This is a genomic window from Aeromonas sp. S19(2024), from assembly GCF_041402625.1.
Lineage (GTDB): Bacteria > Pseudomonadota > Gammaproteobacteria > Enterobacterales > Aeromonadaceae > Aeromonas > Aeromonas caviae.
On the sequence record NZ_JBGLQU010000016.1, the window covers coordinates 1 to 56,917 of the forward strand.

Below are 56,917 nucleotides of genomic sequence, written 5' to 3' on the forward strand. Positions count from 1 at the left end.
CTGCAACTTTCGTTGCTTTGGTCACTTCATCAGACATTGATATCAAAAATTGTTTTTGATGCTCGATGCTGTGAGTGCCCACACAGATTGCTTGATTCAAATTGTTAAAGATCGACGCAGCTTTTGGCTGCTGCGGGAGTGGCATTCTACTCAACCGCCTTCTCGAGTCAAGCCTTATTTTCAAAGGCTTTTCGAGGCTATCGACTCAGGGTTTGCGTTGCTGCTTGCTCTGTCGATGGAGGCGCATTATAGGGAGCGAATTCGTTCTGGCAAGGGGATAATTGCAAAAAGATGGCTTCCATCGTTCAATCGCTCACAAAGCCACCAAAAAGCATCTTAATCCAGCGAAATCAGCCTGCGACAGGTGCTGCAACGGCAAAATCATGCAGGTTGTCGTAGATGGCATCGGCCAGTTCAATCCCCGCATCAGTAATCGGCTTACCCGTTCTGACCATTATCTTGTGACCGACCTTGGCATTGATGGCCGCCTTCAAGTCTGAAGGTTTGTCACCCACCATATAAGAGCGGCTCATATCGATACCGAGCTCCCGCTGGGCAAGCAACAACATACCCGGTTCGGGTTTGCGGCAGTCGCAGGGGGCACCGTGGTTCGGGTGATGGGGGCAGAAGTAGATACCATCGAGATCCACATCGCGATCGGCCAATGACCAATCCATCCACTCGGTCAGGTTCATGAAGTCATCTTCAGTGAAGTAACCACGGGCAATGCCGGATTGGTTGGTCACCACGACCAGCAAATAGCCTTTTTTCTTCAGCAATTGCATCGCCTCAATCGCCCCGGGCAGAAAATGGAAGTCATCAACCTGGCTGACATAACCCGTGTCTTTGTTGATGACACCATCGCGATCCAGAAAAATGGCGGGTTTACTCACAGCAACTACCTCTATAGATGATTTCGCAAAAGTATCTCACAAGCCATTTAAAGCCCCAAAAGTAAAAGGGGTGGCCGAAGCCACCCCTTTTATGTGTGCATATAAAGTATCGATTAAGCGATAACTTTAGCTACAACACCAGCACCTACGGTACGGCCACCTTCACGGATGGCGAAACGCAGGCCGTCGTCCATCGCGATCGGGGCAATCAGGGTAACAACCATCTTGATGTTGTCGCCCGGCATTACCATCTCTACGCCTTCCGGCAGTTCGATGGTACCGGTCACGTCGGTAGTACGGAAGTAGAACTGCGGACGGTAGCCCTTGAAGAACGGGGTGTGACGACCACCTTCTTCTTTGGACAGCACGTACACTTCGGATTCGAACTTGGTGTGCGGCTTGATGGTGCCCGGCTTGGCCAGTACCTGACCACGCTCTACGTCTTCACGCTTCACGCCACGCAGCAGTGCGCCAACGTTCTCACCTGCACGACCTTCGTCCAGCAGTTTGCGGAACATTTCAACGCCGGTACAGGTGGTCTTGGTGGTATCTTTGATACCAACGATTTCCACTTCTTCACCAACCTTGACGATACCGCGCTCTACACGACCGGTTACTACGGTACCACGGCCTGCGATGGAGAAAACGTCTTCGATAGGCATCAGGAACGGCTGGTCGATGGCACGCTCCGGTTCCGGAATGTAGGTGTCCAGGTGGCCAGCCAGTTCCAGGATCTTCTCTTCCCACTGAGCTTCGCCTTCCAGCGCTTTCAGTGCGGAACCACGTACTACCGGCAGGTCATCACCCGGGAAGTCGTACTCGGACAGCAGTTCGCGAACTTCCATCTCAACCAGTTCCAGCAGCTCTTCGTCATCTACCATGTCACACTTGTTCATGAACACGATGATGTACGGAACGCCTACCTGACGACCCAGCAGGATGTGCTCACGAGTCTGCGGCATCGGGCCGTCCGTCGCTGCTACTACCAGGATCGCGCCGTCCATCTGGGCAGCACCGGTGATCATGTTTTTAACGTAGTCGGCGTGACCCGGGCAGTCTACGTGGGCGTAGTGGCGGGTAGCGGTGTCGTATTCTACGTGGGAGGTGTTGATGGTGATACCACGCTCACGCTCTTCCGGCGCCTTGTCAATCTGGTCGAAGGCGAAAGCTTTACCACCGAAGTGCTTGGCCAGCACGTTGGTGATGGCGGCGGTCAGGGTGGTTTTACCGTGGTCAACGTGGCCGATGGTGCCGACGTTTACGTGCGGTTTATTACGCTCAAATTTTTCTTTAGACACGACGTAGTCCTTCTAGGTTAAACCCGCCTACCGTCGTAGGCGGGGAATCTTAAATTACTTGGATTTGCGCTCTTCGATCACGGCCTGGGCGACGTTGGTCGGGGCATCGTGATACTTGGCGAATTCCATGGCGTAGGAAGCACGACCCTGGGTAGCAGAACGCAGGGAGGTGGCGTAACCGAACATTTCGGCCAGCGGCACCAGCGCACGTACGATCTTGCCGGACGGGCCATCTTCCATGCCTTCGATCAGGCCGCGACGACGGTTCAGGTCACCGATCACGTCGCCCATGTAGTCTTCCGGAGTCTCGACTTCGACCTTCATGATCGGTTCGAGCAGTACCGGGTTGGCCTTCATGAAGCCAGCCTTGAACGCCAGAGAAGCAGCGATCTTGAACGCCAGTTCGGAAGAGTCGACATCGTGGTAGGAACCGAAGTGCAGACGCACACCCAGATCCATTACCGGATAGCCTGCCAGCGGGCCGGACTTCAGCTGCTCGCGGATACCCTTGTCAACACCCGGGATGAATTCGCCCGGAATCACGCCACCCTTGATGTCGTTGACGAATTCGTAGGCTTTGCCTTCTTCCAGCGGGTACATGTCGATAACGACGTGACCGTACTGACCACGACCACCGGACTGCTTGGCATGCTTGCCTTCGATGTCCTTGACGGTGTTGCGGATGGTTTCACGGTAGGCAACCTGCGGCTTACCTACGTTGGCTTCTACCTTGAACTCGCGACGCATACGGTCAACGATGATGTCCAGGTGCAGCTCACCCATACCGGCGATGATGGTTTGGCCAGATTCTTCGTCGGTCCATACGCGGAAGGACGGGTCTTCCTGAGCCAGACGGCCCAGAGCCAGGCCCATCTTCTCTTGGTCAGCCTTGGATTTCGGCTCAACGGCGATGGAGATTACCGGTTCCGGGAATTCCATACGCTCCAGGATGATCGGTGCGCTTTCGTCACACAGGGTGTCACCGGTGGTGACGTCCTTCAGGCCGATGGCAGCAGCGATGTCGCCTGCGCGAACTTCTTTGATCTCTTCACGCTTGTTGGCGTGCATCTGAACGATACGGCCGAAACGCTCGCGCTTCTCTTTAACGGAGTTCAGCACGGAGTCACCGGAGTTGACCACACCGGAGTAAACACGGAAGAAGGTCAGGTTGCCCACGAACGGGTCGGTAGCAATCTTGAATGCCAGAGCAGAGAACGGCTCGTCATCGGAAGCGTGACGCTCGTCCTTGGTCTCGCCATCCAGCTTCAGACCGTCGATAGCAGCAACGTCGGTCGGAGCCGGCAGGTACTCGACCACGGCATCCAGCATGGCCTGTACGCCCTTGTTCTTGAACGCGGAGCCACAGGTAACCAGGATGATTTCGTTGTTCAGAACACGCTGACGCAGAGCTTTCTTGATCTCTTCTTCAGTCAGTTCTTCACCACCCAGGTATTTTTCCATCAGGTCTTCAGACGCTTCAGCAGCGGCTTCAACCAGGTTCATGCGCATTTCTTGCGCCTGTTCCAGCAGCTCAGCCGGGACGTCTTCGTAGTCGAAGGATACGCCCTGGTCAGCTTCGCTCCAGTTGATGGCTTTCATCTTGACCAGGTCGATAACGCCCTTGAAGTTCTCTTCGGAACCGATGTTCAGTTGCAGAGGAACCGGGTTACCTTTCAGACGGGTCTTGATGTGCTCAACGCAGCGCAGGAAGTTGGCACCGGTACGGTCCATCTTGTTGACGAACGCAATACGGGGAACCTTGTACTTGTTAGCCTGACGCCATACGGTTTCAGACTGGGGCTGTACGCCACCTACGGCACAGTACACCATCACGGCGCCATCCAGAACACGCATGGAACGCTCTACTTCGATAGTAAAGTCAACGTGGCCCGGGGTATCGATGATGTTGATACGGTGCGGTTGGAACTGTTTACCCATACCGGACCAGAAAGCGGTGGTCGCGGCGGAGGTGATGGTGATACCACGCTCTTGTTCCTGTTCCATCCAGTCCATGGTGGCGGCGCCATCGTGAACTTCACCGATCTTGTGACTTACACCGGTGTAAAACAGAACGCGCTCGGTAGTAGTAGTCTTACCGGCGTCGATGTGAGCGGAGATACCGATATTACGATAACGCTCAATGGGGGTTGTACGAGCCATTGTCATCCTCTTACTAGGGCGCTTGTCCCCAGATAATTAAAGGTGCGCAGAGTCAGAAGACCCTGCGCAAGCGGATTACCAGCGGAAGTGAGCGAAGGCCTTGTTCGCTTCAGCCATACGGTGAACGTCTTCACGTTTCTTGACAGACGAACCCTTATTGTCAGCGGCATCCAGCAGCTCGCCAGCCAAACGCTGAGCCATTGATTTTTCACCACGTTTACGAGCGGCATCAACCAACCAGCGCATTGCCAGAGCATTGCGACGTACCGGACGAACTTCTACCGGCACCTGATAGGTTGCACCACCGACGCGACGAGATTTAACCTCGACCGCCGGACGAATGTTGTCCAGAGCGACTTCGAACAGGGCCAGGTGCTCTTTGCCAGATTTGGTGGCAATGATGTCCAGGGCGCCATATACGATGGCTTCTGCAACAGATTTCTTACCGTCAACCATTACTACGTTGACAAATTTAGCCAGCAGCTCAGATCCGAACTTGGGATCCGGCAGGATTTTACGCTGACCAACAACACGACGTCTTGGCATTTCAAATTCTCCGTAACTTCAGGGGTTACCCAAAACTAGAAAGTTATCTAACTAGAAACGAATTAACGTTTGGCCTTACTTAACGGAGAACCATTAAGCTTTCGGACGCTTCACGCCATACTTGGAGCGAGCCTGCTTACGGTCTTTAACACCGGCACAGTCCAACGCACCACGAACGGTGTGATAACGAACACCTGGCAAGTCTTTTACACGACCGCCACGGATCAGAACAACAGAGTGCTCTTGCAGGTTGTGACCTTCACCACCGATGTAGGAGGTGACTTCGAAGCCGTTGGTCAGACGTACACGGCATACTTTACGCAGTGCAGAGTTAGGCTTCTTCGGGGTGGTGGTGTATACACGGGTGCATACGCCACGCTTCTGAGGGCACGCTTCCAGCGCCGGCACGTTGCTTTTCACAACGAGCTTGATGCGTGGCTTGCGAACCAACTGGTTAATAGTTGCCATCAAAAGGCTCCTGATAATGACTTCATAAACGTGTGAAAAATCCTCCCCGCAGATACGGGGACGCGAAATTTTATGCCCTGTTGTCTGGGGAGTCAAGATTTATACAATTTGCACACCGAAATGGCAAATGACAGTCGAATGACATTATGCTAAGCAACTGAGATAAAAAGGAAAACCAAGTCTAACCGCCCCAGGTCTGCGGTGATCCGTGCTCGGCGATCAACCTGATCAAACCCGGCATATCGAGTTCCATCCCGATCCCGGATGACAAGCCTCTCGCTTGCAGGTCTTCCTTCATGACGTAAAGGGGGACGTCTGCCAAGCGCTCGCACCACCCGGGGGCAGCCGCCGCCATCACGGCATCCTGCATCAACACCACCAGATCCCCTTCCATGCGGTAACGCAACGCCAACTCGAGATCCTGGCTCATGAAGGGAGAGTTCAATATCAGCTGTATCACGGACACCTCAGAAGCAGATGTGGGTGGTGAAACCCGCCCAGCTACGGCGAATTTCCGCAGGAGAGAGCGGAATAACTGGGATTAGCAGATCCGCCGCCGTCAGTCCTCGCTCAGCCAGTGACACCGCACAGACATAGATCTCCTCGATGTCATACAGTTCCAGCATCTTGAAGGTCGGGGCGTAGTGACGCTGCAATATGGCGTGTGGTGATTGCTCCCTCACCAGTTGCATTACGCCATCCCCCACCAGAAAGAGTGCCAGGGACTCCGTCAATGCAGAGGTGGCCAGCAGAGCATCCAGCCCCTCCCGACCACTCGCCGAACCATGGGGACCACGCCGTGAGATAAACGCTATTCTGGTCATTTTGTCCCCCTAGAACTGAACGAAGCGATCAGCGGTCAGTGCGGCTTCCGCCAACTGACCGAGCCCGCTCAGGCAGAATGGTGCTTCCAGATTGAAATGCTCCCGTCCCATTCCCTTGGCCTCCTGCTCATCCAGCACGCCACGGCGCATGGCCGCAGCCACACACACATCGATACGGATGCCCTGCTGGATGGCCAACTCGCGCCACAACGCCACCAGGTCGGTCTCATCGCTGGCTGGCGTATGGAGGCCATTGGCATTGCACACCCCCTCCTGATAGAAGAAGAGGTGGGACAAGCGGTGTCCCTGCTCGACCAGACTCAGGGCAAAACGATAGGCCGTGCTGGCCGTCTGGGTGCCATAGGCGGGCCCGGTGACCAGCAGAGCAAAATTCAGACTCATGATCGCACTCCTGCACAGCGGTGCATCCATTCTACCTCATAGACGCAAAAGCCCCTCCTGGGAGGGGCTTTTGCAATGAAACAGGCTCAGACGTAAGCGATGGCTTCGACTTCGACCAGCACATCCTTGGGCAGACGAGCGACCTCCACGCAGGAACGTGCCGGAGCGGATTCGCCAAAGTAGCGGGCATACACCTGGTTGAAGGCCACGAAGTTGTTCATGTCACTCAGGAAGCAGGTGGTCTTCAGTACCTTGCTGGTATCGGCCCCTGCGGCTTTCAAGACTGCGACCAGATTCTTCATCACCTGCTCTGCCTGAGCCTCGATGCCACCGGCAACGATGTCCATGGTGGCCGGATCGAGCGGGATCTGCCCGGAGGTAAAGACCAGCTCACCCAGCTTGGTAGCCTGGACATAAGGGCCAATTGCGGCAGGCGCCTTGTCGGTTGCAATCACTTCTTTAGCCATTGTTATCTATCCCCTATCTATGGCGCTTACTCGCTCTCTTCTTCACCCTGCTTGCGCTGTCGGATGTAGAGATACACGGTATGTTTGGAAATATTCAGCTTGTCGGCGACCAGGTTGATCGAATCCTTGATATCAAATATGCCCTTCTCGAACAACTGGGTCACGATAAAACGGTTCTTGGCATTGTTGGCCACGGAGGGATCACGATTGATCTCGTCGATGGTGTTGTCCACCGTCTGGGCAACCAGCTCTTCGACGCTGTTGGCGAAGGTCTCCGGTGATTGCCGCTCCACCTGCTGTGGCGTCGGGAAGAATTCGGCCACGAACTCGTGGAAAGGTGCATTGATGTGCAGGTTGATGCAGATAAGGCCGATCACCTGCTTGTCGCGGTTACGGATGGCGATGGTGCTCGACTTCATCAAGGCACCGGTCCGACTGCGGGCAAAATAACTCTGGGTGTGATCCTGACCCGTGCTCTCGATATCCTTGAGCATCCGCAGGGCGAGATCGGTGATCGGCGCCCCCAGAGTGCGACCCGTATTGAAACCATTCGCTATTTGGATCACGGACTCATGCAGATTTTCCAGGGAGTGGAGCACCACCTCGCAGTGCTTGCCGAACAGATCGGCCAGGCCTTCGATAAGGCCCCCATATGAACGCAACAGCTCCCTGTCTTCGTCTGTAAAAGCGCGACCGCTCAGTTGCTCTTCGGGAAGCAGTACTTCCTCGATACCGACAGCCATGTTCTACCCCTGTAATACCCATTCAACTTTCCCGAGTTTTCAGTTGCGACGGGGCAATGTCAACTTTTTTTGATTTTTTGCTCTATAACCTTGCACTGGATCATCCCCCTGCCCCAGCCCAGTGCACGCTGGGCGCCGGATGGGAAATAAAAAAAGGGCCCCTAGAAGGGGCCCTTTTCGATCACTGCAGCGGAAGATTACTCTTCGTCAAAACTGCCGGCTGCGTTGAGCAGATCCGCCAGGTTTTGCTGAGCTTCATCGGCAGTCACCTGCGGCACACCGACAGCACGGGCTGCGGCGGCACGCTGGTTGATACGGCTGTGGTGGTAGGCAAAGCCGGTACCAGCCGGGATCAGACGACCCACGATCACGTTCTCTTTCAGGCCGCGCAGTTCATCACGCTTGCCACCCACGGCTGCTTCGGTCAGCACGCGGGTGGTCTCCTGGAAGGAAGCCGCGGAGATGAAGGACTCGGTGCTCAGAGATGCCTTGGTAATACCCATCAGGATATGACGGTAGGTAGCCGGGGTCTTGCCTTCGGCAACCAGTTTACGGTTGGCAATCTTCACACGGGCCACTTCAACCTGCTCACCTTCGATCAGGTCGGTGTCGCCAGCGCTCAGGATCTCGCACTTGCGAAGCATCTGACGCACGATGACTTCGATGTGCTTGTCGTTGATCTTAACGCCTTGCAGACGGTAAACGTCCTGCACTTCGTTGGCGATGTAGTTGGCGACCGGGCTGATACCGCGCAGACGCAGGATGTCATGAGCAGACTCGGGACCGTCCGCCAGCACTTCACCCCTCTCAACTTTTTCACCTTCGAACACGTTGAGGTGACGCCATTTCGGAATCATCTCTTCGTAGATCTCGCCACCATCGGTCGGGGTGATGACCAGACGGCGTTTGCCCTTGGTCTCTTTCCCGAAGGAGATGGTACCGGAGATCTCGGCCAGGATGGCCGGCTCTTTCGGCTGACGTGCTTCGAACAGATCCGCAACGCGCGGCAGACCACCGGTGATGTCCTTGGTACCGCTGGACTCTTGCGGGATACGCGCAACCGCATCACCCACGCCCACGTTGGCACCATCTTCCAGGTTCACGATCGCCTTGCCCGGCAGGAAGTACTGGGCGGGAACGTCGGTGCCCGGGATCATCACATCCTTGCCGTTCAGATCGACCAGTTTCACGGTCGGGCGCATCTCTTTACCGGCGCTCGGACGCTCGTTGACATCCAGCACGACGATGGAAGAGAGACCGGTCAGCTCGTCGGTCTGACGAGTGATGGTCACACCGTCGATCATGTGTTCGAAGTGCAGGCGACCCGCCACTTCGGTGATGATCGGGTGGGTGTGCGGGTCCCAGTTCGCGACGGTATCACCGGCGTTCACCGCTTCGCCATCCTTCACTTCCAGCACGGAACCGTAAGGCAGCTTGTGGCTTTCCTTGGTACGGCCCATCTCGTCCATGATGGTCAGCTCGGTAGAACGGGAGGTGATAACCAGCTTGTCAGAGTTGTTCAGAACGAACTTGGCGTTCTGCAACTTGATGCTACCGGTGTTCTTCACCTGGATGCTGCTCTCGGCAGCCGCTCGGGATGCGGCACCACCGATGTGGAAGGTACGCATCGTCAGCTGGGTGCCCGGTTCACCGATGGACTGAGCGGCGATAACACCGACAGCCTCACCCTTGTTAACCAGGTGACCACGGGCCAGATCACGGCCGTAGCAGTGAGCACAGTTACCGAAGTCGGTCTCACAGGTGATGGCAGAACGTACCTTCACGCGGTCGACGGAGTTGCGCTCCAGCAGGTCACACAGCTGCTCGTCGAGCAGGGTGTTGCGCGCTACCAGCACTTCATCCTCGGTACCCGGCTTGATCACGTCTTCGGCCACCACACGACCCAGCACGCGCTCACGCAGCGGCTCGACCACGTCGCCACCCTCGATCAGCGGAGTCATCCACAGACCGTCGGTAGTGCCGCAATCGTCCTCGGTGATCACCATGTCCTGGGCCACGTCAACCAGACGACGGGTCAGGTAACCGGAGTTCGCTGTCTTCAGTGCGGTATCCGCCAGACCTTTACGAGCACCGTGAGTGGAGATGAAGTACTGCAGTACGTTCAGACCTTCACGGAAGTTCGCCACGATCGGCGTTTCGATGATGGAGCCATCCGGCTTCGCCATCAGGCCACGCATACCGGCCAGCTGACGGATCTGGGCGGCGGAGCCCCGCGCACCAGAGTCGGCCATCATGAAGATGCTGTTGAAGGAGGCTTGCTCTTCCTCATCGCCCAGGGAGTTGACGTTACGCTCCTTGGAAAGGTTGTCCATCATGGCCTTGGAGACGCGATCGTTCGCGCTGGCCCAGATATCGATAACCTTGTTATAACGTTCGCCCGCGGTCACCAGACCGGACAGGAACTGGTCCTGGATCTCGGCGACTTCGGCTTCTGCAGCAGCGATGATGTCTTTCTTGGCATCCGGGATGACCATGTCATCGATACCAACAGAGGCACCGGACAGGGCCGCGTAGTGGAAACCGGTATACATCAGCTGGTCAGCGAAGATGACGGTATCCTTCAGGCCCTGCTTGCGATAGCAGGTATTCAGCAGACGGGAGATGAGCTTTTTGCCCAGCGCCTTGTTGGAGACGCACTTGATCCAGTTCTGCGGGTTGGCGTCCAGGTCAGCCTGCTCTGCAGCAGTCAGTACCTTGGGCTCGTCAATCAGCGCGTACTCCATGCCTTTGGGCAGGATCAGGCTCAGGATCGCACGACCAACGGTGGTGTTCTTCATCTCGGTCTTGGCAACCAGCTCACCGGCTTCGTTCTTCACGTACTCGGTGATGCGGCACTTGACGCGAGCATGCAGGTCAGCCAGACCGGCACGGTAGACCTTCTCGGCCTCTTTAGGACCGGACAGCACCATACCTTCGCCCTTGGCGTTGATACGGGCACGGGTCATGTAGTACAGACCCAAGACCACGTCCTGGGAAGGAACGATGATCGGCTCACCGGAGGCAGGCGACAGGATGTTGTTGGTGGACATCATCAGGGCGCGCGCTTCCAGCTGGGCTTCCAGGGTCAGCGGTACGTGGACCGCCATCTGGTCACCGTCGAAGTCCGCGTTATACGCAGCACAAACCAGCGGGTGCAGCTGGATGGCCTTGCCTTCGATCAGGGTCGGTTCAAACGCCTGGATACCCAGACGGTGCAGGGTCGGTGCACGGTTCAGCAGAACCGGGTGTTCGCGGATCACTTCGTCCAGGATGTCCCAGACGACTGCTTCTTCGCGCTCCACCATCTTCTTGGCGGCCTTGATGGTGGTCGCCAGACCGCGGGATTCCAGCTTGCCGTAGATGAAGGGCTTGAACAGCTCAAGTGCCATCTTCTTCGGCAGACCGCACTGATGCAGACGCAGGGTCGGACCTACGGTGATTACGGAACGACCAGAGTAGTCGACACGCTTACCCAGCAGGTTCTGACGGAAACGACCTTGCTTACCCTTGATCATGTCGGCCAGGGATTTCAGCGGGCGCTTGTTGGAACCGGTGATGGCACGACCACGACGGCCGTTGTCCAGCAGGGCATCCACGGACTCTTGCAGCATGCGCTTTTCGTTGCGCACGATGATGTCCGGCGCAGCCAGGTCCAGCAGACGCTTCAAGCGGTTGTTACGGTTGATCACGCGACGGTACAGATCGTTCAGATCGGAGGTCGCGAAACGGCCGCCGTCCAGCGGTACCAGCGGACGCAGGTCCGGCGGCAGCACGGGCAGCACTGTCATGATCATCCACTCCGGCTTGTTGCCGGATTGCAGGAAGGCTTCCATCAGCTTCAGACGCTTGGTGGTCTTCTTGCGCTTGGTCTCGGAGTTGGTCTGATCCAGCTCCTCACGCATGGCTTTGACTTCGCCTTCCAGATCGATGGCACGCAGCAGGGCCAGAATGGCCTCGGCACCCATCTTGGCGTCGAATTCGTCGCCCCACTCTTCCAGTGCGTCCAGATAGTTCTCTTCGGACAGCATCTGGCTGCGCTCGAGGTTGGTCATGCCGGGTTCGATCACTACATAGGATTCGAAATACAGCACGCGCTCGATGTCACGCAGGGTCATGTCCAGCAGCAGGCCGATACGGGACGGCAGGGACTTCAGGAACCAGATGTGGGCAGTCGGGCTGGCCAGCTCGATGTGGCCCATGCGCTCACGACGGACCTTGGTCTGGGTCACTTCTACACCGCACTTCTCGCAGATCACACCACGGTGTTTCAGGCGCTTGTACTTGCCGCACAGACACTCGTAGTCCTTCACCGGTCCGAAGATACGGGCGCAGAACAGACCATCACGCTCCGGCTTGAAAGTCCGGTAGTTGATGGTCTCAGGCTTTTTGACCTCACCGAATGACCAGGAGCGGATCATGTCAGGAGAGGCCAGACCGATCTTGATACTGTCAAACTCTTCGGTCTTGGTCTGAGCCTTCAAAAACTTGAGTAAGTCTTTCACGTGTTTCCCCTGTCAGGAGTCTAACCTCGGCGCCCCGGCTGCCGAAACAGCGGGGCGCCCACGTCAATTCTCGAACAATAAGAGCGAGCTCTTACTCTTCGTCCAGCTCGATGTTGATACCCAGAGAGCGGATTTCCTTCAGCAATACGTTGAAGGATTCGGGCATGCCCGGCTCCATACGGTGGTCGCCATCCACGATGTTCTTGTACATCTTGGTACGGCCGTTCACATCGTCAGACTTGACGGTCAGCATTTCCTGCAGGGTATATGCCGCACCGTAAGCCTCCAGGGCCCACACTTCCATCTCACCGAACCGCTGACCACCGAACTGCGCCTTACCACCCAGCGGCTGCTGGGTAACCAGGCTGTAGGAACCGGTAGAACGCGCGTGCATCTTGTCGTCTACCAGGTGGTTCAGCTTCAGCATGTACATGTAACCCACGGTGACCTTGCGCTCGAAGGCGTTACCGGTACGACCGTCGAACAGGGAGATCTGACCGGATTCCGGCAGATCGGCCAGCTTCAGCAAGGCTTTGATTTCGCGCTCTTTGGCGCCATCAAAGACAGGTGTAGCCACCGGCAGACCCTTACGCAGGTTACCCACCAGGGTACGCACGTCGTCGTCAGACAGCTCGGCAATGTTCACTTGCTGGGAGTCCTTCTCGCCCAGGTCATAGACCTGTTGCAGGAACTCGCGCATCTCGTGCAGCTCGCGCTGTTCTTTGATCATGCGGTCGATCTTCTCGCCGATGCCCTTGGCCGCGAGGCCCAGGTGCACTTCGAGGATCTGACCGATGTTCATACGAGACGGTACACCCAGCGGGTTCAGTACGATGTCGACCGGACGGCCGTACTCGTCATGGGGCATATCCTCGACCGGACAGATCTTGGAGATAACACCCTTGTTACCGTGACGGCCCGCCATCTTGTCACCCGGCTGGATGCGACGCTTGACGGCCAGATAGACCTTGACGATCTTCAATACGCCCGGCGCCAAGTCATCGCCCTGGATGATCTTGCGACGCTTGTTCTCGAATTTCTTGTCGAACTCGGCCTTCAGCTCAACGTGCTGTTCAGCGATCTGCTCCAGCTCGATTTGCTTGGCTTCATCTTCGATGGCCAGCTCAAACCACTTGGAACGATCGAGCTTGTTCAGACGATCTTCGCTGTAACCGGCGGCCAGCAGCAGGTTGCGGGAACGGCCGAAAATGCCGTCTTCCAGGATCTTGAACTCTTCGGTCAAGTCCTTCTTCGCTTCCTTCAACTGCATCTCTTCGATTTCTTTGGCGCGCTTGTCTTTTTCCACGCCATCGCGGGTAAAGACCTGCACGTCAACCACGGTACCGTACACACCGTTCGGTACACGCAGGGAGGAGTCCTTCACGTCGGACGCCTTCTCACCGAAGATGGCGCGCAGCAGCTTCTCTTCCGGGGTCAGCTGGGTTTCACCTTTCGGAGTCACCTTGCCGACCAGAATATCGCCGCCCTTCACTTCCGCACCCACGTAGACGATGCCGGACTCGTCCAGCTTGGACAGAGCGGCTTCACCCACGTTCGGGATGTCAGCAGTGATCTCTTCCGGACCCAGCTTGGTGTCACGGGAGATACAGGCCAGTTCCTGGATGTGAATGGTGGTCAGGCGATCTTCCTGAACAACACGCTCGTTCACCAGGATCGAGTCTTCGAAGTTGTAACCGTTCCACGGCATGAACGCGACGCGCAGGTTCTGACCCAGCGCCAGTTCACCGAGATCGGTGGACGGGCCGTCAGCCAGTACGTCGCCCGCCATCACCGGCTCACCCAACATCACGCACGGACGCTGGTTGATACAGGTGTTCTGGTTGGAACGGGTGTATTTGGTCAGGCTGTAGATGTCGATGCCGGCTTCGCCAGGCAGCAGCTCATCTTCGTTGACCTTGATAACGATACGGGAGGCATCGACATAGTCGATCATGCCGCCACGCTTGGCCACTACGGTCACACCGGAGTCAACGGCCACTGCGCGTTCCATACCGGTACCAACCAGCGGCTTGTCAGCGCGCAGGGTCGGTACAGCCTGACGTTGCATGTTTGAACCCATCAATGCGCGGTTCGCGTCATCGTGTTCCAGGAACGGGATCAGGGCCGCTGCCACAGAGACGATCTGTTGCGGGCTCACGTCCATGTACTGGATCTGGTCGGCGTTCATAAAGGTGGATTCACCTTTGTGACGGCACGGGATCAATTCATCTTTCAGACGGCCATCTTCGGTGGTCGCGGCGTTGGCCTGTGCGATCACGTACTTGCCTTCTTCAATCGCAGACAGGTAATCCACTTCGTCGGTGATCACACCGTCGATCACCTTGCGGTACGGGGTCTCGAGGAAACCGTACTCGTTGGTGCGGGAATACACGGACAGCGAGTTGATCAGACCGATGTTCGGACCTTCCGGCGTTTCGATGGGGCACAGACGACCGTAGTGGGTCGGGTGTACGTCTCGAACTTCGAAACCGGCACGCTCACGGGTCAGACCGCCCGGGCCCAGCGCGGAGATACGGCGCTTGTGGGTCACTTCGGACAGCGGGTTGTTCTGGTCCATGAACTGGGACAGCTGGCTGGAACCGAAGAACTCTTTGACCGCGGCGGAGATCGGCTTGGCGTTGATCAGATCCTGCGGCATCAGGGTGTCCAGATCGCCCAGAGACAGGCGCTCCTTCACCGCACGCTCGACACGGACCAGACCGACACGGAACTGGTTCTCGGCCATTTCACCGACGGAACGAATACGACGGTTACCCAGGTGGTCGATATCGTCCACTTCGTCGTTACCGTTACGGATGTCGATCAGGCGCTTCATGACCTCGACGATATCGTCTTTGGTCAGCACGCCAACGCCGGTCTCGTCTTCACGACCCAGACGGCGGTTGAACTTCATCCGACCTACGGTAGACAGGTCGTAACGCTCGGAAGAGAAGAACAGGTTCTCGAACAGCTGCTCGGCCGCTTCGCGAGTGGGCGGCTCGCCCGGACGCATCATGCGATAGATCTCGACCAGGGCTTCCAGGCGGCTGGAGCTGGAGTCGATACGCAGGGTCTCGGACATGTAGGCACCGTGATCCAGTTCGTTGGTGAACAGAACCTCGAAGTGCTTGAAGCCGGCTTGGGACAGGTTGGCAACCGCTTCCAGGCTCAGCGCCTGGTTGGCAGTGACAACCATCTCACCAGTCTGCGGGTGCGCGTAGTTCTTGGCTGCAACTTTGCCAACAACATACTCTACCGGCACCTCGATCTGGGTGATGCCGTCTTTTTCCAGCTGACGGATGTGACGGGCAGTGACACGACGACCGGTTTCAACCACCACGGCGCCATTGGCAATGATGTCGAAGGTCGCGGTCTCGCCACGCAGGCGCTCGGGCACCAGATCCATCATCAACTTGCCATCCTTGACCTCGAAACCGATGGTCTCGAAGAAGGTGGCCAGGATTTCTTCGGAACTGAAGTCCAGGGCGCGCAGAATAATGGAGGCCGGCAGTTTGCGACGACGGTCGATACGGACAAACAGGTTGTCTTTCGCATCGAACTCGAAGTCCAGCCAGGAGCCACGGTAGGGGATAACGCGGGCGTTATACAGTACCTTACCGGATGAATGTGTTTTGCCTTTATCGTGGTCGAAGAAGACGCCCGGGCTGCGGTGCAGCTGGGAGACGATAACCCGTTCGGTACCATTGATGACAAAGGTGCCGTTCTCGGTCATGAGCGGAATCTCGCCCATGTATACTTCTTGTTCCTTGATATCTTTGACGGTGCCGGCAGCTGCTTCACGGTCGTACAGAACCATACGAAGCTTGACACGCAGCGGCGCGGAGTAGGTCACTCCACGGATCTGGCATTCTTTTACGTCAAATACCGGCTCACCCAGGCGATAGCTGACATACTGAAGCTCAGCACTACCGGAGTAACTGGTGATCGGGAAAACGCTACGGAAGGCGGCTTCTAGGCCGTACTCACCTTCCGGGTCAGCCTCGATGAACTGCTTGAAGGAGTCCAGCTGAATGGACAACAGATAAGGCGTGTCCAGTACCTGGTCTCGCTTACCGAAGTCCTTACGTATGCGTTTTTTTTCGGTATAAGAGTAAACCATAGGGTTCCTCAGCTCGCTGATAAGTGACCCACTCTGTCCCCACGGGACAGCTCTGTCTCAACACCGTTTTGTGTTGGCCCGGACGATGAGGCGGTCCGGATTGCTGGTGCACCGAGAGTCGTGAACGGTGTGAAATACTCTCAGTCTACAGCGCAAAAAGGCTGGTGAATAAAGATTCACCAGCCTTAGCCTGTTTTATCAGGCTAATCTACATAAATGCAGATTATTTGATCTCAACAGAAGCACCGGCAGCTTCCAGCTCTTTCTTCAGAGCTTCAGCTTCGTCCTTGGACACGGCTTCTTTCAGATTGGTCGGAGCAGCTTCTACCAGGTCCTTGGCTTCTTTCAGGCCCAGACCGGTAGCGCCACGAACGGCCTTGATGACGGCAACTTTGTTGGCGCCAGCAGCAGTCAGAACTACGTCGAACTCGGTCTTCTCTTCTACTGCTTCAGCAGCAGCCGGGCCGGCCATGACGGCAGCAGCGGCAGAAACACCGAACTTCTCTTCCATAGCTTCGATCAGCTCAACAACTTCCATTACGGACATGGAAGCAACGGCTTCGATGATTTGGTCTTTAGTGATAGACATGACAAAAATTCCTGATGTTGAATAAACTCAAACAGCCTAGATAGGCGAGAATCAAGCAGCAGCTTGTTTCTGGTCGCGAACAGCAGCGATAGTACGAACCAGCTTGCCAGCAGAGGCTTCCTTCATGGTAGCCATCAACTTCGCAATTGCTTCTTCGTAAGTCGGCAGCGTGGCCAGACGATCAATTTGTGCTGCGGCGATAAACTCACCGTTAAAAGCGCCAGCCTTGATTTCGAACTTTTGGTTCGCTTTGGCAAACTCTTTGAACAGACGAGCGGCAGCGCCCGGGTGTTCGTTAGAGAAAGCAATCAAGGTAGGACCGGTAAATGCGTCGTTCAGGCACTCGTATTCGGTACCTTCTACCGCGCGACGCAGCAGGGTGTTACGCACAACGCGCATGTACACACCAGCTTCACGAGCGGTCTTACGCAGGACGGTCATCTTGTCTACAGTGACGCCGCGAGAATCGGCTACAACTGCAGAAAGAGCGCCTTTGGCAGCTTCGTTGACTTCAGCAACAATTGCCTTTTTGTCTTCGAGTCCCAATGCCATTGGCTTAACTCCTGGATTGAATCCGGGTCTGTTGACCCAGTACTGACACATCCCCCCTACCTTTACAACAGAGGGGAACGATGCGGTAGCAGGATTCCAGAAGAGAAAGAATCTTTCTCGCTGGGTTTCCGGCACCGTCTACGCAGGAAGAATTAAGGCTTTGCGGCCTCCTGCGGTCTTGGACGGAGGTCGAAACCCCCAACCAATCAAGGCGCAAAATTATAGATTAAATTTTGCGCCTTGTAAAACCCATCAATTAGGCCTGAGCTTCCAGGGAAGCTTGGTCTACGGCAACACCGGCACCCATGGTGGTGGAGATGCTGACTTTCTTGATGAATACACCCTTGGCGGAGGACGGCTTGGCCTTCTTCAAGGCAACCAGCAGCGCTTCCAGGTTTTCTTTCAGCTGAACTTCGTTGAAAGAGACCTTGCCCAGAGTGGTATGAATGATACCGTTCTTGTCGTTACGGTAACGAACCTGACCAGCCTTGGCGTTCTTGACGGCTTCGGCTACGTTCGGAGTGACGGTACCCACTTTCGGGTTCGGCATCAGACCGCGCGGGCCCAGGATTTGACCCAGTTGACCAACAACACGCATGGCATCCGGGGATGCGATGACGACGTCGAAGTTCATCTCGCCTTTCTTGACCAGCTCGGCCAGGTCGTCCATACCAACCAGTTCAGCACCGGCAGCCTTGGCGGCTTCGGCATTGGCACCCTGGGTGAACACGGCGACACGGATGTCACGACCGGTACCGTGCGGCAGTACAGTTGCACCACGTACGTTCTGGTCGGATTTACGAGCATCGATACCCAGGTTAACGGCAACGTCAACGCTTTCAACGAACTTGGCGGTAGCCAGTTCTTTCAGCAGGGCAATGGCTTCGTTGATGGAGTACTCTTTGGTACCGTCAACTTTTTCGCGAATAACGCGCATACGCTTGGACAGTTTAGCCATTGTCTTACTCCTCCACTACCAGGCCCATGGAACGAGCGGAACCGGCGATGCAACGTACTTTTGCATCCAGATCGGCACCAGTCATATCCGGCTCTTTGGTCTTGGCGATTTCTTGCAGCTGAGCCACAGTCACCTTACCAACCTTGTCTTTGTTCGGCTTGGCGGAACCAGACTGGATACCAGCGGCTTTCTTCAGCAGGAAGGAAGCGGGCGGAGTCTTGGTTTCGAAGGTGAAGGAACGGTCGCTGTAAACGGTGATCACGACCGGAGTCGGAGAACCTTTTTCCAGCTTTTCTGTACGGGCGTTGAATGCCTTACAGAATTCCATGATGTTCACACCGTGCTGACCCAGAGCAGGACCAACGGGAGGGCTGGGGTTAGCACTGCCAGCCTTAACTTGCAGCTTGATATAAGCTGTGACTTTCTTAGCCATTACAAAAATACCTCAAAAATGGGTTCTAACGCCTCGGAGACATGCTCCTGCAAACGGCTCCCCAACAAATAAAGGGGCAGCGAATTATAGAGATAATCGCTGCCCCTGACAACCGTTAAACGTACAGAGATTAATCAGCCTTTTTCGACCTGACCAAAATCCAGTTCTACCGGCGTTGAGCGGCCGAAGATCAGTACGGAGACCTTCACGCGGCTCTTTTCGTAGTCCACCTCTTCAACGGTACCGTTGAAGTCGGCGAACGGACCATCGGCAACCCGGACCATCTCACCCGGTTCAAACAGGGTTTTCGGACGCGGCTTGTCGTGGGCATCTTGCAGACGATTGAGGATGGCATCCGCTTCCTTATCGGAGATAGGAGCAGGGCGATCGGAGGTACCGCCGATGAAACCCATTACACGTGGTACATTGCGTACCAGGTGCCATGTGGTTTCATCCATCACCATCTGGACCAGGACGTATCCCGGGAAAAATTTGCGCTCACTCTTGCGCTTCTGGCCAGCACGCATCTCGACCACTTCTTCGGTCGGGACCAGCACTTCACCAAACAGCTCTTCCATGCCATGCATCTTGATATGTTCACGCAGGGATTTGGCAACACGGCCTTCGTAGCCGGAAAATGCCTGCACGACATACCATCTCATACGCTGTTCACGTTGTTCAGTCATGGCTTATCCTTACACACCGGTAATCAGGTTGACCAACCAGACCAAGGCGCCGTCCAACACGAACAGCAGCAGCCCCATCACGGCAGTCACCGCCAGCACAATCAGGGTTGTCTGAATGGCTTCCTGACGGGTCGGCCATACGACCTTGCGGACTTCCAGGCGAGACTCACGGGCAAACGCCAGTGTTGCCTTGCCCTTGGTGGTTTGCAGGGCCACTGCACCGGCAGCAGCGATGACAACGACCACACCCAGGGCGCGGACGGCAGCAATAACGTCGCTCAGCAGGTAATTGCCCACTACAGCGGCCGCCAGGATGATGAAAACCAGGCCCCAAAGCAGGGTATCCTTGCTTCCGCCCTGACCCTCAGAACTAACACTCATACAACCCACCTGTATCTGACGTAACCAAAGACACAAAAGCCCCGTACGAGACGAGGTATATGGCAGGGGCGGCAGGACTCGAACCCGCAACCATCGGTTTTGGAGACCGCTGTTCTACCAATTCGAACTACGCCCCTGCATAAGAAAGCCCCTATTATAGGGGCTTTGCTTTATTTATGTAAGCCAAGATTAAGCGATAACTTTGGCTACAACACCAGCACCTACGGTACGGCCACCTTCACGGATGGCGAAACGCAGGCCGTCGTCCATCGCGATCGGGGCAATCAGGGTAACAACCATCTTGATGTTGTCGCCCGGCATGACCATCTCTACGCCTTCCGGCAGCTCGATGGTACCGGTCACGTCGGTAGTACGGAAGTAGAACTGCGGACGGTAGCCCTTGAAGAACGGGGTGTGACGACCACCTTCTTCCTTGGACAGCACGTACACTTCGGATTCGAACTTGGTGTGCGGCTTGATGGTGCCCGGCTTGGCCAGTACCTGACCACGCTCTACGTCTTCACGCTTCACGCCACGCAGCAGTGCGCCAACGTTCTCACCTGCACGACCTTCGTCCAGCAGTTTGCGGAACATTTCAACGCCGGTACAGGTGGTCTTGGTGGTATCTTTGATACCAACGATTTCCACTTCTTCACCAACCTTGACGATACCGCGCTCTACACGACCGGTTACTACGGTACCACGGCCTGCGATGGAGAAGACGTCTTCGATAGGCATCAGGAACGGCTGGTCAATGGCACGCTCCGGCTCCGGAATGTAGGTGTCCAGGTGGCCAGCCAGTTCCAGGATCTTCTCTTCCCACTGAGCTTCGCCTTCCAGCGCTTTCAGTGCGGAACCACGTACTACCGGCAGGTCATCACCCGGGAAGTCGTACTCGGACAGCAGTTCGCGAACTTCCATCTCGACCAGTTCCAGCAGCTCTTCGTCATCTACCATGTCGCACTTGTTCATGAACACGATGATGTACGGAACGCCTACCTGACGACCCAGCAGGATGTGCTCACGAGTCTGCGGCATCGGGCCGTCAGTCGCTGCTACTACCAGGATTGCGCCGTCCATCTGGGCAGCACCGGTGATCATGTTTTTAACGTAGTCGGCGTGACCCGGGCAATCTACGTGGGCGTAGTGGCGGGTTGCAGTGTCGTATTCTACGTGGGAGGTGTTGATGGTGATACCACGCTCACGCTCTTCCGGTGCCTTGTCGATCTGGTCGAAGGCGAAAGCTTTACCACCGAAGTGCTTGGCCAGCACGTTGGTGATGGCGGCGGTCAGGGTGGTTTTACCGTGGTCAACGTGGCCGATGGTACCCACGTTAACGTGCGGTTTATTACGCTCAAATTTTTCTTTAGACATGATCGTCCCTCTAAACTAACGCTGAGTACGCGGTGGCAAGCTAACCACAGAACAGTTTATATGATGGATTTGAATCAAGGGGAGTAGAGAGGTTGGTGCTGGCAGGCTGGTTCGATTGCCGAACTCACCCTAAGGTGTGGCTCTCAGAATTACCTGAGCCATATCAGCATCTTGGAGCGGGCAGCGGGAATCGAACCCGCATCATCAGCTTGGAAGGCTGAGGTAATAGCCATTATACGATGCCCGCATTTCTCTAACCCAAAGAACTCAAACCGCAGAGAAATATGGTGGAGGGAGAAGGATTCGAACCTTCGAAGGCAGAGCCGTCAGATTTACAGTCTGATCCCTTTGGCCGCTCGGGAACCCCTCCAGTTGCATAAATGCCACAACGGTAATTCTGCTTGCACCCGTTGTTTTTGTCGCTTTTGCTGGGCAAATAGACGACAGACATCCAAGCGTCGCGCATTTTATGGTAAGGATTTTGGGGATGCAACCATTGCACCTTGCAAAATGTGCATTTATGCCGGGATCCAGGCAAAAAAACGCTCCTTCTCCGTCCCGGCCGGACGCGTCCCTTGTCGCTCCCGATCCCTTGGTGTATGGTCGCCCTGCCCAAGAAACAGTGATGACACCATGACGACAGAGCATAACCCCTATTTGCAATTCACCCGCGAACAATGGGCGTTATTGCGCGATGCGGTCCCCCTGACCCTGACCGAGCACGATCTGCAGACCCTGCGCGGGATCAACGAGAAGGTATCATTGCGGGAAGTGGAAGAGATCTATCTGCCCCTCTCCCGTCTCCTCAATCTCTACGTCAAGGCCAAGCAGCGCCGCAGCCGGGTGCTGGAGCAGTTTCTCGGTCAGTCCCGCGGCAAGGGCACCTATATCATCAGTATCGCCGGCAGCGTGGCGGGGGGAAAGAGCACCACGGCCCGTATCCTTCAGGCACTGCTGGAGCGCTGGCCGGAGCACCCCAGGGTGGAGCTGGTCACCACCGACGGCTTCCTGTTTCCCAACAAGGAGCTGGAAGCCCGTGGCCTGATGCGCCGCAAGGGGTTCCCCGAGTCTTATGACATCCGCCATCTGGTGGAGTTTGTCGCCAATATCCGCGCCGGCCACGAGAAGGTCGAGGCCCCCGTCTACTCCCACCTCATCTATGACATCCTGCCCGACGAGAAGAAGGTGGTGGAGCAGCCGGACATCCTGATCCTGGAAGGGCTCAATGTGCTGCAAAGCGGCATGGACTATCCCCAGGACCCTCATCGCGTGTTCGTGTCGGACTTCGTCGACTTTTCCATCTATGTGGATGCCGATGCCGAGCTGCTGCGCACCTGGTACATCGATCGTTTTCTCAAATTCCGCAGCGGCGCCTTCTCGGATCCCGACTCCTATTTCCACCACTACGCCAAGCTGGCCGAGAGCGAGGCGACCGAGATCGCCAACAACATCTGGCAGGATATCAACTACCTGAATCTGCAAGAGAACATCTTGCCGACCCGGGAGCGGGCCAACCTCATCCTCACCAAGGGCAACGAGCACGCCATCGAGCAGATCAAGCTGCGCAAGTGACCACTGTCGCAGTGCATACATGAAAGAGGGGGCCCGCAGGCCCCCTCTTTCATTCAGTCGTCATGAGCGTATGGGCTCAGTCCCCCCGCCGCAAGGAGAGTTCCCCTCCCAGATAGAACTTGAGCCCCTCTTCCGTCTCCAGACGCAGGGCTCCGCGTTCGTCGATCCCCCGGGCAATCCCGCGGATCACCTGCTCTCCCATCAGCAGCTTCACCGGCTGGCCGGCGAAGTGGTCGAGCCGGTTCCAGCTCTCGACGAAACTCGCCAGTCCCGTCTGTTCGAAGGTCTGCATGGCCTGCTGCAGGTGCAGCAGCACGCAGGCGGCCAGCTCGTTGCGATCCACCAGTTCGGGCTGGATATGGCGCAGCTCGGACCAGGCCTGATCGATCTTCTCCCCCTCCCGACTCGGCATCGCCAGATTGAGGCCGACCCCGATCACCAGATGGCAGCTGGCACCCGCACTGCCGCTCATCTCCACCAGGATGCCCGCCAGCTTGCGGCCCTGGTAATAGAGGTCGTTCGGCCACTTGAGCTCCACCCCGGGATAACCGAGGGACTCCAGCGCCTCGACCACCGCCACGCCGACCGCGAGACTCAGTCCCATGGCGGCCGCCATGCCCTGCTCAAGCCGCCAGTACATGCTCAGGATCAGCTGGCAACCGAAGGGAGAAACCCAGGGTTTGCCACGACGTCCCCGCCCGGCGGTCTGGCACTCGGCCAGACAGCTTTCGCCGGAGCTCAGGGTGTTGACCCGCTCCAGCAGGTACTGGTTGGTGGAGTCGATGACAGGGAAGCAGTGCACCGGTGCCATCGGTGCCTCTGCCTGCAGCCGCCCCTCGTCATAGAGGGCCATGGGCACCGCCAGCCGATAGCCCTTGCCGGTCAGGCTGAAGAGATCCAGCCCCAGATCCTTGAGCGCGGCCATGTGCTTGCTCACCGCCGCCCGGCTGATGCCAAGGCGCTCGCCCAGCTGCTCGCCGGAATGAAACTGGCCGTCGCTGAGCAGGGTGATCAGGGTCTGTCTGACGGGGGTCAGGGTCATGCCAGTACCTCGTCGAGCCAGGTTTCACCGCTGCGCCCCATGAAGCGCACCTCGTGTTCCAGCACCACACCGAACTGGTGCTCCACGCTGTCGCGGACATGGGCCGCCAGCGCGATGAGCTCCATGGCGCTGGCGCCCCCCAGATTGACCAGCACCAGCGCCTGCTCCTGATGCACGGCGGCACGACCGATGGCAAACCCCTTGAGACCGCACTGATCGATGAGCCAGCCAGCCGCCAGCTTGGCCTGCCCTTCTGCCGCAGGGTAGCAGGGCATCTGCGGGTATTGCTGTTTCAGGGTCTCGGCCAGGGCGGCGGGCACCACAGGGTTTTTGAAGAAACTGCCCGCGTTGCCCAGCACCGCCGGATCCGGCAGCTTGGCCATGCGGGTGGCACAGACGGTGTCGAAAATGGCCTGTGGCGAAGGGGCATCCCCCAGCGCCGCCAGCGGGCCATAACCGGCGACCGGGCGCCATGCCTTGGACAGGCGCAGACCGACGGCGGTGATGAAATGGGAGTCCTGATAGTCGTGCTTGAAGATGCTGTCACGGTAACCGAACCGGCAATCGGCCGCCGCGATGCGCTCAACCTCGCCACTCTGCCAGTTGAACGCCTCCACGTAGGCACAGACGCTGGCCAGCTCGACCCCGTAGGCACCGATGTTCTGTACCGGGGCCGCCCCGACCGTCCCAGGAATGAGTGCCAGGTTCTCCAGCCCGTGCCAGCCCTGTTGCAGGGCGTGGCATACCAGCTCGTGCCAGTTTTCACCTGCCGCCACGTGCAGCAGCCAGTGCTCGGACTCCTCGTGCAGCGTGATCCCTTTCAGGCCGTTGTGGATCACCAGACCGGCAAAGTCATCGCAGAACAGGATGTTGCTTCCTCCTCCCAGCACCAGGCGCGGCAAGGTGGCCAACTCCGGGTTGGTCCGCAGTTGCGCGAGATCATCCGGCCGGGTCACATCGGCCAGCCAGAGGCAGTGTGCATCCAGGCCCAGAGTATTGAGGGTCGACAGGGAGGCGTGGGGGGTGAGTTTCATCTGTGTGTTCCGACAAGGACAAGGGCGCAGTTTACCCCAGATCCCCCGGGACAAAAAACCCGGACACTTTTCGGACTCAGGGCGCTGGAGTAGAGTAACCCCTTCATCCCGCTGAGGAAGCATGCATGAACAATCAATTCGCCGTCATCGGCCTGGGCCTGTTTGGCAGCGCCTTGTGCGAAGAGTTGCAGCGCCAGAATGCCGAGGTACTGGCCATCGACATCGACGAGAGCAAGACCCGCCAGATAGCCACCCTCTGCAACCACGTCATCGTGGCCGATGCCACCGACGAGGCCACGGTCGCCGAACTGGGCCTGGCGAATTTCGACATCGTCTTTGTCGCCATCGGCGACAACCTGGAGACCAGCATCCTGACCACGCTGGTGCTGAAAGAGGCGGGCGTGAAGAAGGTCTGGGTCAAGGCCCGTGACAAGTTCCACGCCAAGATCCTGCAGAAGGTGGGCGCGGACAAGGTGATCAACCCGGAGTGGGACATGGGCCGCCGGGTGGCCCAGAGCATGCTGGACAACCGGCTGTTCGACTACCTGGAGCTGGGTCACGACATGGTGCTGACCGAGTTCGTGATCGGCTTGCAGCAAAACACCCGCACCCTGGCCGACTTGCGCCTGCTGCAGCAAAGCGATTTCCAGCTGTTGGCCATCAAGCGGGGTGAGGTGCTGCACAACGTCCTGACCGGCAAGATGGAGCTGCAACTCGGTGACATCCTGATCCTGGCCGGCAACAAGCACGCCATCGATCACTGGCTCGACACCCTATGATCAACTGGCGCAGCAACTACGCCTTCACCCTGCATCGGGAAGACAACTCCCGCTGGAGCGAGGCCAAGCTCATCCTGGGCAGTTTCCTCATCATCCTGCTGGTTGGCACCCTGTTTCTGGTCCAGCCCTCCAGCCACAAGGGTGAGGTCACCGTCATCAACGCCCTGTTCACCGCCACCTCCGCCATCAGCGTGACCGGCCTCGGGGTGGTAGATACCGGCACCGCCTTCACCCTGCAGGGGCAGATCATCCTGTTGATATTGATGGAGATTGGTGGTCTCGGCCAGATGACCATGACACTGCTGCTCATCGCCATGTTCAGCAAGCGGGTCGGGCTGCGCCAGCAGGTGCTGGCCAAGGAGGCGCTGGGCCAGGAGGGATCCGTCAACATCGTCCAGCTGGTGAAACGCATCGTCCTGTTCGCCCTGATTGCCCAGCTGATCGGCACCGCCATCATGGCCATTCGCTGGGTGCCCGACATGGGCTGGGGTCACGGCCTCTACGTCAGCTTCTTCCACGCGGTGTCGGCTTTCAACAACGCCGGCTTCTCGCTGTTTGCCAACAACCTCATGGACTACCGGGATGACCCCATCATCAGCCTGACCATACCGGCCCTGCTGATCCTGGGGGGGGTAGGCTTCACCGTCATCGTCGACCTGGTGCGCAACCGCCGCTGGCGCAAGCTGAAACTGCACAGCAAGCTGATGCTGCTGATGACCCCTGCCCTGCTGCTGCTGGGGACCCTGATGTTCTGGCTGCTGGAGCACAACAACCCTGGCACCCTGGGCAACGCCTCCTTCGGGAGCCAGTGGCTGGCAGCCTTCTTCCAGTCGGCCACCGCGCGCACGGCGGGCTTCAACACGGTGGATATCGGCCAGATGGTACCGGCCTCCCTGCTGTTCATGATGATGCTGATGTTCATCGGTGCCGGGGCAACCTCCACCGGGGGCGGTATCAAGGTCACCACCTTTGCCGTCGTCCTGCTGGCGACCCGGGCGTTTCTGACCAAGCGCCCCCATGTCACCGCCTTCGGCCGCACCCTGTCACCCCAGATAGTGACCCGCTCCCTGGCCATCATCATCGTCAGTACCATGGTGCTGATGCTGGCGATGTTCCTGCTGATGCTCACGGAGTCGCAATCATTCGACAAGATCATGTTCGAGACCATCTCGGCCTTTGCCACCGTGGGACTGTCCACCGGCATCACCGCTTCTCTGAGCGAGCCGGGCAAGCTGATCCTGGTGCTGGTGATGATCTGTGGCCGTCTGGGGCCCCTCACCCTGGCCATCATGCTGGCCCGTCCGGTGGAGACCCGCATCCGTTATCCGGAAGAGAGCGTCTACACGGGGTAAGCCATCCCATCCATACAAAGAGGGGCCTCCGGCCCCTCTTTCTTTTCTATGTGATCACGGCGCGCGCCAGCCTCAGGCCGCCTTGCCCCTGGTCGTCCCCTTGCCAGAGCTCTTTCCCGTACTCTTGCCAGCACTCTTGCTCGTGCGGGGGCGTGCGGCGGTGGACGCAGTCCGCTTGCGGCGGGCAAAGCGGTGCTTGCTGTCACCGGGCGTCGCCTTGGGCAGCGCGCTGAAGCTGGCGCCGGAATCCTGCCGCGCCCCCTCGATCAGGCCGTTAAGCTGCTCGGTGAGCGGCCCCATGAACTGCTGGTAGCTGCCGTGACGTTCGGCGATCTGCCCCAGACTCTGCTCCCACAGTGCCGTCATGTCCGGTGTCGTGGCGGTCGCGGGCAGCGCCTGGACCAGGGCTCGCCCGGTCGGGGTGGCCTTGATGCTCTTGCCCTGGCGCACCAGGAAGCGGCGCTTGAACAGCAGATCGATGATCCCGGCCCGGGTCGCCTCGGTGCCCAGACCGTCGGTCTCCCGCAGGGTCTTGCGGATCTCGGGATCCTGCACATAACGGGCGATGCCGGTCATGGCGGCCAGCAGGGTGGCATCGGTAAACGGCTTGGGGGGCTGGGTCATCTTCTCCAGCAGTTCCCCCCGCTCGCACAGCAGTTCCTCCCCCTCTTTCAGGGCAGGCAGGGTTCCCGCCTCCTCCTCGTCATCCTCTTCCACTCCGAGCAGCGCCTTCCAGCCCGCCTTGAGGATGCGGCGCGCCTTGGCCTGGAACAGCCCTCCGGCGATGCGCAGCAACACCTTGCTGTCGTTGTACTCGAACGGCGGGTAGAACTGCAGCAGATACTGGCGGGCAATCAGGCCGTACAGCTTCGCCTCGTCGGCCCCCAGGCTCGCCTCGTTCCCCCTCTTCTCGGTGGGAATGATGGCGTGGTGGGCATCCACCTTGCTGTCGTTCCACGCCTTGCTGCGGATCCTTCCATCCGCTTCGGCGACCGCCCTGGCCAGCGCAGGGGCCGTGCTGGCGATGGCCTCCCGCACCTGGCCGGCCCGGTTGAAGTGCTCGCTCGGCAGATGGCGGCTGTCGGATCTGGGATAGGTGATGAGCTTGTGCCGCTCGTAGAGGCTCTGGCAGATATCCAGCACCCGCTTGGCATCCATGCCAAAGCGCTTGGCCGCGTCGATCTGCAGGCTGGAGAGGTTGTAGGGGAGCGGCGCCGCCTGCTTGCGCGCCTGCTCCTCCACCGCCTCCACCCGGGCGGGTTGCCCCTGGATCCGCTCCACCACCTTGGCGGCCAGCGCCCGGTTGAGCACCCGTCCCTCCTCATCCTGCCAGGGCAGGCAGGCCTCCGATGGCAGCCACCTGGCGGTGAAGCGTTCGTTGCCCTGGGTCAGCAGATGGGCCATCACCTCGTAGAACGGCTTGGGAACGAAGGCCTCGATCTCGAGATCCCGGCGCACCACCAGACCGAGCAAGGGGGTCTGTACCCGGCCCACCGACAGCAGTTCGCTGCAGCCCCCCTTGCGGCCAAGCAGGGTATAGGCCCGGGTCATGTTGATGCCATAGAGCCAGTCGGCACGGCTACGGGCCAGCGCCGACACCGCCAGCGGCACGAACTCCTTGTTGTCCCTGAGCTTGTCGAGGGCGCGGCGCACGGCGGGGGGATTGAGATCGCTGATGAGGCAGCGCTGAACCGGTTTGGTCTTGGGATAACCGAGAAAGTCGATCACCTCGTCCACCAGCAGTTGCCCTTCCCTGTCCGGGTCACCGGCGTTGACCACGCAGTCCGCCTGCTTGATGAGCCCCTTGATGACGGCCAGCTGGGCCTTGGTCTTGGGTTTGGCCACCAACTGCCACTGGGTCGGGACAATGGGAAGGGATTCCATGCGCCACTGCTTGTAGGCGGCATCGTAGGCATCGGGCTCGGCCTGCTCCAGCAGGTGGCCGATGCACCAGGTCACCACGTCTCCCTGCGCCGTCTCGATGAAACCATCCCCCTTCTTGTGCGGTTTGGGGAGGACATCGGCGATGGCGCGGCCAAGGCTGGGTTTCTCGGCGATAAAGAGTCGCATGATGGATACACCTGAATACTGTATATGTGAACAGTATACAATCCTCTCGCCACAAACCCCAAGCCCCGGGGTGGCGTACTGCCTCCCCGCCCCGGCTTGGGCATCGCTCCCACCACAGCACATCCCGCTCCCGCTGTATGGGAAAAATGCGATTTAAATTCAATAAATCATGCCAAAACAAATAACAAAACCAAAAATCAATTATATGACGAAATAAAAACCATGACCGAGGTCAACCCTTTGAATCCTGGGACTACTACTATATTGGTAATACCCGAATTCGAAGGACACCGTCACCATGCTTGGAAAACTGTTGAGAAAGACCTGGTTCTGGCTTCTGCTGCTCGGGGCCCTGCTGGGGATCGCCGCACTGGGCGTCACCGTCACCGTGCTGCACAAGACCAGCTCCACCGAGTTCTGCGTCTCCTGCCACTCCATGCAGACCCCGCTCGCCGAATATCAGGGCAGCGTCCACTTCCAGAACGTGAAGGGGATCCGCGCCGAGTGCGCCGACTGCCACATCCCCAGTGAACCCGCCGCCTATCTCTGGACCAAGATCCGCGCCGTGAAAGACATCTATCACGAGGCGATCGGCACCCTCGACACCCCGGAAAAATACGAGGCCCACAAGCTGCGCATGGCCCAGACCGTGTGGGATCAGCTCAAGGCCAATGACTCCGCCACCTGTCGCAGTTGCCACAGCTACGCCGCCATGGACATCCTGGCCCAGCGCCCCAATGCCCGCGCCGAGCACCCGGTCGCCATCAAGGAGGGTCAGACCTGCATCGACTGCCACCGCGGCGTCGCCCACATCATGCCGGACATGAGCGGCCTGGCTGCCGCCGGTGCCAGCGAACTGGCCGCCGCCGCGGCCCAGACCCCGGTAACCGTCACCACCCGCTATGCCATTGCCACCACCCCGCTCTATCTGGATGCCGGCGCCAAGACTGATGAAGGCACCCTGATGCCCTCCACCCAGGTGGAAGTGCTGGCCAACGACAACGGCCGCGCCCAGGTGCGCATCGACGGCTGGCAGCAGGACGGGGTGAGCGAGGTGTTCTACGCCGCCCCCGGCAAACGGATCCTGAGCGTGCTGGTCGGCGAAGCCGCCAGAAAAGCCCTCGTGACCGGCAAGAGCGAGACCGACAGCGCCACCAACCTCACCTGGCATCAGGTCAGCCTGACCGCCTGGGTCGACCAGAGCCAGCTCATCGGCGACCAGGGCAAGCTGTGGCAATACGCCTCCACCCTGATGTCCAACAACTGCACCGGCTGTCACGGCCTCACCGCGCTGGATCACTTCAACGCCAACCAGTGGATCGGCGTCATCAAGGGGATGGAGTCCCGTACCTCCCTCACCCCGGAGCAGGCGCGCATGCTCACCCAATACGTGCAGAAACACGCCAGCGACATGAGCGCGGCCCATTAAGGCAGGAACAGAGGACTCTCCCATGACTTTTTTCAATGACCAACAGACCAACCTCTCCCGCCGTACTCTGCTCAAGGGGCTGGGGGCCTGTGCCGCCTTGCCCCTGCTGGCCGGTATCTTCCCGAAAAGCGCCCTGGCCAAGGCCGTCAGCACGGCCCTTGAGCAGTTCCCCACCCTGGTGCCCGCCCAGAAGGGCATCCTGACCGGCGCCCACTGGGGAGCCTTCGAGGCCATCGTCTCCGAGGGCCGCATGGTGCGGGTCCAGCCGGTGGCCGACGATCCGGCACCGAATGACCTCATCGACATGGCGCCGTTCCAGGTCCACGCCAAGAACCGCATCAAGTACCCCATGGTGCGCAAAAGCTGGCTGGAGCACGGCCCGGGGGCCAAACCGGAGCTGCGCGGTGCCGACGAGTGGGTACGGGTGAGCTGGGAAAAGGCCATCGACCTGGTGGCCGGCGAGATCCAGCGCGTCCAGTCTGATTTCGGCCCGCAGGCGATCCACGCCGGTTCCTACGGCTGGAAGAGTGTCGGCATGTTCCACAACAGCCGCACCCTGCTGCACCGCCTGATGAACCTATCGGGCGGCTTCACCGGTTATGCTGGTGACTACTCCACCGGCGCGGCTCAGGTGATCATGTCCCACGTGATGGGCTCCATCGAGGTGTACGAGCAGCAGACCGCCTGGCCCAACGTGGTGGAGCACGCCGAACTGGTGGTGCTCTGGGGGGTCAACGCCCAGGTCACCCTGAAGAACAGCTGGAACATGCCGGATCACGAAGGTCAAGCGGGCTTCAAGGCGCTGAAAGAGAAAGGCACCCGGGTCATCAGCATCGATCCCGTCTACAACGAGACCGCCAAGCTGGTCGGCGCCGAGTGGATTGCCCCGAACGCCTACACAGACGTGGCCATGATGCTGGGGGTGGCCCACACCCTCTACAGCGAGAAGAAGCACGATCAGGCCTTCCTCGATCGCTACACCGTCGGCTTCGATACCTTCCTCGCCTACCTGCTCGGCAAGGAGGACGGCCAGCCCAAGAGCGCCGAGTGGGCGAGCAGCATCTGCGGCGTCGATGCCAAGGTGATCCGCCAGCTGGCCCTCGACATGGCCGCCAAGCGCACCATGATCATGGCCGGTTGGGGCATGCAGCGTCAGCACCACGGGGAGCAGCCCAACTGGATGCTGGTCACTCTGGCTGCCATGCTGGGCCAGATCGGCATGCCGGGGGGCGGCTACGGCTTCAGCTACCACTACTCCTCCGGTGGCAGCCCCACCGCCAAGGGCGGCATTCTGGCGGGGATCTCCGCCGGCAACGCACCGAAGAACAGCCCGGCACCGATCCCGGTGGCGCGCATCGCCGACTGCCTCGCCAATCCGGGCAAGACCATCGACTTCAACGGCCGCAAGGTGACCTATCCGGACATCAAGCTGGTCTACGTGGCGGGGGGCAACCCCTTCCACCACCATCAGGACACCAACAACCTGGTCAAGGCGTGGCGCAAACCCCAGACCGTGATCGTGCACGAACCCTACTGGACGGCGACTGCCAAACACGCCGACATCGTGCTGCCGGTCACCACCAGCTACGAGCGCAACGATCTGGAGATGGGCGGCGACTACTCCCAGCGCTACGTCTTCCCGATGCACCAGTGCGTGCCCCCCCAGTTTGAAGCCCGCAACGACTTCGACATCTTCAGCGCCATCGCCGCCAAGCTGGGCGTGCAGGAGCAGTACACCGAAGGGAAGGACGAGATGCTGTGGCTCAAGCAGATGTACGACGGCATGGCAGCGCAGGCCCGTGGCGCACGTGTGGCGCTGCCGCCGTTCAACATGTTCTGGGAGTCCAACAACTACATCCGCTTCCCGATCCCGGAGGCCAACCGCCAGTGGATCCGTCACGCCGATTTTCGCGAGAACCCGCTGCTCAACCCGCTCGGTACCCCGTCCGGCAAGATCGAGATCTTCTCCAACACGGTGGCGGGGATGGGTTATGCCGACTGCGCCGGTCATCCCAAGTGGTATGAGCCCAAGGAGTGGGTGAAGAGCGAGGTGGCGGCGCGCTATCCGCTGTCGCTCAACACCTCCCACCCGACCCAGCGGTTGCACTCCCAGCTCGACAACACCCCGCTGCGGGACAAGTTCGCCATCGCCGATCGGGAGGCGATCCTGATCCATCCGGACGACGCCAAGGCGCGCGGCATCCAGGATGGCGATCTGGTACGGGCCTTCAACGAGCGCGGCCAGATCCTGGTGGGGGCCCTGATCTCCGCCGATATCCGGCCCGGGGTAGTGCGGGTGTGTGAAGGGGCCTGGTACGATCCGGCCAAGCCGGGCGAAGCGGGCAGCATCTGCAAGAACGGCAACATCAACTGCCTCACCTTCGACGAGGGCTCGTCCAGTCTGGCCCAGGGCAACTGCGGCCACATGGCCCAATTGCAGATAGAGAAGTATATCGGGCCAGTGCTCGCCAACACGGCGCACGAGGTACCGGCCAACGGCTGAGGCGGTTGCATGCAGACAAAACGGCGCCATAGAGGCGCCGTTTTTATTCCGGGCTGGCAAGGATGACCCTCGGCAGCCATGGGGAGGCGCGGGTAATCCCCCTGCGGGGAGGCTGACTCGGCTCACGGGCCCCCTGAGGGGCCTGCTCACCCTGCATAAATTTAACTTATGGCTTTTCCCATAATGACCCGATGCTTGCTTATACACATGGCCAACTGCTCCGGGGCAGCCCTGCCCACCCCAGATCCCGTCCCGCACGCCTCCTGCCCGATCACCCTCAGGCCCCTCCGTTCCCGCCAATAAAGACGGCGCCCGAAGGCGCCGTCTTTATTCTCTGGAATGAAAGGTGTGCGGGAGGAGCATCAGAAGTCTCCTTCCACCATGTACTCTTCGGCACACTCCACCAGCTGGGGCCAGAGATCTTCCGGCACCCAGGCCTCTGGGTCATCCTCGTCACCGTCATACTGGCTCCAGAAGAAGGCACGCAACCCGCTTGCGAAGTCGTCGCTCAACTCCGCCAGTTCGGAGAGGGGCCCCAGCCAGGCAATGCGGCGCAGGCCGGAGGCGAGATCGTTGATGGCATCCATCAGGGTGCGATCATCCAGGCTCTGCTCCACCAGCAGGGTGAAGCGCTCGCGGGCGCTCTCGGTCTGATCCTCGTCCAGTTCGCCCACGTCGGCCAGCAGGTCGACAAAGTCCTCCAGCAGGAACTGGATCAGGGCATCCCTGTCCTCGAACCACTGGATCTGGGCCCCCTTGGTGCCCAGCACCGAGGCATCGAACGAATCATCGAGATGGCACAAAGCCCAAGGATCGTCAGTCATTGCTACCCTTCCTACACCTGAAACAAGTGACGTATCTTATGCCGGGTGCCGCACCCTTGCCAGCACGGCGGCACAAAAGGGGCCCCCCGACGGGGCGCCCCATCACTCGACCCTGGCCACCTTGGGCAGGGAGAGGGAAGCGGCGAGCCCCCCCAGCTCGGCCCGCCCCATGATGAGGCTGCCACGATAGGCTTCCGCGAGATCCGAGACGATGTTGAGGCCAAGGCCCGAGCCCGGCACCTTCTCGTCGAGGCGCACCCCCCGCAGCACCGCCTTGGCGATCTGATCCTCGCTCATGCCGGGACCGTCGTCCTCAATGCGCAGGGTGATCCAGCCCCCCAGCTCGGCGCTGGAGATGCGCAGCTCGCTGGCGGACCACTTGAAGGCGTTCTCCAGCAGGTTGCCCACCATCTCGTCGAAGTCCTGCTCCTCCACCCCGACCGCCAGATTGACCGGCACCTGCAAGTCCACCGTCTTGCCGGGATAGAGGCGGGAGAAGGCGCGGCAGATATACTCCACCCGGGCCCGCACCGGGGTCGACACCCCGAGGATCTTGGCGGCGCCGGTCACCCGCGCCTTGCCGAGGTGATAGTCGATGTGGCGCTGGATCTGGTCGAGCTGCTCGCCGAGGGCGGCCTGATCCTCCGGCGGCAGCTGGGTCACCTGGTTGCGCATGATGCTGAGCGGCGTCTTGAGGGCGTGGGCCAGGTTGCCGGTGTGGGAGCGGGCCCGTTGCAGCAGCTCGCCATAGTGGTGCAGCAGGCGGTTGATGTCCTCCACCAGCGGCTGGATCTCCAGGGGGTAGCGCAGCCGGAACCCCTCCTGATGACCCTGATGGACACGGCTCAGCTCGCGGCGCAGCAGGTGCAGCGGGCGCAGGCCGTAGAGGATCTGGAACATGAAGCCGAGCACCAGGCCGGTGGCGGCAAAGCCGAGGCCGAGGAACAGGCTGATGCGGGTCTTCTTCAGGGTCTGGGTCAGGGCGCTGCTGTCCTTGGCCATCACCAGGGTGAAGACCCGATCAGACCCCGGCAGCAGCACGGTACGGGTCATGATGAGCAGGGGCTCCTTGTTGGGCCCCTTGCCGACAAAGAGATCCGGATCGCCGAAAGCCGACTTCAGGCCGTGGGCACTCAGATGGGCATCCCACAGGGAGCGGGAGCGACTGACCACCGTCTCCCCCAGCTCCAGTTGCCAGTAGTAGCCGGAGTAGGGCTGGCGATAACGGGGGTCGGCCATGGGCTCGGTGACCACCGGCATGCCGTCCGGCTGGATCTCGAGGCGGGAGAGCAGATCGTAGAGCTGCAGGCGCAGGCCATCGGCCTCCGCCTCCTGCCAGTAGTTGCGCATCATGGTCTGCAGGCTGAAGCCGGTGGCGAACAGGAAGAGACCGCACCAGACCATGGCGATCACCACCAGCCGACCTCGCAGGGTGCGTACCAGCCTCATTCAACCCACCCCGCCATCGGTTGCGAGGATGTCATTCGTTGATCCGGTAGCCGAGGCCGCGCACCGTCTCGATGAGATCGGCGTGGGTCTTCTTGCGAATGCGGCCGATGAACACCTCCACGGTGTTGGAGTCGCGATCGAAATCCTGGGCATAGATGTGGTCGATCAGCTCGCTGCGGGACACCACCTTGCCCCTGTGCTGCATCAGGTAGCCCAGCACCCGGAACTCGTGGGCGGTGAGCTTGATGGGGGTCCCCTCGTACCACACCTGGGAAGCCGCCATGTCGAGACGCACGCCACCGATCTCGAGGATGGAGCTGGCGTTCCCCGCCGCCCGGCGCACCAGCGCCTGCACCCTGGCCACCAGCTCCGCCACCTGGAAGGGCTTGGTGAGGTAGTCGTCCGCCCCGGCGTTGAGCCCTTCAATCTTCTCGTGCAACTGGCCACGGGCGGTCAGCACCAGCACCGGGGTGTCCATCCCCTTGCTGCGCCACTCCTTCAGTACGCTCAGCCCGTCGCGACCGGGCAGGCCGAGATCCAGGATGATGGCGTCATAGGGTTCGGTCTCGCCGAGAAAGCCCGCCTCGTTGCCATCGTGGCAGAGATCGGTGACGAAACCGGACAGACGCAGCTGCTCCGCCAGCTGGCCCGCGAGGATCTTTTCATCTTCAACTATCAGAATGCGCATACATGGGTATCCAAAACAGGGTTGTGCCGGCACTGGCAACGGTTGGGGGGACGAACCGAACGACGGTACGTTCGCGGACTCACGCCGTTACTCCTCTTCCGGGGGCGGGCGCGGAGCGAACAGGCGCTCCAGATGGTGACCCTTGAGCCACACCATCTCCAGGTTGTCAGCCCGGTAGCCCACCTTGATGACGCTGTTCTCCTCGTCGATGAGCCTGAGCTCGTAGAGCCAGACGCCATCCTCCTCACCCAGATCGACGCGCAGCACGCGCACCGGCAGGCGGGAGGCTACCGCCATCAACTCATGAAAAGGACGGACCCGCCCCTCGCTGACCGCCTGTTGCAACAAGGCCTCGTTCGGCTGGGCCGCCTGAACCAGCATCGGCAGCAGCAATCCAAGCAGGGGCAGCGCGCTATTCATGGGTGATTCATCTCTCAAAACCTAACATAATGCCGTTTATAGTGTGCCAGCCATGAATCCGGAATGAATATGATCCCACGCAGTATCCTGCTGATCTTGTGCCTCTTTTCCACCTTTGGCTGGGCGGCGCAGACACGTCTCGACATGGCCGGACTGGTCAAGTTGTTGCTGGCACAAGGGTATCACGACATTCGGGAAGTGGAGCTGGAAGGGGACAAATTCGAGGTCGATACCCTGAATGCCAACGATCAGCGCGTCCAGTTGCAGGTCGATGCCAACACCGGCGAGATCACCAAAAAAGAGGCCGAATAGGCCTCTTTTGCTATGGGTGTGACGGCTGTTGCGCCGCCCCCCTCCCGGCCACTTGCGGGCGCTTGCGCCAGGGGCGCAGCAGCTTTTCCCGACGGGGCCACAGCAGGGCGCAGGCCAGCACCAGATAGATGAGCGGCTCCTGCCACCCGCTCTTGACCGACCACCAGTAGTGTACCGGCACCAGCAGAGCCACCCCGTAGATCCAGTTGTGCAGCTTCTGCCAGGCAGGCCCCATGCGCCGCAACAGGGCCGGGATCGAGGTGATGCCGAGCGCCAGCAACAGCAGCAGCGCCACCATGCCCACCACTATGTAGCTGCGCTTCACCAGCTCGCCGCCAATCAGCCCCCAGTCGAACTGCAGATCCAGCCCCAGCCAGACCATGAAGTGCAGGGACGCCCAGGCGGCGCACCAGAGCCCGAGGGGGCGGCGCAACTTGATGAGCTGCCCCTGGCGCCAGCGCTTGGCGAGCGGCGACACCAGCAGGGTCAGCAACAGCAGGTGGAGGGCCCCCTTGCCAAGGTAATGGGTCAGCCCCTGGACCGGATCCCCCCCCAGCAGCCCGGCTGGCACGGCATAGCCCAGCCAGAGCAGAAAGCCGATCGAACCAAGGTGCACCAGCGCCCGCAAGCCGTTGACATGGGCTGTTTTCAGTCTCGGCATCATATTGCAGTTCCCGTCATGTTTTTCCCGCTTCTCATCCCCTCTCCCACCAGGGGAGAAGGGGGCAAGAGATCAGTCGGGCAGAACGTCAGTCTCAATACCATTTACGCAGATCCATCCCCTGATAGAGGGACGCCACCTCGTCGCCGTAGCCATTGAACATCAGGGTCGGCTGGCGCTTGGCCCCGAAGATGCCCCCCTCGCCGATGAAACGCTCGCTCGCCTGGCTCCAGCGCGGGTGATCCACGTTCGGGTTGACGTTGGCGTAGAAGCCATATTCGTTGGGGGCCAGCAGGTTCCAGGTAGTGGGGGGCATCTCCTCCACCAGGCGGATGGAGACGATGCTCTTGATGCTCTTGAAGCCGTACTTCCAGGGCACCACCAGCCGGATGGGAGCCCCGTTCTGGGCGGGCAGGGTTTTGCCATAGAGCCCCATGGCGAGGAAGGAGAGGGGGTGCATGGCCTCGTCGAGGCGCAAGCCCTCCACATAGGGATAATCGATGCCGCCCCCCAGGGCACGGGAGGCCTGCCCCGGCAACTGTTCCGGATCATAGAGCGTCTCGAAGGCCACGAACTTGGCGCGACTGGTGGGCTCGGCACGGCGGATCAGATCCGCCAGCGCAATGCCGCTCCAGGGCAATACCATGGACCAGGCCTCCACGCAGCGCAGCCGATAGATGCGCTCCTCCAGCGTGCTCTTGTTGATGAGATCCCACACATCCAGGGTGAAGGGTTTGGCCACCTCCCCTTCCACCTTCAGGGTCCAGGGCTCGGGCCTGAGGTAATGGCCGTTGCGGGCCGGGTCCCCCTTGTCGGTCCCCAGCTCGTAGAAATTGTTGTGGGTGGTGGCCTTCTCCTCCGGGGTGAGGATCAATCCCTCTGGCCGGGTCGCGGCACGGATGTCGAGGGGTCTGGTGGGGGCCACGGTGGCCGGCTTGTCCGGTGCGAAGAGATCCAGCAGGCTGGCCTTCACCGGAAACGCCAGGGTGGCGGCACCGACGCCCAGGCCCAGCCCTTTCAGGATGCGGCGACGATCCTGATAGACGGTTTCCGGCGTGACATCCTGTTCGGTGGGGTGATGAGAAGTACGGCGCTTGATCAACATGAAAAAACTCCCGGGACGATGAGGTTGACAACCATAAGACCCGCCCCGGCCGAGTTTTATTTCACACAGAATTACATGAGTTGGTAAAGGGGCAGTGCCTTGGCCATGGTACCGGCCAGGAAGAGCACTACGAACACCAGCAGAGGAACGATCACGTTTGGCACCATCAGACTCACTCCATGAGCAGGACAGGGCCTCTAACTATGGAACAAGGTCTGCGGCGCCTCCAATGAATTTTTTTCGCGAGCGCAAGCGTATTCCAGAGTTGCAAAGAGTGATCGGGATCACACACAATCCGGCCCCCGCTTGCTGCCGCTCTACCGCGGAGTAGGCTGCCTCCTTTTCCGGATTCAACCACTGAGAGTCACGCCATGAGCCCACTGTTCGCCATCGCCATCACGACCGGGATCCTCTCCGCCGTCTGGGGTGGACTGGCCGCCGCACTCGGTCTCATCTCCTGGGTCGGCTTCCTCGGCTGCACCAGCTACTTCGCCTCGAGTGGCGGTTACAAGGCGCTGTTGCAGACCCTGCTGTGCAACACCACCGGCATGCTGTGGGCACTCCTGCTGATCCACGGGGAGACCTGGTGGGGGGCCGGCATGGCGGGTTATCTGATGACAGGGGTGGTGGCCACCCTGATGTGCGTGCAGGCCAGGCAGCAGTGGCTCGCCTACATTCCCGGCACCTTCGCCGGTTGCTGTGCCACCTTCGGCGCCGCAGGCGAGTGGCGGCTCATTCTGCCCTCCCTCATCATCGGCGCCCTGTTTGGCTATCTGATGAAGGCGAGCGGCCTCTGGCTCTCCCAGAAGACTCTCTCCACCGGCGGTGTCAGCGACCCGGCCTGAGGCCGATTCTGTCGGAAACCAGAGGGGCGGCCCGTCATCGACGGCCGCCCCTCTGTCATTTATCCCTTCGACTTGAAGTTGGCCGCCTCGATGCCGTGCCGATTCAGCAGCTTGTAGAAGTCGGTGCGGTTTCTCCCCGCCATGTTGGCCGCCAGGGTCACATTGCCTTCCGTGGTGCGCAGCAGCCGGATCAGGTACTCCTTTTCAAACTCGGCCCGCGCCTCGTTGAACGAGGGAATGCCGCCACCGCCGCCACTCAGGGCCGACTCCACCATGGCCGCGCCGATCACCGGGCTGCAGCAGAGGCTCGCGAGCTGCTCCACCACCCCGCAGAGCTGGCGCACATTGCCCGGCCAGGCCGCGGCGGCCAGCAGGGCCAGCGCCTCAGGCGAGAAGCCGAGGGCGGCGCAATCGGGGTGACGGTTGCGGTAATCGTCCAGCGCCTGACGGGCCAGCAGGGGGATGTCCTCGCTGCGGGCGCTCAGAGGCGGCAGAGTGATGTTGGCCACGTTGAGGCGGTAGAAGAGATCCTCGCGAAAACGCCCCTCTTCCATGGCGGTCACCAGATCCTGATGGCTGGAGCTGATGACCCGCACCTCGGGGGTGCCCTGACCATACTCCGCCAGCACCTGGAGCAACTTGGCCTGGAGTGACTCCGACAGATCCCCTATCTCGTCGAGGAAGAGGGTGCCGCCTTTGGCCTCGGCAAACAGGCCGGACTGGCCATCCTCGCCAAACAGCTGCAAGTCCAGCGCGGGCCAGGGCAGAGCCGCACAGTTGATGGTATGCAGCGGCTTGTCGCGGCGGTGGCTGGCCTGGTGCAGCGCCTGGGTCATCACCCCCTTGCCGGCGCCGGAGGGACCCAGGATCAGCACGGGCACGTCCATGGTGGCGATGCTGCTCGCCTGGATCAGCAATTGCTCCATCTGCGGGTTACGGGTCTGGATGAGGGACTGCCACTCCTGCTGCTGCTTCGGACGGGTCAGGCTGAGAGCATGCTCTATGGTGACCAGCAGCTCGTCCTTGTCGATGGGCTTGGTGAGGAAGCTGAACACCCCGGAGCGGGTCGCCTGGATGGCGTCGGGAATGGTGCCGTGGGCGGTCATGATGATCACCGGCATGCCGAGCCACTGGGACTGGATCCGCTCGAACAGCGCCAGCCCGTCCATGCCCCCCATGCGCAGATCGCTCAGCACCAGGTCGGCCCGTTGCTGGCGCAGCCTGTCCAGCGCTCCTTCGGCGCTGTCGGCGGTATCCACCTCGTAACCCTGGCTGCGCAGGCGCATGCTCATCAGCTTGAGCAGGCTGGCATCATCGTCCACCAGCAGAATACGGCTCATGCTCTCACCCCCTCTTGGCGAAAAACGCGATCATTGCGGCGCGGTCCGGAGCTGTCATGGCTGACCTCCCCCATTGAGCTTACGCTGGTTGAGCTGCTCGTCGATGGCGGAGAGCTGCTCTATCTGCTGGCGCAGACGCTTCACCTCCTGACTCTGATCGTCGCGGCGGCTGTCTCGCACCAGCAGCTCCTCCCCGAGGGCGATCCAGCTGCGCAGGAAGGCCTGGGCATCGAGACCGAGCTCCGGCAACAGAGCCTTCAGCTGATCCAGCCCGGCCCGGCGGCTGGCCACCGATTCGGACGGGTGGGTGTTGACCATGGCCAGGCTGACCCGGCTCTCGAGGTCGGTGGCGCCGCCCAGTCGCTGGCGCTCCTGCATCCGCTGCTGGGGATGGCTGGCCAGCAGCCAGTCCGAGTATTGCAGGCGCACCTGCATCTCCTTGTTGGCAAACTCCATCCGCCTGGCGATCGCCTCCTGGGAAGGCTCGGTGAGGCTGGTAGAAGGCAGCAGGGAACAGCCAGCGAGCAGGCCCATCATCAATACGGGAATCACAAATCGTTTCATCTTGAATGTCACTTCAGATCCTGGTGGGGAACAGGCACCTGCCCGCTCCTCTCAATATTCGGTGTCAAGGCGCCACCCGCACCTGCGGGGTCGCCGCCACGCCCGTCAGCTCGGGCGCACGTTCAAATCCAGCCGGAAACAGACATCCGCCTGGGCATCCTCGATCAGCCTGAGCTCGCCGCCCAGACTCATGGCAGACTCACGGGCAATGGAGAGGCCCATGCCGGAGCCTTTCAGCAATCCCTGGCGCACTATGCTGCCCTGTTCAAAGGGCTCGAAGATGCGCTCCCGCTCGTCTGGCGGGATGACAGGCCCTTCGTTGGCCACCTCCAGCCAGCCGCCGCCCGCCCCCGCCCCGGCGCGGATCCAGATCTGTCCGCCCCTGGCGCCATAGCTGACCGCGTTGGAAAAGAGATTGTCGAGGATGAGTCGCAGGCGGTAGGGCTCTGCCCGCAGGCTGATGGGCTCGGGCGGCAAGTGTACACTGATTTGCTTGGATTCCAGCGCGAGCCGGTACTCTTCGGACAAGTCTGACAACAAGGGCGCCAGGGGCACCTCGGACAGGGTGAACACCTCCTGCTGGCTGAGGCGATTGAAGTCGAGCAGCCGCTCGATCAGGGTCTGCAGACGGCGGCTGTTCTCCTCCAGCATCTGGCAGATCTCCTGCTGATCCCCGTTGAGGGGCCCCACCAGCTGCTCCGAGAGCAGATCAGCCCCCTCTCGCAGCACGGCAAGGGGGGTTTTCAGCTCGTGGGATACGTGGCGCAGGAACTGATATTTCTGCTGTTCCAGCTCCTTGAGCTTGTCGTGCAGCCAGCTGATCCGCTCCCCCAGCAGCACCAGTTCGGCCGGGCCGTCCACCGGGCGCTGATCCGGCTCGACGCCGGCGCCCAGGCTCAGGATCCGCGACTCAATCTGACGTACCGGGTGGATGATGAGGTAGGTAAAGAGCAGTACCAGCAGCAAGCTGAGCCCGGCCACGAAGCCGCTGACCCACCAGATCTGCTGCTTCAGCTCCACGATGGCGCCCCGCATGCGGGTCACGTGATCATCCACCTGGCTGCGGGTGACCACCTCCAGTTGCTGGTTCAGCTCGTTGAAGTCGGTGAAACGGGGGCTGGTCGCCTCCTGCCTGGCCTTGCGCAGATCCTGCAGGCCGTCGAGCCAGACCAGCGTCGCCTCGAGATCTCCGTAGACCTCGGCATCCGGAATGGAGTCCTGATGGGTCGCGAGCAGTTCCCGGTAGCGCACCAGCTGCTGCCGATAACTGGCCAGGATGCGGTCATCACCCAGGACCGCATAGCGGCGCAGGGTGCGCTCCAGATCGATGGCCTGGGTGGAGAGCAGCGTCGCCCGGCGAGTGTCCCGCACCGCACGTTCCATCTCGTCGCTGGTGAGCTGGCCCAGGTGGGAGAGAGCCTGACTGTCGTGCCAGATCATGCCCCCCAGGGGCATCAGCACCAGCACGAAGCCCATCAGTACTACCTGGAGCAGGGAGCGGGGCCGAACCTTGGTCATCTTCTGCGGTCTCGATTCGTCATGGGGGAGCCAGCATATCCGCACTGCCCCAAAAAGCAAAACCGGCCATAAAGCCGGTTTGATTGCTCACCGAGGCCGGATTCACGCCAGGCCGACGGACGCCACACAGATGACAATGATCATGGCAAGGGCCCCTGACGCGGCCAACAGTGCCCATTTCATTTCTACGCTCATGCAAACCTCCTTTCTGCCAATCAGCGTTGGATCACAACAGATAACGACATGTTAATTCATAGTGAATCCCATAACCGTGAGCTGCGTATATATTTCAGACGAGCCCAACCCAAGGAATGGAAAGCATGTTTTACCTCTGTAGCATTGGATCCAATCTCGACCCCGCCCTGCACGTCAGTCAGGTCGTCGCCGAATTGCTGGCCCGCTTTGGTCGCCTTCACCTGAGTTCCGTCATCCAGACCAAACCCGTGGGCATGCATTCGCGCCACGACTTCCTCAACTGCCTGTTCGTCGTCCAGAGCGACCTCACCCCCGTCCAGCTCAAGGCCGAGTTTGTCACCATGGAGCTGGCCCATGGCCGGGATCGCAGCAACCCCCTGTGCAAGGTGGCGGACAGGCCACTGGACATCGACATACTGGCCTGCGGCGAACGGGATGACTTCGCCGAGGCCGGGGTGGATGCCTACCTGGGGGATCTGCTGGCGGAGATGTATCAGGGCGGCAGTGTGGACTCCGGCAAGGTGACCCTCGGCCTGCCGGGCAGCAAGGTGTTTGCGAAGCAGCGCATCGGCCAGGCCCCCATCCATCTCTGCCAGCAAGACGAGGCCCTGCTTCCCGGCAACGGCCACCCCGGCCCCCCTTCCCGGCACGCCGCCATCCGGCACCCTTGAGCCGTTCACACACATGAGGCGCCCAAAGGCGCCTCATGTCATGGCGGCCCGCCTTGCCCTAGATGACGGCGAGGGCTCGCCCCCCGTCCACCCGGATGCTGGCCCCGGTCATGTAGTCGTTCTTCATCAGCATCTGTACCGCCTGCCAGATGGGCTCCAGACCCCCCTCCCGCGCCAGCGGCGTCTTCGCCAGCACCTGCTGGCGCCAGTCATCCCCGTGCTCGTCGAGAAACAGGATGGGGCCAGGCTCTATGGTGTTGACCCGCACGGCGGGTGCCAGTTCGCGGGCAAAGCTCATGGCCAGGGAATGGGCTCCCGCCTTGGTGGCCACGTAGGCGGCAAACTGGGGCGCCGGGGCATGGATGTAGATATCGGTGATGTGGATGATGCCCCCGTTGGGCTGGCGGGCAAGGGCGGGGGCCAGCGCCCGGTTGAGCTGGAAGGGAGCCGCCATGTGTACCCGGTAGAACTGATCAAACTGGGCCAGCTGCACCGCAGGATCCGCCGCCTGGGGCTCGAAGGCGGAGGCATTGTGGATGATCAGGGCAAGATCCTCATGGGCCGCCAGCGCCGTCACCACGGCGCCCACCTCCTCTTCCCGGGTGAAGTCCGCCTGTACCAGCTCGACGCCCACGTCTCGCAGACGATCCAGCTCGGGCCGTTCGCTGCGATAGCTGCCCGTCACCTGCCAGCCAGCGGCCACCAGCCGCTCACACAGATAGAATCCCAGGCGACGGCCACAGCCCGTTACCAATGCACGCATACCCTCTCCTTGTGGTTGTCGCCCTCCCCGATCCATGCAGGATCGCACGGAGGACCCATTCATCGGCCATGACCTATCGATGTCCGAGGCAAAACCCATTGGCCCCCTGTCATGGCCACCGGGCATAGTGGTCCCATCGACCCCCATGGAGCCACCATCATGCTACAAATTCGCGATCATATGCAGCCATTGACCCACTCACTGCACCCCGGCCTCGGTCTGGCCGAGGCGCTGGACAGACTCCATCGGGCAAACCTGGGGGGCCTGCCGGTACTGGATGACCATCAGCACCTCGTCGGATTTCTCTCCGAGCAGGATTGCATTCCCGCCCTGCTCACGGGCAGCTATCACTGCGACACCCGTACTCTGGTCGAAGATCTGATGAGCCGGACCCCGCTGTTCGTCTCTCCTGATGACAACATCGTTGATCTCGCCCGCCAGATGGCCGGGGCCAGACCCAAGGTCTATCCGGTAATGGAGGGAGGCAAGGTGACGGGCATCATCAGCCGTCGTCAGGTGATGCAGGCCCTCAACACCCAGATGAAACAGTGTCAGGCAACCTGAGACAGGCCACCTCGCACACGTTTCATGCCGACTACCCTCCCGCCCACAACCGGCGAGTGGCTGGTCCACCCCACCCGACTCTGCCACGGGGCGGCCTGTCGAGGCAGCCCGCCCCCCTCCCACCGGCACCGTTCGTTTGTCCCCTCCCCATTTCAGGGTTTGCCATCCGTGGTCGTCTCTAGTTAGATAGGTGCCGGTCACAGTCCCTGCCGGATGCGACCCCGTACCGAGTGCTCAGGAGATGTAACGTGCGACGCTTGCTCGTATTCTGCTTGCTGCTGCCCTGCTGGCTGTCAGCCAGGGAGCTGGTCATTGGTGGCATCCTGGAGCCCCCTCTCAAGTGGCTGGATGCACAGGGACACCCTCGCGGGCTGGATGTTGATCTCGTCACCGCCATCTTCGGCACGCTCCATACCCCCATCAGGATTGAGCTCATCGATTCGGGGGCCAGGCTCACCCGCAATGCCGAAAGCGGCTTCTATGACCTGCTGCTGACCCACTCCTACAAACCGGAGCGGGAGGCCTATCTGCTCTACCCCAAACAGGCCCATATGCTCCATAGCTGGCACTTCTTCATACGCAAGGAGTCCGCAGGCCGGATCCATTATGACCATCTGACGGATCTCAAACCCTGGCGCATCGGTGTCACCCGGGATTTCTCCTATACCCCCGAGCTCGCGGCGGCCATGACAGACCCGAGCTATCACTTCCAGGAGATCCCCATCAACCAGCTGCAACTGCGCAAACTCATCGCCGGTCGCATCGACGTGGTGCCCATGTCCCTGGTCACCGCCTTCACCCAGATAAGAGAGGAGGGACTGGAAGGCAAGCTCGACTACCTGCCAAAACCCCTCAAGACCAGCCCCTACTTCAATGTCTGGACCCGTTCCCGGGCCGATGCCGACACCCCGGCCCTGATGGCCGCCTATGATGCCGAACTGCTGCACATGAAGCGGGACGGCCGGCTCAAAGCCCTCTACGACAAATACGGCATCCCCTATATCGAACCCTGATCCACCGCTCAGGGTGTCATCTCCCGCAGGGTCGAATTCTGCTGCGCGAACAGGGTCTCGCACAGGATAGGGATCTCTACGCCCCCCTCAGACCACCCGACTCAAGGCTTCACATCCCGCAGGATCGGGTTTTGCAGCGAAATCAGCGTCTCGGTGGACTGGATCTCGTCGATGGTCTGGATCTTGTGGATCAGCACCGTCTGCAACTCGTCGATGGAGCGGGTCATCACCTTCATGAAGATGCTGTAGTGGCCCGTGGTGTAGTAGGCCTCCACCACCTCGTCCAGCGCCTGCAGTTTGGCCAGGGCCGACGGGTAATCCTTGGCGCTCTTGAGGTTGATCCCGATGAAGCAGCAGACGTCGTAGCCCAGCTTCTTGGGGTTCACCTGCACCCGCGTTCCCTCGATGATGCCCGCCTGCTTCATCTTCTCTACCCGCACGTGGATGGTGCCCGGGCTCACCAGCAGTTGTTTGGCCAGCTCGGCGTAAGGCAGGCGCGCATTCTCCATCAGGGCGGTGAGGATGGCCTGATCGAGATTATCGATCCGATAATTTTCTGACACTTTTTTGCGCTCCTTTTAATGATTCATCATTAATTGATGGCTTATTTTGAAGAAAAAAACACACAAAGCCTATTTCAATTATCGAATATTGAATTTAGTTGGCATTCTGTTGAAGAATCACCGCATTCAACGGATTCACGACAGGTAATTCAGCATGAAACAGCACTACATCCGCAGCCAACAGCAGATCAGCTTCGTCAAAGAGATGTTCTCCCGCCAACTCGCACTGCAACTCGGCCTGATGGAGGTACAAGCCCCCATTCTGAGCCGGGTCGGTGACGGCACCCAGGACAACCTCTCCGGCTGCGAGCATGCAGTGCAGGTCAAGGTGAAAACCCTGCCGGAGCACAGCTATGAAGTGGTCCACTCCCTGGCCAAGTGGAAGCGCCAGACTCTGGGTCGCTTCGGTTTCGGCCCGGGTGAAGGCATCTACACCCACATGAAGGCACTGCGTCCGGATGAGGATCGTCTCAGCCCCATTCACTCCGTCTACGTCGACCAGTGGGACTGGGAGAAGGTGATGCCGGGCGAGCGCCGGGACCTGGCCTATCTGCAGGAGACGGTGCGCGGCATCTGGGCCGCCATCAAGGCCACCGAGCGCGCGGTCTGTGCCGAGCATGAGCTGACCCCCTTCCTGCCGGCGGATATCCAGTTCCTGCACAGTGAAGAGCTGCTGACCCGCTACCCGGACCTCGATGCCAAGGGACGCGAGCGCGCCATCGCCAAAGAGCTGGGAGCGGTCTTCCTCATCGGTATCGGTGGCGCCCTCTCTCACGGCGAACGCCACGACGTCCGTGCCCCGGACTACGACGACTGGAGCAGCGAAAGCGAGCTGGGGCTGGCGGGTCTGAACGGTGACATCCTGGTGTGGAACCCGGTGCTGGAAGACAGCTTCGAGATCTCCTCCATGGGGATCCGGGTGGACGCAGAGGCCCTGCGCCGTCAGCTGGCCATCACCGGGGACGAGGATCGCCTGCAATACGACTGGCATCAGGATCTGCTGGCAGCACGCATGCCGCAAACCATCGGCGGCGGCATCGGCCAATCCCGTCTGGCCATGCTGCTGCTGCAAAAAGAGCACATCGGTCAGGTCCAGGTCGGCGTCTGGCCATCTGAAATGAAGGCTGCCATCCCAGGCATGCTGTAACGAATTGATTTGATTGCATCTGTCCTCCTATCGCGGCAACACGGCGCGGGACAGACGCGATAGCGAAGCTGGTCAGCCGGGGTGGAGAGCGTATCCCGACTGACTGTAAGGCGGGCATGGTCGCTGACTGTGCCTGCCTACCCTGGGGCTTGCCCCTGCGATCCGCTCAACCCACGTCAGATCGCATCGAATACATTCCTCCCGGCAATCTTCGGATTGCCGTTTTTTTTACGCCGAAAAACTGTGCTCAAAACCCGCCCCGATCTGGTGCTGGCGCGGCAGCCCCGCCTTTCTGCTGCCGGTGCAGTGGCAGGCAAACAACCGCTCCATCGCCTCTTCCTGCAGATAGGCTCCGAGCGTCACCGCCCGCTCTGGGCCGGAAAACTTCAGGTGCAGGCCGCCGATGACGGCGTGGATCCGCTCGTCGCCACACACCTCCTTGGCCCACTCGATGATGTTCTCGACCCCGGCGTGACCGCAGCCGATAAAGACGATGAGCCCCTGCTCGCTCTTGTAGACCAGCGCCGAATCATCGCTGATAAGGTCTTTCTCCACTCGCCCGCCCCGCACCATGTAACCAAGCAAGGAGGGTTTGGCCTGCTCCCGTCGCAGTATGGATCCCAGGAACACCAGCCGCTCGGACAGCCAGACCGGCTCAGCTGAACAGTGAGGGAGCAGCCCTCTCGTCGCCAGTTGTCGCGGATCCAGGTCGCCCGAGAGGCAGTAGAGGTTGTAGCGTCGGGGCAGCAACGGCAGGAAGTAGCCCCGCTCGCAGAACACGTCTGGACAGGCGATGAGCGGGATGGGTCTTGGATAGGCGGGCAGCGAGCCGACCCCGCCCACATGGTCGTAATAACCGTGAGAGAGCACCACATGGGTGAGAGAGGCGAGATCGATCCCCATCACGGCGGCGTTGTGGCACAGCGCCCGGCCACGGCCGCTGTCGAACAGCACCCTGAGGCCGTCACACTCCAGCAGCAGCGCCAACCCTCGCTCGGGCAGACAGCCAGGCAGATGAACGTCGTCATCCACCAGCACGGAAAACGTCAGCATCTCAATCCCTCAGAAAACAAAACGCAGGCACCAGGCCTGCGTTTTTCATCGACAATCCCATTACTGGGTCATGGTGAGGCCGTTGCTGTCGGCCCCCAGCCGCAGTGTCTTGCCAGGGATGACCCGACCGCTGAGCAGGGCCTGGGCCAGCGGGTTCTCCACCTTCTGCTGGATCGCCCGCTTGAGGGGGCGCGCCCCGTAGACGGGATCGAACCCGGCATGAACCAGCTTGGTCAGCAGCTCCTCGCTCACCTCCACCTCGAAGCCCTGGGACTCCAGACGGCTCATCAGGCTCTTGAGCTGGATGCGGGCAATGGACTTGATGTGCTCCTCACCGAGCGGGTGGAACACCACGGTCTCGTCGATCCGGTTGATGAACTCCGGCCGGAAGCTGCGGCTCAGCACCTCCATCAGCATGGCCTTCATCTCGTCGTAATCCTTCTCGGAGTGGTGCTCCTGGATGAGATCAGACCCGAGGTTGGAGGTCATGATCACCACGGTGTTGCGGAAGTCCACGGTACGCCCCTGACCGTCGGTCAGGCGGCCATCGTCCAGCACCTGCAACAGGATGTTGAAGACATCGGGATGCGCCTTCTCCACCTCGTCCAGCAGGATCACCGAATAGGGGCGACGGCGCACCGCCTCGGTGAGATACCCCCCTTCCTCGTAACCCACGTATCCCGGAGGCGCCCCCACCAGACGGGCCACGCTGTGTTTCTCCATGAACTCGGACATGTCAATCCGCACCATGGCATCCTGGGTATCGAACAGGAACTCCGCCAGCGCCTTGCACAGCTCGGTCTTGCCCACCCCGGTGGGGCCGAGGAAGAGGAAGGAGCCGATGGGGCGGTTCGGGTCGGACAGCCCGGCACGAGAGCGGCGAATGGCGTTGGAGACGGCGTCCACCGCCTCTTCCTGGCCGATCACCCGGCTGTGCAGCTGATCTTCCATCCGCAGCAGCTTCTCCCGTTCCCCTTCCAGCATGCGGGCCACCGGAATGCCGGTCCAGCGGGCCAGGACGTCGGCGATCTCCACGTCGGTGACCCGGTTGCGCAGCAGGCTGGTCTCCTGCATCTCAGCCTGGGTGGCGAGATCCAGCTGTTTCTCCAGCTCCGGGATGCGGCCGTACTGCAACTCGGACATGCGGCCCAAGTCCCCTGCGCGGCGCGCCACATCGAGATCCTGACGGGCCTGCTCCAGTGCAGCCTTGATGTGCTGGGTCCCGGCGAGGGCAGCCTTCTCGGCCTTCCACACCTCTTCCAGCTCGTTGTATTCCCGCTCTTTTTCCGTCAGCTCCTGATTGAGCAGATCGAGGCGCTTGCGGCTGGCGTCATCGTCCTCCTTCATCAGCGCCTGCTGCTCCAGCTTGAGCTGGATGATGCGCCGCTCGAGCCGGTCCAGGGATTCCGGCTTGGAGTCGATCTGGAGCCGGATGCTGGCCGCCGCCTCGTCGATGAGGTCGATGGCCTTGTCAGGCAGTTGGCGATCCGCGATGTAGCGGTGGGAGAGCTGGGCCGCCGCGACGATGGCGGGGTCGGTGATCTGCACATGGTGGTGCAGCTCGTAGCGCTCCTTCAGGCCACGCAGGATGGCGATGGTGTCCTCCACCGAGGGCTCCTCCACCAGCACCTTCTGGAAACGGCGCTCCAGCGCGGCATCCTTCTCCACGTACTGCCTGTACTCATCGAGGGTGGTGGCCCCGACGCAGTGCAGCTCGCCGCGGGCCAGGGCGGGCTTGAGCATGTTGCCCGCATCCATGGCACCCTCGCCCTTGCCGGCGCCGACCATGGTGTGCAGCTCGTCCACGAAGAGGATGACGCTGCCCTCTTCCTTGGCCAGATCGTTCAGAACCGCCTTGAGCCGCTCCTCGAACTCGCCGCGATACTTGGCTCCGGCCACCAGGGCCCCCATGTCGAGGGAGAGCACCCGCTTGTTCTTGAGCCCTTCCGGCACTTCGCCATTGATGATGCGCTGGGCCAGCCCCTCGACGATGGCGGTCTTGCCGACGCCGGGGGCACCGATCAGCACCGGGTTGTTCTTGGTGCGGCGTTGCAGCACCTGGATGGTGCGGCGAATTTCGTCATCCCGGCCGATCACCGGGTCGAGCTTGCCGAGTTCGGCCCGCTCGGTGAGATCGATGGTGTACTTCTCCAGCGCCTGGCGATTCTCCTCGGCGTTGGCATCCTCCACCTTCTTGCCGCCACGGACCTTGTCGATGGCTGCCTCGAGTTTTTCCTTGGTCAGCCCCTGGGCACGCAGCAGCTCGCCCAGCGTCCCCTTCTCGTCCAGGGCCGCCAGCACGAACAGCTCGGACGAGATGAACTGATCCTTGCGCTGCTGGGCCAGCTTGTCGCAGACGTTGAGTAGCCGGCCGAGGCCGTTGGAGAGCTGTACGTCCCCTTCCACGCCGCTGACGCGGGGCAGGCGATCCAGCTCCTCGCCGAGGCGCGAGCGCAGGGTATTGATGTCGAGCCCGGTCAGGGTGAGCAGCGGACGAATGGATCCGCCGTCCTGATTGAGCAAGGCGCTCATCAGATGGACGGGTTCGATGAATTGGTGGTCACGACCCAGTGCAAGAGACTGGGCATCGGAAATGGCAATCTGGAATTTGCTGGTCAGGCGATCGAGGCGCATTGCACTCCCCCTTCAAGACAGACGCCGCATGCGCGGCAACAACATCGCTTTCTGACAAGGAAGATGTGGTCTTGAAGGGCAATTTCAAGGGGTGGCTGTTTATTTTTTCCTCAATAGCAGTGACCGAGGGAAAACGACCTCGCAATGGCAGCCTGCCCCTTGAGCCTGCTCGGCAGCAAGACATGGCCGCCAAAGGGCCATCACCAGGAAGTGAAGAGGCGCTTGCGGCCACTCGCGAGCGCCTCTTCGGCTATTTTTCCAGCCACACAAGGGAGGCCATGCGACCCGTCTGTCCATCGCGGCGATAGGAGTAGAAGCGCTCGCTGTCGCTGAAAGTGCAGTATTCGCCGCCATAGATGGCGGTGACGCCGGCGCGGGCGAGGCGCAGTCGGGCCAGCTGGTAGATATCCGCCAGCCATTTCCCTTCGTTGAGGGATGGCACGAATGCAGTCGCCGCTTCCGCCTGCTCCGTCATGAAGGCCTCACGCACCTCGCCACCCACTTCGAACGCAGCGGGACCGATGGCCGGGCCCAGCCAGGCCAGGATCTCGCCAGGCTCGCAGCCCATGGCGGCGATGCTTGCCTCCAATACGCCCCCCTGCAGTCCGCGCCAACCGGCATGGGCCGCCGCCACTACGGTGCCTGCCCGATCGCAGAACAGCACCGGCAGGCAGTCGGCAGTCATCACGATGCAGGCCTGCCCCGCCTTATGAGCACAGGCGGCATCGGCATCCGGTACGCGCTCATAACGGTCGCTCACCGGATGGACGGCGATGCCATGTACCTGGTTGAGCCAGTTGAGAGTGCCGGGGATCCCCGCCACCTGCTGCAGTCGGACGCGGTTGGCCTCGACCCTGGCCGGTTCATCGCCCACATGGGCCCCGAGGTTCAGGCCGGCAAAGACCCCTTCGCTGATGCCGCCGTCCCGGGTGGTCGAGAGAGCCCTGACATTGCCCGGCGCGGGCCAGTCGGGTGTGATCCAGTTCATCTGTGGCTCCTTTCGTTCATATGAAAACGGGGCCCCTTGGCTGCAACCAGTCAAGGGGCCCCGCGTCAGATCATGGAGGGCAGATTACGGCAGGAATCGTCGCAAGGCCGCCCCCGGGATCAGTTCCAGACCAGATCGTCCGGATTGGCCAGGGTATCCGCCCGCAGCACTTCCATCAGCGCCACCATATCCTGCGGCGTGGGGGAGTGCCACTCCATCACTTCACCCGTGATGGGGTGCGCCAGCTTCAGCATGGTGGCGTGCAGCGCCTGACGGTGGAAACCGCGCAGGGCCTCGGTCAGCTCGGGGGTGGCGTTGCGCAGCAGACGCAGACGACCGCCGTAGGCGGGATCCCCCACCAGCGGATGCTTGATGTGGGCCATGTGGACACGGATCTGGTGGGTACGGCCGGTCTCCAGCCGCAACCGCAGACGGGTGTGACCACGGAACTTCTCGTGCACCCGGTAGTGGGTGACGGACTCGCGCCCGTTGGGCACCACAGCCATGTGGGTACGCTGGGTCGGGTGACGACCGATGGGGGCATCGACGGTGCCGCCGGCGGTCATGTGACCGATGGCAATCGCCTCGTACTCACGGGTGATCTGGCGTGCCTGCAGGGCTTCCACCAGGTGGGTCTGGGCGGGAATGGTCTTGGCCACCACCATCAGCCCCGTGGTGTCTTTGTCCAGACGGTGCACGATACCGGCGCGGGGGACCTCGGCGATGCCGGGGTAGCGGTGCAGCAGGGCGTTGAGCACGGTGCCGTCCGGCGTACCGGCGCCCGGGTGAACCACCAGGCCGGCCGGCTTGTCGATCACCAGGATGTGTTCATCTTCATAAACGATGTTCAGCTCGATGTTCTGGGCATCCCAGCGGGTGTCGTCTGCCAGTTCCACATTCACATGTACCTGCTGCCCGGCCACCACTTTCTCGCGCGGGGTATTGGCAACCTGACCGTCCAGGGTCACTCTGTCCTGTAAAATCCACTCCTTGATGCGGGTCCGGGAGTAGTCGGGAAACAATTCGGCCAGGGCCTGGTCGAGTCGTTGCCCGAATTGGTGATCCTGAAATTCGCCTGTCAGTTCAATATGCTGGCTCATGTATGGTCTCTTGAGCGGGGGTATCAATTCGAAATAATCCGGGTATTCTAGCTTTTCTTTTAGCCAAGCATAACGGATACTTTGCCAATTTCGTGGAAATGGACCGGATGTTGTTGATGGGAAAGAAGTCTCACCTGCTGATGTCGCTCGCCTTGGTCGCTACCCTGATCACTGGCTGTTCCAGCACCAAACCCAAGGTTCCCGACGAACCGCCGGAAGTTCTGTACCAGAAAGCCCGCATCAAACTGGATACCGGCAACTACCTCAATGCCATCGAACTGCTGGAAGCGCTGGACTCTCGTTACCCGTTCGGTGCCTACTCCAACCAGGTTCAGCTCGATCTCATCTATGCCTACTACAAGCAGGATGATACCGCCCAGGCGATCGCCAACATTGACCGTTTTATCCGCCTGAACCCGGCGCACAAGAACATCGATTACGTCTTCTACATGCGCGGCCTGACCAACATGGCGGCGGATTACAACTTCTTCCAGGATTTCCTCGGCATCAATCGGGATGACAAGGACCCCTCCTACGCCCGTCAGGCCTTCCAGGACTTCAAGACCCTGCTGCAGAACTACCCCAACAGCAGCTATGCAGCCGATGCCCGTGCCCGCATGATCGGCCTGAAGAACCGTCTTGCCCGCTATGACCTGGGGGTAGCCGAGTACTACGTCAAGCGTGACGCCCTGATCGCCGCCGCCAACCGCGCCAAGCTGATCGTCGAGACCTATCCCGACACGGTGGAAACCGAGAAGGCACTGGAAATCATGGTCAACGCCTATGACACCCTGAAGATGCCGACCCTGGCCCAGCATGCCCGCGAAGTGTTGGCCAAGAACTACCCGGACAACCGTCTCGGTCGCGGCTGAGTAGCGAACGGACAATGAAAAACCGGAGCCACTGGCTCCGGTTTTTTTATGGCCGACGGCGGCACTCCGGGGTCACTGGTGCTTACCCTGCTGCTTGGCCCGCATGATGTTGATGATCTCGATGTCGGTATCCAGCATCCCCTCCTTGGAGAGACGACCCAGGTTGGCGATGGTCTGATCCACATCGTCCGAGACGATCCCCTCGCTCTGGGGCACGCGCAGGTTGTTGATGGCCATCAGCGAGGATTTCACCGCCGCCGAGGTGGAGGTGGAGACCTTCATGGAGCAGGCGCTGCCGGCGCCGTCGCAGATGATGCCGGAAACATCCCCAATCATGTTGTTGATGCAGTGGCTGATCTGCTCGAACTGGCCCCCCAGCAGCCAGGTGATGGCGGCCCCCGATCCCATGGCGGCGGTACTGGCGGCACACAGGGCGGAGAGCTTGTTCTGGTAGGCCTTGATGTAGATGGCCACCAGGTGGCTCATCACCAGGGCACGGGCCAGCTGCTCGTCATCGGCCTTGAGGAAGCGGGCGGCGGCGACCACCGGCATGGTGGCGGCAATGCCCTGGTTGCCGGAACCGGAATTGGACATGGCGGGCAGCATTGCGCCATCCATCCGCGCATCGGAGGCGGCAGACGACAGGCGCATGGCCAGGGTCATCAGGTCGTCGGAGAGCAGCTTGCGCTCCACCTGATCGGTGAGGATCTTGCCGATGCGCAGGCCATAGCCCTGCAGCCCTTCGTCCGCCAGCGCCTGGTTCATGGTGGCCGCCTCGCGGATGAAGTCGATCTCGACCAGCGGCACCTCCAGGGCGAAGGCCACGATCTCCTTCAGGGTCATGGCGGGCTTGTCGGCCTTGGCTGGCTGGATCTGCACCCCGGGGGCGCTGTCCTGCACCATCAGCACCTCGCCATCCTTCTCCATCAGCACGATGCGGGTATGGTCGGTACAGATCACCACCCGGACGCTGTGCCCCTCCACTTCGGCCAGCACCTCGGCGTAGAGCACGTCGGGCACATCCTTCACATCCACCTCTATGGTGGGCAGCAGCCCCTTGGCCGCCTCGACCTGATCCGGCGTGAGGCTCTTGAGCACCTCCAGCCCGGCATCCGGGTTGCCACCGGTGATGCCAACGGCGGCGGCCACCGGCAGGCCGATCATGCCGGTGCCGGGCACGCCGACCCCCATGCCGTTCTTGAACAGATTGCCGCTGACCCAGACGCGGGTGCGAGTCGGTACCTGCCCCAGCAGCTTGCGGCAGTTGGCCGCCGCCAGGGCGACCGACATGGGCTCGGTGCAGCCGAGGGCCGGCACCACTTCACGCTTGAGCAGGGTAATAAAGTCGGTCCATTGTGCGTTCATTGCGATGTGTCTCATGTTCATGACGCCCGCGTGCGGGCTCGTCATTGTTGTTCGGCCAGTTCCGCCTTGTGATTGCGGATATGCAGGTAAACGGTATGGCGGGAGATGCCGAGCAGTTCGGCCACCAGTTGGGCGGCATCCTTGATCTCGAAGATGCCCATGTCGTAGAGCCGGTGCACGATCGCCTTGTTGCGCACGCTGCTGCCCAGCCCGGGATCCCTGTCCACCTTGGCGATCACCTGCGCCACCAGATCATCCACCGAGCTGGCGAAGGTCTCGGTGCCGTGGGCAGGGGGCACTGCGGGCGGGGCAAAGGTGTCGAGCAGGCTGCCAAGGGGCGTGTCCAGGCTGAAATTCACGCACAGCATACCGATGGGTTTGCCCTCGCGGTTGCTGATAGTGATGGACGAAGACTTCAGCAGGGTGCCCTCCCGGGAGCGGGAGAAATAGCTGCTCCACTGGCTGCCGGCGGCACTGTGCAACTTGTCGAGCGCAAAATCGGTGACCGGCGCTCCCTCCTGGCGGCCGGTGATGTGGCCGTTGGCAATCTTGATGACGGAGGCGTGCAGACTGTCAAAGGCGTGCAGCACCACCTCGCAGCCCGGGCCAAACAGGGCGGACAGCGCCGCCACCGCAGGCTCGAAGCTGGCGATCAGATGGCGCTCTTCATCGGTCAGTGTGCTGGCGTCGCGCAAGGGAGCTACCTCGGTCATGGGGTCATCCGGTCAACGTTGGGTAAGGATATTCAAAGCGGACTCAAATAAAATTGAGCAAATCCGCTTTTTGCGCGGGCATTATGCCCGACTGGTGAGACAACACCACAAAATGTGAGCAAAATCACGACTGAAATGAAAAAAAGGCCCCATGAGAGGCCTTCAAGGTAGTTTTTTGGTGCTTTTGCTCAACTTTAATTGAGCCAGGGCTCGTCAGTCCGGACAGGCAGGCACCACAGCCTGTCTGTTCCCTGCCACGGTCATCCACTCTGGTCATAAAAAAAGGGGGCCGAAGCCCCCTTTTTGTCTCATCCGGTCAACGCTTACAGCGCCTTCAGGATGGCCTCGACGCTGGCCTTGGCATCGCCAAACA

Annotated in this window: 53 protein-coding genes and 3 tRNA genes (1 of these 56 cut by a window edge); 12 read left to right on the forward strand and 44 right to left on the reverse strand. The window is 60.4% G+C overall.

The features are described from left to right. Nucleotides 1–350: 350 nt before the first annotated feature. The 22 genes from gmhB to ACB037_RS19915 all read right to left on the reverse strand — a co-directional run bounded on the left by gmhB (nt 351) and on the right by ACB037_RS19915 (nt 21,766). A complete protein-coding gene (gmhB, locus tag ACB037_RS19810; RefSeq protein ID WP_043153901.1) occupies nt 351–893 on the reverse strand; it encodes a D-glycero-beta-D-manno-heptose 1,7-bisphosphate 7-phosphatase in 543 nt (180 codons plus the stop codon). 113 nt (nt 894–1,006) lie between these two features. Next, a complete protein-coding gene (tuf, locus tag ACB037_RS19815) occupies nt 1,007–2,191 on the reverse strand; it encodes an elongation factor Tu (protein WP_005306325.1) in 1,185 nt (394 codons plus the stop codon). 54 nt (nt 2,192–2,245) lie between these two features. Then, nucleotides 2,246–4,351, reverse strand: a complete 2,106-nt coding sequence (gene fusA / locus ACB037_RS19820; protein ID WP_010675948.1) for an elongation factor G — start codon at nt 4,349–4,351, stop codon at nt 2,246–2,248. Between the two features lie 75 nt (nt 4,352–4,426). Further along, the gene (rpsG, locus tag ACB037_RS19825; RefSeq protein ID WP_010675949.1) at nt 4,427–4,897 is read right to left on the reverse strand and encodes a 30S ribosomal protein S7; all 471 of its coding nucleotides are present in this window, start codon (nt 4,895–4,897) and stop codon (nt 4,427–4,429) included. Between the two features lie 93 nt (nt 4,898–4,990). Continuing rightward, complete coding sequence (gene rpsL, locus ACB037_RS19830) at nt 4,991–5,365, reverse strand: 30S ribosomal protein S12 (RefSeq protein ID WP_005306278.1); 375 nt, start codon at nt 5,363–5,365, stop codon at nt 4,991–4,993. A gap of 181 nt (nt 5,366–5,546) precedes the next feature. Beyond that, a complete protein-coding gene (tusB, locus tag ACB037_RS19835; RefSeq protein ID WP_043153905.1) occupies nt 5,547–5,825 on the reverse strand; it encodes a sulfurtransferase complex subunit TusB in 279 nt (92 codons plus the stop codon). Nucleotides 5,826–5,832: 7 nt separating this feature from the next. Continuing rightward, nucleotides 5,833–6,189, reverse strand: coding sequence for a sulfurtransferase complex subunit TusC (gene tusC / locus ACB037_RS19840; protein ID WP_029314860.1), 357 nt, complete (start codon nt 6,187–6,189; stop codon nt 5,833–5,835). 9 nt (nt 6,190–6,198) lie between these two features. Then, entirely contained in the window at nt 6,199–6,591 is a 393-nt protein-coding gene (gene tusD, locus ACB037_RS19845; RefSeq protein ID WP_043153907.1) for a sulfurtransferase complex subunit TusD, read from the reverse strand. 86 nt (nt 6,592–6,677) lie between these two features. Then, entirely contained in the window at nt 6,678–7,058 is a 381-nt protein-coding gene (locus ACB037_RS19850) for a RidA family protein (RefSeq protein WP_010675953.1), read from the reverse strand. A gap of 26 nt (nt 7,059–7,084) precedes the next feature. Continuing rightward, on the reverse strand, nt 7,085–7,801 hold the full coding sequence (locus ACB037_RS19855) for a transcriptional regulator (protein ID WP_010675954.1): 717 nt from the start codon (nt 7,799–7,801) through the stop codon (nt 7,085–7,087). A 197-nt stretch (nt 7,802–7,998) separates the two neighbouring features. Further along, nucleotides 7,999–12,303: a DNA-directed RNA polymerase subunit beta' gene (gene rpoC / locus ACB037_RS19860; RefSeq protein WP_371175797.1), complete on the reverse strand. Its 4,305-nt coding sequence runs from the start codon at nt 12,301–12,303 to the stop codon at nt 7,999–8,001. A 91-nt stretch (nt 12,304–12,394) separates the two neighbouring features. Beyond that, nucleotides 12,395–16,423 (reverse strand): DNA-directed RNA polymerase subunit beta, encoded by a 4,029-nt coding sequence (gene rpoB, locus ACB037_RS19865; RefSeq protein ID WP_010675956.1) that lies wholly within the window; start codon nt 16,421–16,423, stop codon nt 12,395–12,397. A 223-nt stretch (nt 16,424–16,646) separates the two neighbouring features. Further along, nucleotides 16,647–17,012: a 50S ribosomal protein L7/L12 gene (rplL, locus tag ACB037_RS19870; RefSeq protein ID WP_010675957.1), complete on the reverse strand. Its 366-nt coding sequence runs from the start codon at nt 17,010–17,012 to the stop codon at nt 16,647–16,649. Nucleotides 17,013–17,063: 51 nt separating this feature from the next. Continuing rightward, the gene (gene rplJ / locus ACB037_RS19875) at nt 17,064–17,564 is read right to left on the reverse strand and encodes a 50S ribosomal protein L10 (RefSeq protein ID WP_005339895.1); all 501 of its coding nucleotides are present in this window, start codon (nt 17,562–17,564) and stop codon (nt 17,064–17,066) included. A gap of 256 nt (nt 17,565–17,820) precedes the next feature. Continuing rightward, nucleotides 17,821–18,522: a 50S ribosomal protein L1 gene (gene rplA / locus ACB037_RS19880; RefSeq protein WP_010675958.1), complete on the reverse strand. Its 702-nt coding sequence runs from the start codon at nt 18,520–18,522 to the stop codon at nt 17,821–17,823. Between the two features lie 4 nt (nt 18,523–18,526). Further along, nucleotides 18,527–18,955 carry a 50S ribosomal protein L11 gene (gene rplK, locus ACB037_RS19885; RefSeq protein WP_005306313.1) on the reverse strand — a complete coding sequence of 143 codons (429 nt, stop codon included), beginning with the start codon at nt 18,953–18,955 and terminating at the stop codon, nt 18,527–18,529. Between the two features lie 134 nt (nt 18,956–19,089). Continuing rightward, complete coding sequence (nusG, locus tag ACB037_RS19890; protein ID WP_010675959.1) at nt 19,090–19,641, reverse strand: transcription termination/antitermination protein NusG; 552 nt, start codon at nt 19,639–19,641, stop codon at nt 19,090–19,092. A 9-nt stretch (nt 19,642–19,650) separates the two neighbouring features. After that, entirely contained in the window at nt 19,651–20,022 is a 372-nt protein-coding gene (gene secE / locus ACB037_RS19895; RefSeq protein WP_010675960.1) for a preprotein translocase subunit SecE, read from the reverse strand. Between the two features lie 60 nt (nt 20,023–20,082). Continuing rightward, nucleotides 20,083–20,159, reverse strand: a tRNA-Trp gene (locus ACB037_RS19900). Between the two features lie 52 nt (nt 20,160–20,211). After that, nucleotides 20,212–21,396, reverse strand: a complete 1,185-nt coding sequence (gene tuf, locus ACB037_RS19905; protein ID WP_005306325.1) for an elongation factor Tu — start codon at nt 21,394–21,396, stop codon at nt 20,212–20,214. A 172-nt stretch (nt 21,397–21,568) separates the two neighbouring features. Then, nucleotides 21,569–21,643 (reverse strand) — tRNA-Gly (locus tag ACB037_RS19910). 38 nt (nt 21,644–21,681) lie between these two features. Then, nucleotides 21,682–21,766, reverse strand: a tRNA-Tyr gene (locus ACB037_RS19915). A 263-nt stretch (nt 21,767–22,029) separates the two neighbouring features. On the opposite strand from ACB037_RS19915, the gene coaA reads away from it, so the two are divergent. After that, nucleotides 22,030–22,968, forward strand: a complete 939-nt coding sequence (gene coaA / locus ACB037_RS19920) for a type I pantothenate kinase (protein ID WP_029314861.1) — start codon at nt 22,030–22,032, stop codon at nt 22,966–22,968. A gap of 76 nt (nt 22,969–23,044) precedes the next feature. On the opposite strand, the gene birA is transcribed toward coaA, so the two are convergent. Together birA and murB are read right to left on the reverse strand one after the other, a co-directional pair. Then, complete coding sequence (gene birA / locus ACB037_RS19925) at nt 23,045–24,010, reverse strand: bifunctional biotin--[acetyl-CoA-carboxylase] ligase/biotin operon repressor BirA (RefSeq protein ID WP_010675963.1); 966 nt, start codon at nt 24,008–24,010, stop codon at nt 23,045–23,047. After that, complete coding sequence (gene murB / locus ACB037_RS19930; RefSeq protein ID WP_371175798.1) at nt 24,007–25,044, reverse strand: UDP-N-acetylmuramate dehydrogenase; 1,038 nt, start codon at nt 25,042–25,044, stop codon at nt 24,007–24,009. The genes birA and murB overlap by 4 nt, the downstream gene beginning before the upstream one ends. 125 nt (nt 25,045–25,169) lie before the next feature. Between murB and ACB037_RS19935 the strand changes: the two genes are divergently transcribed. Further along, nucleotides 25,170–25,823 (forward strand): TrkA family potassium uptake protein, encoded by a 654-nt coding sequence (locus ACB037_RS19935; protein ID WP_010675965.1) that lies wholly within the window; start codon nt 25,170–25,172, stop codon nt 25,821–25,823. Further along, on the forward strand, nt 25,820–27,175 hold the full coding sequence (locus ACB037_RS19940; protein WP_041211921.1) for a TrkH family potassium uptake protein: 1,356 nt from the start codon (nt 25,820–25,822) through the stop codon (nt 27,173–27,175). The genes ACB037_RS19935 and ACB037_RS19940 overlap by 4 nt, the downstream gene beginning before the upstream one ends. 72 nt (nt 27,176–27,247) lie before the next feature. Here the strand turns inward: ACB037_RS19940 and ACB037_RS19945 are convergent, their stop codons facing one another. After that, a complete protein-coding gene (locus tag ACB037_RS19945) occupies nt 27,248–29,245 on the reverse strand; it encodes a DNA topoisomerase III (RefSeq protein WP_286700081.1) in 1,998 nt (665 codons plus the stop codon). 298 nt (nt 29,246–29,543) lie between these two features. Between ACB037_RS19945 and ACB037_RS19950 the strand changes: the two genes are divergently transcribed. Next, nucleotides 29,544–30,674: a NapC/NirT family cytochrome c gene (locus tag ACB037_RS19950; protein WP_128296094.1), complete on the forward strand. Its 1,131-nt coding sequence runs from the start codon at nt 29,544–29,546 to the stop codon at nt 30,672–30,674. 22 nt (nt 30,675–30,696) lie between these two features. Further along, complete coding sequence (gene torA / locus ACB037_RS19955; protein ID WP_371175799.1) at nt 30,697–33,177, forward strand: trimethylamine-N-oxide reductase TorA; 2,481 nt, start codon at nt 30,697–30,699, stop codon at nt 33,175–33,177. 362 nt (nt 33,178–33,539) lie between these two features. On the opposite strand, the gene ACB037_RS19960 is transcribed toward torA, so the two are convergent. From ACB037_RS19960 to ACB037_RS19975, 4 genes are all read right to left on the reverse strand, one after another. Continuing rightward, nucleotides 33,540–34,001: a hypothetical protein gene (locus tag ACB037_RS19960; protein WP_010675970.1), complete on the reverse strand. Its 462-nt coding sequence runs from the start codon at nt 33,999–34,001 to the stop codon at nt 33,540–33,542. Nucleotides 34,002–34,103: 102 nt separating this feature from the next. After that, the gene (locus ACB037_RS19965; RefSeq protein ID WP_010675971.1) at nt 34,104–35,450 is read right to left on the reverse strand and encodes a sensor histidine kinase; all 1,347 of its coding nucleotides are present in this window, start codon (nt 35,448–35,450) and stop codon (nt 34,104–34,106) included. Nucleotides 35,451–35,481: 31 nt separating this feature from the next. Beyond that, complete coding sequence (locus tag ACB037_RS19970; RefSeq protein WP_005332666.1) at nt 35,482–36,138, reverse strand: response regulator transcription factor; 657 nt, start codon at nt 36,136–36,138, stop codon at nt 35,482–35,484. A gap of 87 nt (nt 36,139–36,225) precedes the next feature. Beyond that, nucleotides 36,226–36,558, reverse strand: a complete 333-nt coding sequence (locus ACB037_RS19975) for a PepSY domain-containing protein (RefSeq protein ID WP_041211926.1) — start codon at nt 36,556–36,558, stop codon at nt 36,226–36,228. Between the two features lie 63 nt (nt 36,559–36,621). Here ACB037_RS19975 and ACB037_RS19980 point away from each other — a divergent pair, with 63 nt between their 5' ends. Next, nucleotides 36,622–36,870, forward strand: a complete 249-nt coding sequence (locus ACB037_RS19980) for a PepSY domain-containing protein (protein WP_286700083.1) — start codon at nt 36,622–36,624, stop codon at nt 36,868–36,870. Nucleotides 36,871–36,880: 10 nt separating this feature from the next. Here the strand turns inward: ACB037_RS19980 and msrQ are convergent, their stop codons facing one another. Continuing rightward, complete coding sequence (msrQ, locus tag ACB037_RS19985) at nt 36,881–37,534, reverse strand: protein-methionine-sulfoxide reductase heme-binding subunit MsrQ (protein WP_371175800.1); 654 nt, start codon at nt 37,532–37,534, stop codon at nt 36,881–36,883. Between the two features lie 91 nt (nt 37,535–37,625). After that, nucleotides 37,626–38,636 carry a protein-methionine-sulfoxide reductase catalytic subunit MsrP gene (gene msrP, locus ACB037_RS19990; RefSeq protein ID WP_102948934.1) on the reverse strand — a complete coding sequence of 337 codons (1,011 nt, stop codon included), beginning with the start codon at nt 38,634–38,636 and terminating at the stop codon, nt 37,626–37,628. Nucleotides 38,637–39,007: 371 nt separating this feature from the next. Between msrP and ACB037_RS19995 the strand changes: the two genes are divergently transcribed. Next, nucleotides 39,008–39,481 (forward strand): DUF1097 domain-containing protein, encoded by a 474-nt coding sequence (locus ACB037_RS19995; RefSeq protein WP_042014355.1) that lies wholly within the window; start codon nt 39,008–39,010, stop codon nt 39,479–39,481. A gap of 59 nt (nt 39,482–39,540) precedes the next feature. Here ACB037_RS19995 and ACB037_RS20000 read toward each other — a convergent pair whose 3' ends face one another. The 4 genes from ACB037_RS20000 to ACB037_RS20015 form a co-directional block, all read right to left on the reverse strand. Then, nucleotides 39,541–40,821 carry a sigma 54-interacting transcriptional regulator gene (locus ACB037_RS20000; protein ID WP_010675978.1) on the reverse strand — a complete coding sequence of 427 codons (1,281 nt, stop codon included), beginning with the start codon at nt 40,819–40,821 and terminating at the stop codon, nt 39,541–39,543. Nucleotides 40,822–40,875: 54 nt separating this feature from the next. Further along, nucleotides 40,876–41,385: a hypothetical protein gene (locus tag ACB037_RS20005; protein WP_371175801.1), complete on the reverse strand. Its 510-nt coding sequence runs from the start codon at nt 41,383–41,385 to the stop codon at nt 40,876–40,878. Nucleotides 41,386–41,490: 105 nt separating this feature from the next. Continuing rightward, complete coding sequence (locus ACB037_RS20010; protein WP_010675980.1) at nt 41,491–42,903, reverse strand: ATP-binding protein; 1,413 nt, start codon at nt 42,901–42,903, stop codon at nt 41,491–41,493. Nucleotides 42,904–43,005: 102 nt separating this feature from the next. Then, the gene (locus ACB037_RS20015) at nt 43,006–43,098 is read right to left on the reverse strand and encodes a YnhF family membrane protein (protein WP_010675981.1); all 93 of its coding nucleotides are present in this window, start codon (nt 43,096–43,098) and stop codon (nt 43,006–43,008) included. Nucleotides 43,099–43,223: 125 nt separating this feature from the next. Here ACB037_RS20015 and folK point away from each other — a divergent pair, with 125 nt between their 5' ends. Beyond that, nucleotides 43,224–43,769: a 2-amino-4-hydroxy-6-hydroxymethyldihydropteridine diphosphokinase gene (folK, locus tag ACB037_RS20020; RefSeq protein WP_371175802.1), complete on the forward strand. Its 546-nt coding sequence runs from the start codon at nt 43,224–43,226 to the stop codon at nt 43,767–43,769. Between the two features lie 58 nt (nt 43,770–43,827). Here folK and ACB037_RS20025 read toward each other — a convergent pair whose 3' ends face one another. Next, complete coding sequence (locus tag ACB037_RS20025) at nt 43,828–44,532, reverse strand: SDR family oxidoreductase (protein WP_069784973.1); 705 nt, start codon at nt 44,530–44,532, stop codon at nt 43,828–43,830. Nucleotides 44,533–44,691: 159 nt separating this feature from the next. On the opposite strand from ACB037_RS20025, the gene ACB037_RS20030 reads away from it, so the two are divergent. Beyond that, on the forward strand, nt 44,692–45,096 hold the full coding sequence (locus tag ACB037_RS20030; protein WP_029314862.1) for a CBS domain-containing protein: 405 nt from the start codon (nt 44,692–44,694) through the stop codon (nt 45,094–45,096). Nucleotides 45,097–45,353: 257 nt separating this feature from the next. Next, on the forward strand, nt 45,354–46,109 hold the full coding sequence (locus ACB037_RS20035; RefSeq protein ID WP_233466804.1) for an ABC transporter substrate-binding protein: 756 nt from the start codon (nt 45,354–45,356) through the stop codon (nt 46,107–46,109). A gap of 101 nt (nt 46,110–46,210) precedes the next feature. Here the strand turns inward: ACB037_RS20035 and asnC are convergent, their stop codons facing one another. Then, nucleotides 46,211–46,672 (reverse strand): transcriptional regulator AsnC, encoded by a 462-nt coding sequence (gene asnC, locus ACB037_RS20040; protein ID WP_010675986.1) that lies wholly within the window; start codon nt 46,670–46,672, stop codon nt 46,211–46,213. Nucleotides 46,673–46,826: 154 nt separating this feature from the next. On the opposite strand from asnC, the gene asnA reads away from it, so the two are divergent. Beyond that, a complete protein-coding gene (gene asnA, locus ACB037_RS20045; protein WP_010675987.1) occupies nt 46,827–47,819 on the forward strand; it encodes an aspartate--ammonia ligase in 993 nt (330 codons plus the stop codon). 228 nt (nt 47,820–48,047) lie between these two features. On the opposite strand, the gene ACB037_RS20050 is transcribed toward asnA, so the two are convergent. From ACB037_RS20050 to rluD, 4 genes are all read right to left on the reverse strand, one after another. Then, nucleotides 48,048–48,872 carry an MBL fold metallo-hydrolase gene (locus ACB037_RS20050; protein WP_371175803.1) on the reverse strand — a complete coding sequence of 275 codons (825 nt, stop codon included), beginning with the start codon at nt 48,870–48,872 and terminating at the stop codon, nt 48,048–48,050. Between the two features lie 60 nt (nt 48,873–48,932). Next, nucleotides 48,933–51,506: an ATP-dependent chaperone ClpB gene (gene clpB, locus ACB037_RS20055; protein WP_371175804.1), complete on the reverse strand. Its 2,574-nt coding sequence runs from the start codon at nt 51,504–51,506 to the stop codon at nt 48,933–48,935. 250 nt (nt 51,507–51,756) lie between these two features. Then, entirely contained in the window at nt 51,757–52,494 is a 738-nt protein-coding gene (pgeF, locus tag ACB037_RS20060; RefSeq protein ID WP_371175805.1) for a peptidoglycan editing factor PgeF, read from the reverse strand. Nucleotides 52,495–52,613: 119 nt separating this feature from the next. After that, on the reverse strand, nt 52,614–53,594 hold the full coding sequence (gene rluD / locus ACB037_RS20065) for a 23S rRNA pseudouridine(1911/1915/1917) synthase RluD (protein WP_010675991.1): 981 nt from the start codon (nt 53,592–53,594) through the stop codon (nt 52,614–52,616). Nucleotides 53,595–53,710: 116 nt separating this feature from the next. On the opposite strand from rluD, the gene ACB037_RS20070 reads away from it, so the two are divergent. Beyond that, a complete protein-coding gene (locus ACB037_RS20070; RefSeq protein WP_039039695.1) occupies nt 53,711–54,466 on the forward strand; it encodes an outer membrane protein assembly factor BamD in 756 nt (251 codons plus the stop codon). Between the two features lie 72 nt (nt 54,467–54,538). Here ACB037_RS20070 and ACB037_RS20075 read toward each other — a convergent pair whose 3' ends face one another. The 3 genes from ACB037_RS20075 to pntB form a co-directional block, all read right to left on the reverse strand. Then, nucleotides 54,539–55,846: a serine dehydratase subunit alpha family protein gene (locus ACB037_RS20075; protein WP_371175806.1), complete on the reverse strand. Its 1,308-nt coding sequence runs from the start codon at nt 55,844–55,846 to the stop codon at nt 54,539–54,541. A 26-nt stretch (nt 55,847–55,872) separates the two neighbouring features. Further along, nucleotides 55,873–56,544 (reverse strand): transcriptional regulator, encoded by a 672-nt coding sequence (locus ACB037_RS20080; protein ID WP_025202524.1) that lies wholly within the window; start codon nt 56,542–56,544, stop codon nt 55,873–55,875. Between the two features lie 323 nt (nt 56,545–56,867). Continuing rightward, nucleotides 56,868–56,917 carry the final stretch of a Re/Si-specific NAD(P)(+) transhydrogenase subunit beta gene (pntB, locus tag ACB037_RS20085; protein ID WP_010675995.1) on the reverse strand. The gene runs 1,435 nt beyond the window's last position, so the window shows 50 of its 1,485 coding nt (coding positions 1,436–1,485); its start codon lies beyond the right edge, outside the window; it ends in the stop codon at nt 56,868–56,870.

What these genes read in the sequence shown, in the direction of transcription:
- fusA (WP_010675948.1), bottom strand. Translation starts at nt 4,351, where the DNA reads ATGGCTCGTACAACCCCCATTGAGCGTTATCGTAATATCGGTATCTCC.
- rpsG (WP_010675949.1), bottom strand. Translation starts at nt 4,897, where the DNA reads ATGCCAAGACGTCGTGTTGTTGGTCAGCGTAAAATCCTGCCGGATCCC.
- rpsL (WP_005306278.1), bottom strand. Translation starts at nt 5,365, where the DNA reads ATGGCAACTATTAACCAGTTGGTTCGCAAGCCACGCATCAAGCTCGTT.
- tusC (WP_029314860.1), bottom strand. Translation starts at nt 6,189, where the DNA reads ATGACCAGAATAGCGTTTATCTCACGGCGTGGTCCCCATGGTTCGGCG.
- tusD (WP_043153907.1), bottom strand. Translation starts at nt 6,591, where the DNA reads ATGAGTCTGAATTTTGCTCTGCTGGTCACCGGGCCCGCCTATGGCACC.
- ACB037_RS19850 (WP_010675953.1), bottom strand. Translation starts at nt 7,058, where the DNA reads ATGGCTAAAGAAGTGATTGCAACCGACAAGGCGCCTGCCGCAATTGGC.
- ACB037_RS19855 (WP_010675954.1), bottom strand. Translation starts at nt 7,801, where the DNA reads ATGGCTGTCGGTATCGAGGAAGTACTGCTTCCCGAAGAGCAACTGAGC.
- rpoB (WP_010675956.1), bottom strand. Translation starts at nt 16,423, where the DNA reads ATGGTTTACTCTTATACCGAAAAAAAACGCATACGTAAGGACTTCGGT.
- rplL (WP_010675957.1), bottom strand. Translation starts at nt 17,012, where the DNA reads ATGTCTATCACTAAAGACCAAATCATCGAAGCCGTTGCTTCCATGTCC.
- rplJ (WP_005339895.1), bottom strand. Translation starts at nt 17,564, where the DNA reads ATGGCATTGGGACTCGAAGACAAAAAGGCAATTGTTGCTGAAGTCAAC.
- rplA (WP_010675958.1), bottom strand. Translation starts at nt 18,522, where the DNA reads ATGGCTAAACTGTCCAAGCGTATGCGCGTTATTCGCGAAAAAGTTGAC.
- rplK (WP_005306313.1), bottom strand. Translation starts at nt 18,955, where the DNA reads ATGGCTAAGAAAGTCACAGCTTATATCAAGCTGCAAGTTAAGGCTGGC.
- nusG (WP_010675959.1), bottom strand. Translation starts at nt 19,641, where the DNA reads ATGACTGAACAACGTGAACAGCGTATGAGATGGTATGTCGTGCAGGCA.
- secE (WP_010675960.1), bottom strand. Translation starts at nt 20,022, where the DNA reads ATGAGTGTTAGTTCTGAGGGTCAGGGCGGAAGCAAGGATACCCTGCTT.
- tuf (WP_005306325.1), bottom strand. Translation starts at nt 21,396, where the DNA reads ATGTCTAAAGAAAAATTTGAGCGTAATAAACCGCACGTTAACGTGGGT.
- coaA (WP_029314861.1), top strand. Translation starts at nt 22,030, where the DNA reads ATGACGACAGAGCATAACCCCTATTTGCAATTCACCCGCGAACAATGG.
- birA (WP_010675963.1), bottom strand. Translation starts at nt 24,010, where the DNA reads ATGACCCTGACCCCCGTCAGACAGACCCTGATCACCCTGCTCAGCGAC.
- murB (WP_371175798.1), bottom strand. Translation starts at nt 25,044, where the DNA reads ATGAAACTCACCCCCCACGCCTCCCTGTCGACCCTCAATACTCTGGGC.
- ACB037_RS19935 (WP_010675965.1), top strand. Translation starts at nt 25,170, where the DNA reads ATGAACAATCAATTCGCCGTCATCGGCCTGGGCCTGTTTGGCAGCGCC.
- ACB037_RS19940 (WP_041211921.1), top strand. Translation starts at nt 25,820, where the DNA reads ATGATCAACTGGCGCAGCAACTACGCCTTCACCCTGCATCGGGAAGAC.
- ACB037_RS19945 (WP_286700081.1), bottom strand. Translation starts at nt 29,245, where the DNA reads ATGCGACTCTTTATCGCCGAGAAACCCAGCCTTGGCCGCGCCATCGCC.
- ACB037_RS19950 (WP_128296094.1), top strand. Translation starts at nt 29,544, where the DNA reads ATGCTTGGAAAACTGTTGAGAAAGACCTGGTTCTGGCTTCTGCTGCTC.
- torA (WP_371175799.1), top strand. Translation starts at nt 30,697, where the DNA reads ATGACTTTTTTCAATGACCAACAGACCAACCTCTCCCGCCGTACTCTG.
- ACB037_RS19960 (WP_010675970.1), bottom strand. Translation starts at nt 34,001, where the DNA reads ATGACTGACGATCCTTGGGCTTTGTGCCATCTCGATGATTCGTTCGAT.
- ACB037_RS19965 (WP_010675971.1), bottom strand. Translation starts at nt 35,450, where the DNA reads ATGAGGCTGGTACGCACCCTGCGAGGTCGGCTGGTGGTGATCGCCATG.
- ACB037_RS19970 (WP_005332666.1), bottom strand. Translation starts at nt 36,138, where the DNA reads ATGCGCATTCTGATAGTTGAAGATGAAAAGATCCTCGCGGGCCAGCTG.
- ACB037_RS19975 (WP_041211926.1), bottom strand. Translation starts at nt 36,558, where the DNA reads ATGAATAGCGCGCTGCCCCTGCTTGGATTGCTGCTGCCGATGCTGGTT.
- ACB037_RS19980 (WP_286700083.1), top strand. Translation starts at nt 36,622, where the DNA reads ATGAATATGATCCCACGCAGTATCCTGCTGATCTTGTGCCTCTTTTCC.
- msrQ (WP_371175800.1), bottom strand. Translation starts at nt 37,534, where the DNA reads ATGATGCCGAGACTGAAAACAGCCCATGTCAACGGCTTGCGGGCGCTG.
- msrP (WP_102948934.1), bottom strand. Translation starts at nt 38,636, where the DNA reads ATGTTGATCAAGCGCCGTACTTCTCATCACCCCACCGAACAGGATGTC.
- ACB037_RS19995 (WP_042014355.1), top strand. Translation starts at nt 39,008, where the DNA reads ATGAGCCCACTGTTCGCCATCGCCATCACGACCGGGATCCTCTCCGCC.
- ACB037_RS20000 (WP_010675978.1), bottom strand. Translation starts at nt 40,821, where the DNA reads ATGAGCCGTATTCTGCTGGTGGACGATGATGCCAGCCTGCTCAAGCTG.
- ACB037_RS20005 (WP_371175801.1), bottom strand. Translation starts at nt 41,385, where the DNA reads ATGAAACGATTTGTGATTCCCGTATTGATGATGGGCCTGCTCGCTGGC.
- ACB037_RS20010 (WP_010675980.1), bottom strand. Translation starts at nt 42,903, where the DNA reads ATGACCAAGGTTCGGCCCCGCTCCCTGCTCCAGGTAGTACTGATGGGC.
- ACB037_RS20015 (WP_010675981.1), bottom strand. Translation starts at nt 43,098, where the DNA reads ATGAGCGTAGAAATGAAATGGGCACTGTTGGCCGCGTCAGGGGCCCTT.
- folK (WP_371175802.1), top strand. Translation starts at nt 43,224, where the DNA reads ATGTTTTACCTCTGTAGCATTGGATCCAATCTCGACCCCGCCCTGCAC.
- ACB037_RS20025 (WP_069784973.1), bottom strand. Translation starts at nt 44,532, where the DNA reads ATGCGTGCATTGGTAACGGGCTGTGGCCGTCGCCTGGGATTCTATCTG.
- ACB037_RS20030 (WP_029314862.1), top strand. Translation starts at nt 44,692, where the DNA reads ATGCTACAAATTCGCGATCATATGCAGCCATTGACCCACTCACTGCAC.
- asnA (WP_010675987.1), top strand. Translation starts at nt 46,827, where the DNA reads ATGAAACAGCACTACATCCGCAGCCAACAGCAGATCAGCTTCGTCAAA.
- ACB037_RS20050 (WP_371175803.1), bottom strand. Translation starts at nt 48,872, where the DNA reads ATGCTGACGTTTTCCGTGCTGGTGGATGACGACGTTCATCTGCCTGGC.
- clpB (WP_371175804.1), bottom strand. Translation starts at nt 51,506, where the DNA reads ATGCGCCTCGATCGCCTGACCAGCAAATTCCAGATTGCCATTTCCGAT.
- pgeF (WP_371175805.1), bottom strand. Translation starts at nt 52,494, where the DNA reads ATGAACTGGATCACACCCGACTGGCCCGCGCCGGGCAATGTCAGGGCT.
- rluD (WP_010675991.1), bottom strand. Translation starts at nt 53,594, where the DNA reads ATGAGCCAGCATATTGAACTGACAGGCGAATTTCAGGATCACCAATTC.
- ACB037_RS20070 (WP_039039695.1), top strand. Translation starts at nt 53,711, where the DNA reads ATGGGAAAGAAGTCTCACCTGCTGATGTCGCTCGCCTTGGTCGCTACC.
- ACB037_RS20075 (WP_371175806.1), bottom strand. Translation starts at nt 55,846, where the DNA reads ATGAGACACATCGCAATGAACGCACAATGGACCGACTTTATTACCCTG.
- ACB037_RS20080 (WP_025202524.1), bottom strand. Translation starts at nt 56,544, where the DNA reads ATGACCGAGGTAGCTCCCTTGCGCGACGCCAGCACACTGACCGATGAA.